Annotated in this window: 46 protein-coding genes (1 of these 46 running past the window's edge); 19 read left to right on the top strand and 27 right to left on the bottom strand. The window is 68.7% G+C overall.

From position 1 onward, the window contains the following. Nucleotides 1–919, top strand: partial view of a serine/threonine-protein kinase gene (locus FJV41_RS11495; protein ID WP_246137150.1) — the end only. Its footprint begins 1,079 nt before the window's first position; the window shows 919 of its 1,998 coding nt (coding positions 1,080–1,998); its start codon lies beyond the left edge, outside the window; the stop codon is at nt 917–919. A gap of 12 nt (nt 920–931) precedes the next feature. Here FJV41_RS11495 and FJV41_RS11490 read toward each other — a convergent pair whose 3' ends face one another. Next, the gene (locus tag FJV41_RS11490; protein WP_141642489.1) at nt 932–1,552 is read right to left on the bottom strand and encodes a hypothetical protein; all 621 of its coding nucleotides are present in this window, start codon (nt 1,550–1,552) and stop codon (nt 932–934) included. A 123-nt stretch (nt 1,553–1,675) separates the two neighbouring features. Continuing rightward, nucleotides 1,676–3,895 (bottom strand): phosphodiester glycosidase family protein, encoded by a 2,220-nt coding sequence (locus FJV41_RS11485; RefSeq protein WP_141642488.1) that lies wholly within the window; start codon nt 3,893–3,895, stop codon nt 1,676–1,678. 267 nt (nt 3,896–4,162) lie between these two features. Here FJV41_RS11485 and FJV41_RS11480 point away from each other — a divergent pair, with 267 nt between their 5' ends. Together FJV41_RS11480 and FJV41_RS11475 are read left to right on the top strand one after the other, a co-directional pair. After that, entirely contained in the window at nt 4,163–5,740 is a 1,578-nt protein-coding gene (locus FJV41_RS11480) for a serine hydrolase domain-containing protein (RefSeq protein WP_141642487.1), read from the top strand. 147 nt (nt 5,741–5,887) lie between these two features. Continuing rightward, nucleotides 5,888–6,718 (top strand): alpha/beta hydrolase, encoded by an 831-nt coding sequence (locus tag FJV41_RS11475; protein WP_141642486.1) that lies wholly within the window; start codon nt 5,888–5,890, stop codon nt 6,716–6,718. Nucleotides 6,719–6,751: 33 nt separating this feature from the next. On the opposite strand, the gene FJV41_RS11470 is transcribed toward FJV41_RS11475, so the two are convergent. From FJV41_RS11470 to FJV41_RS11445, 6 genes are all read right to left on the bottom strand, one after another. After that, entirely contained in the window at nt 6,752–8,323 is a 1,572-nt protein-coding gene (locus tag FJV41_RS11470) for a hypothetical protein (protein ID WP_141642485.1), read from the bottom strand. Between the two features lie 3 nt (nt 8,324–8,326). Beyond that, nucleotides 8,327–8,968, bottom strand: coding sequence for a peptidoglycan-binding domain-containing protein (locus tag FJV41_RS11465; protein ID WP_174456137.1), 642 nt, complete (start codon nt 8,966–8,968; stop codon nt 8,327–8,329). 164 nt (nt 8,969–9,132) lie between these two features. Next, nucleotides 9,133–10,392 (bottom strand): RNA polymerase sigma factor, encoded by a 1,260-nt coding sequence (locus FJV41_RS11460; RefSeq protein ID WP_141642483.1) that lies wholly within the window; start codon nt 10,390–10,392, stop codon nt 9,133–9,135. Then, nucleotides 10,392–10,787 (bottom strand): YciI family protein, encoded by a 396-nt coding sequence (locus FJV41_RS11455; RefSeq protein ID WP_141642482.1) that lies wholly within the window; start codon nt 10,785–10,787, stop codon nt 10,392–10,394. The genes FJV41_RS11460 and FJV41_RS11455 overlap by 1 nt, the downstream gene beginning before the upstream one ends. Nucleotides 10,788–10,983: 196 nt before the next feature. After that, nucleotides 10,984–12,366, bottom strand: a complete 1,383-nt coding sequence (locus FJV41_RS11450) for an FAD-binding oxidoreductase (RefSeq protein WP_141642481.1) — start codon at nt 12,364–12,366, stop codon at nt 10,984–10,986. Nucleotides 12,367–12,540: 174 nt separating this feature from the next. Continuing rightward, nucleotides 12,541–13,260, bottom strand: coding sequence for a FadR/GntR family transcriptional regulator (locus FJV41_RS11445; RefSeq protein WP_174456133.1), 720 nt, complete (start codon nt 13,258–13,260; stop codon nt 12,541–12,543). An 88-nt stretch (nt 13,261–13,348) separates the two neighbouring features. Between FJV41_RS11445 and FJV41_RS11440 the strand changes: the two genes are divergently transcribed. Both FJV41_RS11440 and FJV41_RS11435 read left to right on the top strand, forming a co-directional pair. Continuing rightward, entirely contained in the window at nt 13,349–13,912 is a 564-nt protein-coding gene (locus tag FJV41_RS11440; RefSeq protein WP_141642479.1) for a DJ-1/PfpI family protein, read from the top strand. A 313-nt stretch (nt 13,913–14,225) separates the two neighbouring features. Continuing rightward, nucleotides 14,226–15,755, top strand: a complete 1,530-nt coding sequence (locus FJV41_RS11435; protein ID WP_141642478.1) for a Fic family protein — start codon at nt 14,226–14,228, stop codon at nt 15,753–15,755. A gap of 127 nt (nt 15,756–15,882) precedes the next feature. Here FJV41_RS11435 and FJV41_RS11430 read toward each other — a convergent pair whose 3' ends face one another. Further along, nucleotides 15,883–16,197 carry a hypothetical protein gene (locus tag FJV41_RS11430; protein WP_141642477.1) on the bottom strand — a complete coding sequence of 105 codons (315 nt, stop codon included), beginning with the start codon at nt 16,195–16,197 and terminating at the stop codon, nt 15,883–15,885. A gap of 134 nt (nt 16,198–16,331) precedes the next feature. Between FJV41_RS11430 and FJV41_RS11425 the strand changes: the two genes are divergently transcribed. From FJV41_RS11425 to FJV41_RS11415, 3 genes are all read left to right on the top strand, one after another. Then, on the top strand, nt 16,332–17,102 hold the full coding sequence (locus FJV41_RS11425) for a class I SAM-dependent methyltransferase (protein WP_246137149.1): 771 nt from the start codon (nt 16,332–16,334) through the stop codon (nt 17,100–17,102). Between the two features lie 188 nt (nt 17,103–17,290). Further along, a complete protein-coding gene (locus FJV41_RS11420; protein WP_141642476.1) occupies nt 17,291–17,572 on the top strand; it encodes a hypothetical protein in 282 nt (93 codons plus the stop codon). An 11-nt stretch (nt 17,573–17,583) separates the two neighbouring features. After that, complete coding sequence (locus FJV41_RS11415) at nt 17,584–18,012, top strand: DUF4326 domain-containing protein (protein WP_246137153.1); 429 nt, start codon at nt 17,584–17,586, stop codon at nt 18,010–18,012. A 13-nt stretch (nt 18,013–18,025) separates the two neighbouring features. On the opposite strand, the gene FJV41_RS11410 is transcribed toward FJV41_RS11415, so the two are convergent. Beyond that, a complete protein-coding gene (locus FJV41_RS11410) occupies nt 18,026–22,972 on the bottom strand; it encodes a tetratricopeptide repeat protein (protein ID WP_181790563.1) in 4,947 nt (1,648 codons plus the stop codon). A 257-nt stretch (nt 22,973–23,229) separates the two neighbouring features. Next, nucleotides 23,230–24,180, bottom strand: a complete 951-nt coding sequence (locus tag FJV41_RS11405) for a DUF1152 domain-containing protein (RefSeq protein ID WP_141642474.1) — start codon at nt 24,178–24,180, stop codon at nt 23,230–23,232. Between the two features lie 79 nt (nt 24,181–24,259). Here FJV41_RS11405 and FJV41_RS11400 point away from each other — a divergent pair, with 79 nt between their 5' ends. The 5 genes from FJV41_RS11400 to FJV41_RS11380 all read left to right on the top strand — a co-directional run bounded on the left by FJV41_RS11400 (nt 24,260) and on the right by FJV41_RS11380 (nt 34,223). Then, the gene (locus tag FJV41_RS11400) at nt 24,260–25,219 is read left to right on the top strand and encodes an ornithine cyclodeaminase family protein (RefSeq protein ID WP_141642473.1); all 960 of its coding nucleotides are present in this window, start codon (nt 24,260–24,262) and stop codon (nt 25,217–25,219) included. Nucleotides 25,220–25,708: 489 nt separating this feature from the next. After that, nucleotides 25,709–28,561: an Ig-like domain-containing protein gene (locus FJV41_RS11395; protein ID WP_141642472.1), complete on the top strand. Its 2,853-nt coding sequence runs from the start codon at nt 25,709–25,711 to the stop codon at nt 28,559–28,561. A 369-nt stretch (nt 28,562–28,930) separates the two neighbouring features. Next, nucleotides 28,931–30,661: a chloride channel protein gene (locus tag FJV41_RS11390; protein WP_141642471.1), complete on the top strand. Its 1,731-nt coding sequence runs from the start codon at nt 28,931–28,933 to the stop codon at nt 30,659–30,661. A gap of 72 nt (nt 30,662–30,733) precedes the next feature. Further along, complete coding sequence (locus FJV41_RS11385; protein WP_246137151.1) at nt 30,734–30,997, top strand: hypothetical protein; 264 nt, start codon at nt 30,734–30,736, stop codon at nt 30,995–30,997. Between the two features lie 382 nt (nt 30,998–31,379). Then, nucleotides 31,380–34,223, top strand: a complete 2,844-nt coding sequence (locus FJV41_RS11380) for an Ig-like domain-containing protein (protein WP_181790559.1) — start codon at nt 31,380–31,382, stop codon at nt 34,221–34,223. 31 nt (nt 34,224–34,254) lie between these two features. On the opposite strand, the gene FJV41_RS11375 is transcribed toward FJV41_RS11380, so the two are convergent. Both FJV41_RS11375 and FJV41_RS11370 read right to left on the bottom strand, forming a co-directional pair. Continuing rightward, nucleotides 34,255–34,734, bottom strand: coding sequence for a cupin domain-containing protein (locus FJV41_RS11375; protein ID WP_141642470.1), 480 nt, complete (start codon nt 34,732–34,734; stop codon nt 34,255–34,257). 19 nt (nt 34,735–34,753) lie between these two features. Further along, entirely contained in the window at nt 34,754–35,248 is a 495-nt protein-coding gene (locus FJV41_RS11370; RefSeq protein ID WP_141642469.1) for a hypothetical protein, read from the bottom strand. A gap of 205 nt (nt 35,249–35,453) precedes the next feature. On the opposite strand from FJV41_RS11370, the gene FJV41_RS11365 reads away from it, so the two are divergent. Continuing rightward, nucleotides 35,454–35,825, top strand: a complete 372-nt coding sequence (locus tag FJV41_RS11365; protein WP_141642468.1) for a hypothetical protein — start codon at nt 35,454–35,456, stop codon at nt 35,823–35,825. Further along, nucleotides 35,822–37,099: a serine/threonine-protein kinase gene (locus tag FJV41_RS11360; RefSeq protein ID WP_141642467.1), complete on the top strand. Its 1,278-nt coding sequence runs from the start codon at nt 35,822–35,824 to the stop codon at nt 37,097–37,099. Before FJV41_RS11365 ends, FJV41_RS11360 begins: the two co-directional genes overlap by 4 nt. Nucleotides 37,100–37,235: 136 nt before the next feature. Here the strand turns inward: FJV41_RS11360 and FJV41_RS11355 are convergent, their stop codons facing one another. Together FJV41_RS11355 and FJV41_RS11350 are read right to left on the bottom strand one after the other, a co-directional pair. Beyond that, entirely contained in the window at nt 37,236–37,616 is a 381-nt protein-coding gene (locus tag FJV41_RS11355; protein WP_141642466.1) for a helix-turn-helix domain-containing protein, read from the bottom strand. Nucleotides 37,617–37,798: 182 nt separating this feature from the next. Beyond that, complete coding sequence (locus FJV41_RS11350; RefSeq protein ID WP_141642465.1) at nt 37,799–38,326, bottom strand: hypothetical protein; 528 nt, start codon at nt 38,324–38,326, stop codon at nt 37,799–37,801. Between the two features lie 353 nt (nt 38,327–38,679). Here FJV41_RS11350 and FJV41_RS11345 point away from each other — a divergent pair, with 353 nt between their 5' ends. Then, nucleotides 38,680–38,949: a hypothetical protein gene (locus tag FJV41_RS11345; protein ID WP_246137148.1), complete on the top strand. Its 270-nt coding sequence runs from the start codon at nt 38,680–38,682 to the stop codon at nt 38,947–38,949. Nucleotides 38,950–38,967: 18 nt separating this feature from the next. Here the strand turns inward: FJV41_RS11345 and FJV41_RS11340 are convergent, their stop codons facing one another. Beyond that, a complete protein-coding gene (locus FJV41_RS11340) occupies nt 38,968–39,357 on the bottom strand; it encodes a response regulator (RefSeq protein WP_141642464.1) in 390 nt (129 codons plus the stop codon). Nucleotides 39,358–39,653: 296 nt separating this feature from the next. Here FJV41_RS11340 and egtB point away from each other — a divergent pair, with 296 nt between their 5' ends. Together egtB and egtD are read left to right on the top strand one after the other, a co-directional pair. Continuing rightward, on the top strand, nt 39,654–41,000 hold the full coding sequence (gene egtB, locus FJV41_RS11335) for an ergothioneine biosynthesis protein EgtB (protein ID WP_141642463.1): 1,347 nt from the start codon (nt 39,654–39,656) through the stop codon (nt 40,998–41,000). 4 nt (nt 41,001–41,004) lie between these two features. Beyond that, nucleotides 41,005–42,033 (top strand): L-histidine N(alpha)-methyltransferase, encoded by a 1,029-nt coding sequence (gene egtD, locus FJV41_RS11330; protein WP_141642462.1) that lies wholly within the window; start codon nt 41,005–41,007, stop codon nt 42,031–42,033. Between the two features lie 64 nt (nt 42,034–42,097). Here egtD and FJV41_RS11325 read toward each other — a convergent pair whose 3' ends face one another. From FJV41_RS11325 to FJV41_RS52165, 7 genes are all read right to left on the bottom strand, one after another. Continuing rightward, nucleotides 42,098–42,283, bottom strand: a complete 186-nt coding sequence (locus FJV41_RS11325) for a hypothetical protein (protein WP_141642461.1) — start codon at nt 42,281–42,283, stop codon at nt 42,098–42,100. Between the two features lie 266 nt (nt 42,284–42,549). Then, the gene (locus FJV41_RS11320) at nt 42,550–43,017 is read right to left on the bottom strand and encodes a CoA-binding protein (RefSeq protein ID WP_141642460.1); all 468 of its coding nucleotides are present in this window, start codon (nt 43,015–43,017) and stop codon (nt 42,550–42,552) included. A 218-nt stretch (nt 43,018–43,235) separates the two neighbouring features. Continuing rightward, a complete protein-coding gene (locus tag FJV41_RS11315; RefSeq protein WP_141642459.1) occupies nt 43,236–43,784 on the bottom strand; it encodes a hypothetical protein in 549 nt (182 codons plus the stop codon). Nucleotide 43,785: 1 nt separating this feature from the next. Then, complete coding sequence (gene bacM, locus FJV41_RS11310) at nt 43,786–44,244, bottom strand: bactofilin BacM (RefSeq protein WP_141642458.1); 459 nt, start codon at nt 44,242–44,244, stop codon at nt 43,786–43,788. Nucleotides 44,245–44,247: 3 nt separating this feature from the next. After that, nucleotides 44,248–45,138, bottom strand: coding sequence for a ParB/RepB/Spo0J family partition protein (locus tag FJV41_RS11305; protein WP_141642457.1), 891 nt, complete (start codon nt 45,136–45,138; stop codon nt 44,248–44,250). Between the two features lie 67 nt (nt 45,139–45,205). Then, a complete protein-coding gene (locus FJV41_RS11300) occupies nt 45,206–46,006 on the bottom strand; it encodes a ParA family protein (RefSeq protein ID WP_217439257.1) in 801 nt (266 codons plus the stop codon). Between the two features lie 4,202 nt (nt 46,007–50,208). Then, entirely contained in the window at nt 50,209–50,385 is a 177-nt protein-coding gene (locus FJV41_RS52165) for a hypothetical protein (RefSeq protein ID WP_181790557.1), read from the bottom strand. 3,836 nt (nt 50,386–54,221) lie between these two features. Here FJV41_RS52165 and FJV41_RS11295 point away from each other — a divergent pair. Beyond that, a complete protein-coding gene (locus FJV41_RS11295; RefSeq protein WP_141642455.1) occupies nt 54,222–55,103 on the top strand; it encodes a hypothetical protein in 882 nt (293 codons plus the stop codon). Nucleotides 55,104–55,151: 48 nt separating this feature from the next. Here the strand turns inward: FJV41_RS11295 and FJV41_RS11290 are convergent, their stop codons facing one another. The 4 genes from FJV41_RS11290 to FJV41_RS11275 form a co-directional block, all read right to left on the bottom strand. After that, complete coding sequence (locus tag FJV41_RS11290; protein WP_141642454.1) at nt 55,152–55,544, bottom strand: VOC family protein; 393 nt, start codon at nt 55,542–55,544, stop codon at nt 55,152–55,154. 196 nt (nt 55,545–55,740) lie between these two features. After that, nucleotides 55,741–56,409 carry a hypothetical protein gene (locus tag FJV41_RS11285; RefSeq protein WP_141642453.1) on the bottom strand — a complete coding sequence of 223 codons (669 nt, stop codon included), beginning with the start codon at nt 56,407–56,409 and terminating at the stop codon, nt 55,741–55,743. 156 nt (nt 56,410–56,565) lie between these two features. Next, entirely contained in the window at nt 56,566–57,219 is a 654-nt protein-coding gene (gene rsmG, locus FJV41_RS11280; RefSeq protein WP_141642452.1) for a 16S rRNA (guanine(527)-N(7))-methyltransferase RsmG, read from the bottom strand. 98 nt (nt 57,220–57,317) lie between these two features. After that, the coding region (locus tag FJV41_RS11275; RefSeq protein ID WP_497812658.1) for a tRNA modifying enzyme MnmG family protein at nt 57,318–57,671 on the bottom strand (354 nt) is incomplete at its 5' end.

The following is a 57,671-nucleotide window of genomic DNA, read 5'->3' as shown; positions in this document are numbered from 1 at the left end:
GGGGACAACACCCGTCCCGACCACCGTCACCACGGCGGAGGCGCCCCGTCAGAATCCTCCGGAGCGCGCGCCCGTTCCTGCTCCGCCGCCTCCCACGCAAGAAGCCTCCGCGCAACCTCTCGCGGTCAACGACCCGGCGCTCCCCTCGAAAGGCGCGACTCCAAACCTCCCCGAGCCCGGCTCCGAGGGAAGCACACAGCCCTCCAACTCGGCGGCGCTCCAGGCGCCCTCCACGCCCGCTGTCTCCGACGCGGACGCCTCCACGGCCACCCCGGCCGTCCACAAGACCGCGACCGACCCCAAGCAGCAGCCATCGCGGCCCACGCCGAGGCACCCAGCGGCCTTCCTGCCACGCGGCGAGAAGGCGCCCCCGGACCCCAAGCTGGTCCAGCGCGTCTACAACCTCGAGGAGCGCTACTTGAAGCAGACCTCGGGCCGCGCCCCTTCGGAGGAGTTCGAGAAGGAGCTCAAGCACCTCCACGCACGCGCACTCAAGGCGACGACCCGGGCCGAGAGCACACAGGTCAGTGCGTCAATCTCCACGCTGACGCAGCACCTGCGCACGCTCCAGGCCCCCAAGGTCGCCACCGCGCCGCCCTCGTCAGCGGACACGCATCCCGAGCCCACGCCACCGCCTCCTTCCGTGGTGCCCCTGCGCGCGCCGGGCCCTCACGTGCTGGCGATGCTTTCGACTCCAGCCCTGACGCCCAGCGATGACCGGCTGGCGCGGCGCTTCGTCCAGTTCAAGGCGATGTACCTGGAGCGCGCGTCCAAGCATGAGTACCCCCGGGTCATCGAGGAGTCGCTCGTCCGCATCCATGACCTCGCGATGAAGGAGACGACCGCCACCGAGCGCATGGACATCCACCGCGCGCTCGATGCCTGGAAGGAAGTCCTGGACCACGCCACGCCGAAGTGAGCGGAGCCGCGCTCAGACGCTCATCGACTGCATCATCTCCGAGGGCTTCATCATCGGCATGTTCGAGGAGAACGCCGGCTCCATGCTGTTCGCGGACTGCGTCCGGCCCATCATCTTCTCCATGTCCGGCTGGCGCTGCCCGTCCTCGAAGGTCGACTGCGACTTCTCGTTGGCCTTGGGCTGCTCCTTGCCAAATGGCCGAGGCTGCCCCGCCCGCTCCGCCGCGTCGTTCGCCTTCTTCTTCGCCTCATCCGCGCGACGCGCGGACTCGGACGCCTTCGCGGAAGCGGACTCGAGCTTCTTCTGCGCGTTGGCCAGCTTCACCAGGGCGGTCTGCTCGTCCGCCTGCGCCTCCGCGAGCGCCTTCGCCGAGGACTCCTGCTGCTTCGGCGTCTGCCCCGGCGCATTCGCCTTCATCTCCGCCTCCACCCGCCTCTTCGAAGCCTCGTCGAGCGCCTTCTCCGCGGCCTCGGCCTGCTTGCGCGCGTTCTTCTCCGCCTCCTTCGCCGCCTTCGCCGCCCGAACCTCCGCCTCCGCCTTCTTGCGCGCATCATCCGCGCGCTGCGCGTCATCCGCCTTCGGGCCCTGCTGGCGCATCGTCGAACGGCCATCCACCTTGGTCAGCGAATTCACGGGTCACTTCCTTCCAAGTGCGATGAGGGACAGACACCCCTTCTTCGCCAGAAGCGCCCACACGGTTACATCGGGAATTACTTTTCCGGGGCCCGACACACATCCGGGTCCCCGTCCCCCGCGTCACGGCAGGCTCAGCTTGAGCCCGTAGGGGATGGTCCTGTCCTTCACGCCACCAGGGTCCACCTTCACCTGGTCATCCCGAACCAGCGTGGCCGAGTCCGAGCCGTCGAACGACACCGCGTCATCCACCCCCAGCTTCACCAGCGAGTCGCGAATCTCCGCGAGCGTCTTGCCCGGCTTCGACCCGTCGTCCTGCGCGACGACATACGTGGTGCCCGTGTCCCGGTCGTAACCGACGACGACCTTTCCACTGTTCGCACCCCGCTCGTTCTGGTCCTTGAAGCCCTCGTTGTTCCGCTGCGTCAGGTCGGACGCATAAGCCCCCGGGTCTCCCGTGAGCGGCGCCGCCGAGGACGTCCCGGGCTTGTACTGATTCCCGTCCCCATACGGCGTGTTGTTGATGATGAGCGGCACCGCCCCACCAAACGCCACCTTCGAATCCGCCGGCGGATCTCCCTGCCCGAACTTCAGGCCACTCGACGTCCACGCCGCATAGAACCGGTCCGGTGACGACTCACCCCCCAGCACCTTCCCGTTCTCAATCACCTTCCCCACCGGACTGCTCCCGGAGAAAGGGACGCCATAGAAGCTGGTGTTGATGATGGTGTCGCTGCCTGGCTGACGCCCCTCCTCCTGCGCCAGCTTGGAGAAGGGCTTCGCCGCCTCCGGCCTCGCCCAGCTCCCCAACACGTTGTCGACGATGCTGCCCCCATGCTCGACAACGGATGGCGTGGCGTTCTTCATCGCCACCACGTGGAGGCCATCGGCCTCGAACTCCACCGGCTGTCTCGGGTTCGCGTTGATGCGCTCCGTCACCGCCGCGGACAGCCGCTTCCCGTCCGCCTCCGTCGTCGGAAGCCTCAGCTCCTGCGTCCGCGCCGAGTTCTGGGCCTCGCGCAGCAACACGTCCGACGTGGCCGCCGAGCGGCGCAACGTGATGTCCCCGTTGCCCGGCAACGCGTAGCCGTCCGTCTTCTCTCCCGGCAGCTCCGGATAGGACGCGTCGTCCACCACGTTCACCTGGACACCGCGCGCATCCAGGTCCGCGAGCGCCTTCTGGCCCTCCGGCGTGGCGCTCAACTCCTGCCGCAGTCGGTCGACAGACGACTTGTTCGCCTCGTCCTTCAGCCGCTGCGTCGTCGCGGTGTGTTCGGCGCGAAGCTCCTGGCGCAGGCCCCCTGGGACGTCCCTCAAGTCCAGGCCCTTCTTCACGTGCGCGTCGTAGCGGTCCCACGCCTCCTTCTCCGGCGTGCTCACGTCCGCGACCATCATCGACTGGAGTTCGGGAGACAGCTTCGCCTTGTCCAACTCCGCGGCGCGCTCGGGTGAGCCGGGCGGCGTGTCGAAGATGCGCTTCGCATCCGTCGCCGACACCGTCCCCGCCTCCGTGTATTGCGACTGCGCCTTCTTGTACGCGTCCAGCGACTCGTACGACTGGTTCGTCGTCGGGTCCAACACCTGCTCGCCCTGGCGCACCACCACGTGCCCCGTCTGGCCCTCCGTCCCCGGCCGCTGGTCCTTCAGGAAGACCATCTCCGAGCGCGCGAGCAACTCCGGCGACGCCTTGTCCACCCAGTCCGCCGCCGTATCCAGGCAGTTGACCTTGCCGTCCTTCGCATCCTCCGTGAGCAGCGACGACGCCTCCGAGTTCCCCGGAGGCGCCGGCACATGGCCCAGCAGCTTGTCGCGCAGCACGTTGCGCGAGGCGTCCTCGAAGCTCGACACACTGCTCCGCACCGGATTGGACGTGGCGCCCGAGAGGCGCTGCGCGTCATACGGAGGCGGCAGGCCCTGGACACTGGCCTGCGTGTTCGCCTCACGCATCGCGCCCTGCGCACGCTGGGCGGAGCGCGCGGCATGCTCCTCCGCGGCCCGCTGCGACTCCTCGGCCCGAGCCGTCCGCTGCGCGGCGAGCTTCTCCGCCCGCTGCGCCTCCACGGCCTCCTTCCTGGAGTCCTTCGCCTCTGTCGGAGTCTGCCCCGGCGCCTCGGCCTGGGACTTCGCCTTCGCCGCCTCCGCTCGCGACTTCTCCTGCGCGCGACGCGCGGCCTCCGCGGCACGACGTGACTCCTCGGCGGCACGACGCGCGGCCTCCGCCGCCTTCCTCGCCGCCTCCGCGCGACGCCGAGCCTCTTCCGCACGCCGGGCCGCATCCGCCTCGGCGGTCCCCGTCGACGACGTCGTCGGTGAGCCACCTCGAATCGCCGCCGTGCCCCCCATGCGTCACTTCCTTTCGGAAAGTCGAAGCCCGTCTCCTCATTTTCGATTCGGTGATTTCGGGGTTTCCCAGCGCACGCTGAACCCAGCGCGTCTGTTCCCCGCTCGACACCTCCAGGGGTTGCCGCAGGACATTGGTGGGTGGCCGCTCGGGGGTTTCCAGCGGGTCGTGAAACGCCTCATGAGCAGGCGAGCGCAAGCGACCCGGGGGAACCGCGTAGGGTTCGTGTGACGCGGCATTTCACGCGAGTCCCTCCAGGAACCCCTTCCATGAACCCAAGACCTTCATCCCGTCTCCTCACCGTGGCCCTCTCGGGCCTCACGGCCCTGGGCCTCCTCACCGCCGCGGACACCCGCAAGCCCGCGACGCAGTGGCTGGCCCGCCCCACCGAGGCCGCCCGCATCGCTCGCGTGGAGCAGGGCCTGCCCGCGGTAACCCTCCCCGGCGAGGCGCCACGTCAGCTCTCGCTGCCTCAGTGGATGGAGCTGTATGGCATCCCTGGCGTGAGCATCGCCGTGTTCGACCAGGGCTCGCTCATCTGGGCCAAGGGGTACGGAGTGAAGCAGGTGGGCGGCACCGACGCCGTCACCGTCGACACGCTCTTCCAGGCCGCGTCCATCAGCAAGCCCGTGGCGGCGCTCGCCGCGATGCACCACGCAGAGAAGCGCAAGTGGTCGCTCGACGCGGACATCAACGACACGCTCATCTCCTGGAAGCTGCCCGACAACGAGTTCACCAAGGAGCAGAAGGTGACGCTGCGCCGGCTGCTCTCGCACAGCGCGGGGACGACGGTGAGCGGCTTCCCCGGCTACTCCGTCACCGGGCCCGTGCCCACGACCCAGCAGGTGCTCGATGGCGAGAAGCCCGCGAACACGTCCGCCGTGCGCGTGGACACCGTGCCCGGCACGCTGACGCGCTACAGCGGCGGCGGTACCACCATCGTCCAGCAGATGCTGGTGGATCAGCTCAAGAAGCCCTTCCCCCAAATCATGAAGGAGACCGTGCTCGCGCCGCTCGGCATGAAGCACAGCACCTACGAGCAGCCGCTGCCCAAGCACCTGGCGTCCATGGCGGCCAGCGGCACGTACTCCGGGGGCAAGAGCGTCGAGGGCCGTTGGCATGTCTACCCGGAGATGGCCCCCGCCGGATTGTGGACGACGCCGTCGGACCTCGCCCGCGTCGCGCTGGAGATGTCCAAGGCGACGAAGGGGCAGTCCCGCCGCGTGGTGTCCCAGGCGATGGCGAAGCAGATGCTCACCCGCCAGTCAGAGAGGTTCGGCATCGGCTTCGAGCGTCCTTCGGACCAGGACTGGTTCGGCCATGGCGGCTCGAACGAGGGCTACCGCTGCTTCCTCATGGCCTTCGAGTCGGGCAGCGGCGTGGCCATCATGACCAACTCGGATGCGGGCTCACGCCTCTTCGAGCCCATCATCGCGAGCGTCATGGCCGAGTACGGCTGGAAGGGCTACACGCTCGCTCCCGACAATGCCTTCACCACGGTGGACCTGCTGACGCGATTGAAGGGCGCCGATGCCGCCATCACCTGGTTCAAGGCCCGCAAGAGCGCCGCCACACCCGAGGACAAGCAACTGTCCCCCGCCGTCCTCAACGACATCGCCTACTCGCTCCTGCGCTCGGGCAAGGTCCCCGACGCCGTGAAGATGTTCGAGGCCAACGTCGAGCTCTACCCGCAGGACTCCAACGCCCACGACAGCCTGGGTGAGGGCTACGCCGAGGCCGGGCGGAAGGACGAGGCCATCTTCCGCTACAAGAAGTCGCTGGAGTTGGACCCCAAGAACAACAACGCCGTGATGATGCTGGAGAAGCTCGGCGCGGCCTCGAAGTAGCGGGTCTCCCCTGGGGAGGATTGTTTCCCGCGTGGAAACAGTCCTCTGCCCGGCGCCCCATTTTTCGCGGACGCCCAGGTCTCTACTGTTCCTCTTGTCAGCAACGCACACCGCGGCAGACGCGGTGAAACCAAGAGGGAGTACGCCATGAGCGCCACCGTCCAGAAGACCCAGACCCAGCCCGACACCATCGTCCTCGTCCACGGCATGTGGATGACGCCCAGGAGCTGGCAGGGCTGGATTGACCGCTTCACGAAGGCCGGCTACCGCGTCATCGCCCCGTCGTGGCCCGGCCTGGAGGTCGGCGTGGAGGCGCTCCAGAAGGACCCGACGCCGCTGGAGAACCTGCGCGTGAAGCAGATTGTCGACCACTACGAGCGCATCATCCGCGCGCTGCCCACCCCGCCCATCCTCATGGGCCACTCGTACGGCGGCGCCTTCGTACAGATGCTGCTGGACAGGGGCGTGGGCGCCGCGGGCGTCGCCATCCACTCCGCGCCGGTGAAGGGCGTCTACACGCTGCCGTTCACCACCATCAAGTCGACCGCGTCCACGCTGCTCAACCCGGCCAATGTGAATCGTCCCGCGCCGATGACGCCCGAGCAGTTCCACTACGCCTTCACCAACACGCTGACGCAGGAGGAGTCGGACGAGGTGTACCGCACACAGTACGTGCCGGGCTCGGGCCGCGCGCTGTTCCAGGGCGCCCTCGCCAACCTGACGCCGCACTCCGAAGTCACCGTGAATCTGAAGAACGACGAGCGCGCGCCGCTGCTGTTCCTCTCGGGTGACTCGGACATCATCCTCCCGGCGAAAATCCAGCGGGAGAACGTGAAGCGCTACGCGAAGTCGAAGGCGGTGACGGAGTACGTGGAGCTCAAGGGCCGCTCGCACTACACCGTGGCGCAGCCGGGCTGGGAGGCCGTCGCGGACCTCGCCCTCAACTGGGCCACCGAGCACGCCACCGTCCGGAGCTGAGTCGTTGTTTCGATATCGCGGAACTGGGGAGGCTCAGGACGACGCGAAGAGCGTGTCCCAGTCCGGGCCACCCAGTCGGGACACGAGCGCCTCCATGTTCGCGCGAGTCGTCTCGGCCAGCACGTAGTCGAACCTGAAGCCACAGGCTCCGAAGTCACAGGGCTCCAGGTCCTGGATTCGAGTCGAGCATCCTCGAGACCCGGTGCAGGTCGACTGGCGCGCGGGACAGAGCGCTCGCTTCGACAGCACCGCCATCCGGAGGAAGGTCTTGAAGTCCTCGGGTGAGCGGAACACCTGACGGGACTCGACGCCCGACCCTCCGACTCCGGGTGGATGGAAGCCCGCGCCGCTCGTCGTGCCGAGCGTGACGAGTACGGACTCCGCCGTCAGCCGCAGTGTCCTTGGCGGAGACGACGGGGGTGTCTTGAAGACGCACCACAGGCCCGACTTCATCGGAGCCGTCTCGTCCTCCACGACCTCCAGATGAGCCAGCGCGTTGCCTTGTGCCGTGAAGTCCTGCGTCTCCGTCCCGTTTGCATCTTCCAAACGGAGACACCGTTCCTGTGCTTCGAGCCTCGCCTTGAACGCCTCGAAGACTGACACCGCCTGGCCCTTCCGGTGCTCGGCCACTCGCGCGGCATCGGTCCGTGCCTGGGGCTCCGTCACCGACACGTCCGCATCGTTCAGCACGGGCCCCGCCTGAGACTTCCTCGTCGCGGTGTCCTTCTCGAGGAAGCCCGCCCGAATCACCTCGTCCGTTTCCCGGTCGTGTGCCGCCTGCGCGGACTTCAACAACTCAGCGATGAGGTGACGCCTTCTCACGGGTATCGCGTCCTCGGAGAGCCGCAGCACGGGCGACGCCGCATCTTCCTCATGCAGCGCGACCCGGTTGGACTGGCTCTTCTTCTCGGGAGGCGCGTCGTCAGAGCGTCCCGGTGCGGGAGAGGACTCCGCTCGCTCCTCGTGCTGTGCGACTCGGAAGTGCGCGTTGTAGAGCCCCGGCGCTATCGCGCTCAGGTGAAGGGACTTCGTTCCCCGCGCGGCCTCCTCCGGTGAGTGGCCCGTCTCCGTGGTGAGGGGGAACATCGCCACGCGCCAGTGCTTGCACTTCGGACAGGACACATTCACGCCCGGAAATGGCCAGTCCCTCGGTGGCGCGTGCACGCGGTCCTCCAGCACCGCGTCCACATACGCCTGCGTGTCCTCCAGGTTCGCCTCGCGCAAGCCCTCCGCATCGAGCAGGGGCCGCTCCGCCTCCACGAGCAGCGCCGGGTCATAGAGCACGAGCAGCAGGTCCTCGAACCCCGGGGCCACGCCGCGCTCCCGACGCAGTCCCACGAGCTGAAGCGCGAGGGGCGTCGTCCGCGAGAACTCCAGCGCCTCGTCACCCTTCAAGTGGAACCGTCGGTTCCCCGGGTCCGCCTTCCCCTGCCTGCGCAGGCTCGCACTCACGTACTGCCGCAGCAGTCCCACCGCGCAGTCCGTACACTGCGCTTCTCTCAGCGTCGCGTGGTGCGCCTCTCGCTCCGGCGCCGTCGCCACCGCGACCTTCTTCGGAGATTCCGCTTCCGCCCCGCCCCGCCTCTTCGCCGCCTTCGCCGTCATGCCTCAGCTCCCGTGCAACGCTTCGAGCCTTGTCGACGTCTCCGCGTCCAACCGACCCGTGACGGCCAGGCCATTGCGGTGCTGGAAGGCTCGAAGCGCGCTGCGCAGCTCCAGCGTCATCCGCCCCGTCGGCGCCAGCGCGTACCCCAGGTTGATGAGCCGGGCCTCCGCCCCCGCGACACCGTCATCCGGCACGTCGTGCATGGGACGCAGCGTGCCCAGCTCCAGCTCCCACCACTGGTCCTCACACTCCAGCTCGGCACGACTCGCGCTGAGCGGAACGCGCTGCACCAGGAGGCCGTTTCCGTCCGTCTCCCCCTCCACCACCCGGGGACCGAACAACAACAGATAGGGTCTGCTCGCGAGCGGTGCGCCCACGTCGTCTCGCAACTCGAGCCGCAGATAGCGGGCACTCGCATTGACAGTGAGAGAGCGCGGCAACCCTTCACAGAGCGGCATCAACGAGGGGCGCGGCTCCGGGATGAACACCGTGTCCCCGGGATAGAGCACACTCGGATTGGGCCGCTTGCGACGCAGCTCCGCATTGGCCGGATGCTCGTAGACCTGCCGGTAGTCCAGGATTCCGTAGCGCCGTGCGACCAGCAACATGCACTCGCCACGTCGAATGACATGGGTGGTGGACATGGTCTTCCCCCTCGTCGATGAAAGAGCCCCAACTCCCTCACCGTCCAGGAACGCTAGTCGAGGCTCCGCATTTCGCGGCATGCACCTCAGGGCATAGCGGCTTCCCCTTCCTTCCACTCGGCAGCCACGGGTTCGCCGCGCCGCGCCAGAGTGTCCGTCGCGCGCTACTTCCTCGCGTCGCTCAGCCTCGCCGCCTGTGTCAGCAGATAGTTCCGCTCCGGCAGACTCGTGGTGCGCGCCGCGGCCTTCCGGTAGTGCTCCACCGCCGCCTCGTGCTTCCCCGCTCGCTCCAGCAGGTGCGCGCGGACCGCATCGAGCCGATGGCTCCCCTCCAGCCGCCCTTCCTCATCCAGCCCCTTCACCAGCACCAACCCCGCCTCCGGCCCCAGCACCATCGCCGTCGCGATGGCGTGGTTGAGCGCCACCACCGGGTTGTCGGACAGGCACATCAACACGCCGTAGAGCGCCAGCACTTGCGGCCAGTCCGTGTCCTCCGCGCGCGCCGCCTCGTCATGCACGGCCGCGATGGCCGCCTGCACCTGGTACATCCCCAGCGAGCCCTTCGACAGCGTCGCGGAGATGAGCGCGATTCCCTCCGTAATCATCCTCGCGTCCCACAGCGTCCGGTCCTGCACGTCGAGCGGAATCAGCTCCCCCGCCGCCCCCGTCCTCGCCTTCCGGCGCGCGTCCGTGAGCAGCATCAACGCCAGGAGCCCCGCCACCTCGCCGTCCTCGGGCAGCAGCGTGTGCAACAACCGCGTCAGGCGAATCGCCTCGCCCGACAGGTCCGTGCGGTGCAATTCCGGACCGGACGTCGCCGTGTAGCCCTCGTTGAAGATGAGGTAGAGCACGTGCAGCACCGTGCCCAATCGCTGCGCGGTCTCTTCCGGCGTGGGCTTCTGGAATGGCACCCCTGAGCTCTTGATGGCCTGCTTGGCGCGGCTGATTCGCTGCGCCATCGTCGATTCAGGGACGAGGAACGCCTTGGCGATTTCGGCCGTCGTCAAGCCGCCCACCGCGCGCAACGTCAGCGCAATCGCGGACGTCGTCGACAGCGCCGGGTGACAGCACATGAACAGCAACACGAGCGCATCGTCCCGCCCCAGCGCCTCGTCGCTGTCCAGCGACAACACGAGTTGCAGCTCCGGCGGCACCAGGCTGACGACCAGCTCCTCGCGGTGGCGACGGGCCGCCTCCGCGCGCACATGGTCTGTGATGCGCCGCGAGGCGACCTGAATCAGCCACGCGCGCGGGTCGTCCGGCACGCCCTCGCGCGGCCACTGCAGGGCCGCCGCGAGCAGCGCTTCCTGGACCGCGTCCTCCGAGGCTCCGAAATCTCGAAACCGCCGGATGACCGCGCCCAACACCCGCGGTGCATGCTCGCGCAGCAGGTGCTCGATGTGGACGAGTTCCGCGACCACCATCACTCCATGTCGGGAGGGGGACCGCTCATCACCTGCCGCACTTCAATCGACAGGTTGAGCGGCTTGCCACCAGGTCCGGGCGCGGCGGAGGCCTCGGCGGCGATGGCATAGGCGCGCTCGGGGTTCTCCACCTCGACAATCCAGTAGCCCGCGAGGAACTCCTTCGACTCCGGGAACACGCCATCGGTGATGGGCTTGCCGTCCGCCCCGGCCCGCACGCTCTTCGCCTGGTCGGGTCCAGCGAGGCCCTCGGCGCCTAGAAGCTCGCCCGAGGCGCCGAGCTTCTTCGCGAAGCCCTTCATGAACGCGATGTGCGCCTGGAGGTCCTTCTGCGGCCAGCTGGCGACCTGGTACGCCCCACCGGTCGGGGTGTTCATCATGAGCATGTACTTCATGGGTGGCTCCCTCTTTCTCTTGGCACCGCGCCCCTCCATTGGGGCGCGTTCATCGAGATGTCGGAGCCAGGAGCGAGGTCTCGACATCGTCGATGACGATATTCGACCGACCTCCCAGGTCGGCGAACAACCGCGCGCGATTCCACGGGAAATGCGCGGCGCGTCGAAGGCCCACGCGCCGCGCGAGGCGTGGGATTCAGAGCACCTTGCCGGGGTTGAGGATGCCCAGTGGATCCATCGCCCCCTTGATGCGGCGGTGCAGCCTCAGCCCCTCTTCCCCCAACTGCCGGCCCAGGAAGGGCTGCTTCAGCGCGCCCACTCCGTGCTCGCCGGTGATGGTGCCGCCCAAATCGAGCGCCGCGCCGAGGATGTCGTCGAACGCCCCGCGCGCCCGCTCCAGCGCCGCCGCGTCCTGGCGGTCGAAGACGACGGTGGGGTGCATGTTCCCATCCCCCGCGTGACCGAAGGTGCCGACGAGGACACCCCGGTCGGCGGCGATGCGCTCGACGGCGGCGAACAGCTCTGGGATTCGCGACAGCGGCACGCCCACGTCATCCAGCAGCGTGGCGCCCTGCCGCTCCAGCGCCGGGTACGCGAGGCGGCGCGCGGTGAGGAGCAGCTCCCCCTCGGCTTCATCCGAGGTGTGCATGACGAAGGTCGCCCCGGTGGCCTCGCAGCAGCTCGCCATGGCCTCGATTTCCGCCACGCCCTGCTCGCCGCCCGCGTCCGAGCGCGCGAGGAGGAACGCCGCCGCGTCCACGTCCAGGCCCAGGGGTTTGTAGGCCTCCACGGCGCGGCACGTGGCCTGGTCCATCAGCTCCAGCATCGACGGACGCGTGCGCGCCATGATGTCCGTGACGGCCGCACCCGCGCCCGCGAGCGTGGGGAAGGTGGCCACCAGCGTCGTCGCCTTGGGCGGCTTGGGGCGCAGCTTGAGCGTCGCCTCGGTGATGACGCCCAGCGTGCCTTCCGAGCCGACGAACAGGCGCGTCAGGTCATAGCCCGCGACGTTCTTCACCGTGCGCCCGCCCGTGCGCACCACGGAGCCATCCGCGAGGACGACCTCGAGTCCGAGCACCGCGTCCCCCGTCACGCCGTACTTCACGCAGCACAGTCCGCCCGCGTTGGTGGCGAGGTTGCCGCCCAGACTGGAGAACTCCCAGCTCGCCGGGTCCGGTGAGTACCAGAGCCCGTGCGCGGCGGCGGCGGCCTTCACCTCCGCGTTCAGCACGCCGGGCTGCACGACGGCGAGCATCCCCTTCGCGTCGACCTCCAGCACGCGGTTCATCCGCATCAACGACAGGACGATGCACCCGTCGAGCGCGTTCGCTCCGCCAGACAGCCCCGAGCCCGCGCCCCGAGGCACCACGGGGACTCGACGTGCCGAGGCGATGCGCAGCACCGCGCGCACGTCCTCCGTGCACGTCGCGCGCACGAGGACCTGGGGCAGGCCCGCGGGGGCCCACTCGGCCTGGTCCCTCCGGTGCGCGTCGAGTACGTCCGCGTCCGTGACGAGCGCCTCCGCGGGAAGCACCGCCGCCAGCTCTCGCAGCAACGCTCCGTTCCCATCGGTCGTCATGGAGCAACCTCCTGCCGCGGCGACGTGAGCGCGCGTCCTCGCGAGGCAATCCCGGCACTCATGAGGCTGCCCTCACGGCGATGAGTTGACTGACGCAGCGAGGTTGCCTTCCCTCTGGTCCTCATGGGGCAACCTCCTTGCGCGTGGGCGTGAAGTCACACGCGCCCTGGCCGCTCATCGCGCGGCCTCCGCCGGCACCGAGACGGACGCTCGGTAGAACCCCACGATGTGCTCGCGCAGCAGCGCCGCCGCGCCCGCCGCGTCACCTCGCTCCACCGCGTCGAGCATCGTCGCGTGCTCATCCGCGAGCCGCTGGAGCACTCCCGGTCCCTCCGTCCCCAACGCGTCGAGCAGGTGCCTCGCCATCGCGTCGCGCAGCGCGAGCATCACCAGGTGCATGGCCCGATTGCCCGACGCCGCCACCAGCTCCACGTGGAAGCGCACGTCGGCCTCATGAAAGGACTCCGCGGTGACACCCGGCCGCCGCATCTCCTCCAGCGCCGCTCTCGCGGCCTCCAGGTGCGTCCGGTCCGCCCGCCGCGCCGCCCGCTCCAGCGCCGCCGCCTCCAGCACACACCGCAGGTCGACCAGGTCCTCCAGTGACGCCAGCCGCAGCCGCACCACATGCGTCAGCGCCTCGCTCAGCAGGCCGCTCGCCGCCCGCGCCACCAGCGCCTTCCCCCGCCCCACCACCAACCCCTGCGCCTGGAGCGCCCGGAGCGCCTCGCGCACCGAGGCCCGGCTCACCCCGAACTGCTCCGCCAGCTCCCGCTCCGGGGGCAGCGCGTCCCCAGGCGGCATCCCTCCACTGAGGATGGCCTCCCGAATCCGCTCCGCCACCTGGAGATACAAGGGGTTACGAACCACCGCCTGGAACGTCCGTCCGGAAACCATGACGGACAGACTACCTGATTGACTGATGGTCAGACCAGCGGAGACGATGGAGCGGTCGTTCGTTGAGACCCCAATGGAGGTGACACCCATGGCCAAGGTCCTGATGCTCGCAGGCGACGCGGCGGAGTCCCTGGAGGTGATGTACCCGTACCAGCGACTGCTGGAGGAGGGTTACGAGGTCCACCTCGCGGCCCCGTCGAAGAAGAAGCTCCAGTTCGTGGTGCACGACTTCGTGGACGGCTTCGACACGTACACGGAGAAGCCCGGCTACACGTGGCAGGCGGACCTGGCCTTCTCCGAGGTGAAGCCGGCCGACTATGTCGCGCTCGTCATCCCCGGCGGCCGAGCCCCCGAGTACATCCGCAACGACGCCGATTGTCAGCGCATCGTCCGGCACTTCTTCGACAAGAACCAACCCGTTGCCCACATCTGCCACGGCCCGCTGCTGCTCACCGCGGCCGGCGTCCTCAAGGGCCGCAAGAGCGCCGCGTACCCCGCACTGAAGCTCGACGTGCGGGACGCCGGCGCGGAGTTCATCGACTCCGCCGCCGTCGTCGACGGGAACATGGTCTCCGCCCGCGCCTGGCCGGACCATCCGGCCTGGATGCGCGAGTTCATGAAGATTCTGCGCGCCAAGGCGCCCGCGGCCTGAGCCGCCGTCGCTGAAGGGAAGCAGCCAGTCCGCTGGCACTTGGAGGCCTCCCACGTGGGGGCCTTCTTCGTTTGCGGGGCAGGGAGCCAAGCAGGGGCCTTTCAGCCCGGCGGCTCTCCCATCGGCCTCACTTTTGTAATGATTTTTGGGGCGAGGGGGCGTTTTCTAACGATTTCCGCAATCTTCTAACAAGTTCATAGGGGACAGTGCCCGGTCTATCGATTCTTCAGAGCACGGTGCGCCCGCAGTTCACTGCAAAGGCAGGTCCTAGTCCTACACGTGCTTGTCCTACCCGTACTTGAAGGGGGACCCCATGTACCTGAGCAGAGGCATCCCCATCGGATACGCGAAAGCCATCGAGGATCATGGCCTCGGCGTCGTGCCTCCCCATCAGCTCTCGGCCTGCGTGGGCTCGGTCAAGCATGTGCGGAGCAGCGACGGGCGCGAGTTCGTCACCTACCCGAGTTCGTACGACCCGGGTCCGGCGCTTTGTGATCATCTGGAGTTCGCGCTCAAGCACGAAGGCATCTCCCTGGAGGTGCTCGCCGCGTTGTTCCGCGCGGTGAAACAGGGACCCTTCGAGGACGAGCTGTCCCGCCACATCCAGGCACGCCCCACCGGTCAGAACACCCGTCGGCTCTGGTTTCTCTATGAGTTCCTCACGGGACGTCGGCTTCCACTCGAGGACGTGACCACAGGCAACTATGTCGAGTTGCTCGACCCGAAGCGCTACTACACAGCGACGCCCATCAACAGCCAGCGCCATCGCGTGCGCGACAACCTTCTGGGCAATGTGGATTTTTGTCCCATGGTGCGCCGTACGCCCTCCCTCCAGGAGTTCGAGGCGAAGCAGCTCGCGAACGAGGCGGCTCGAATCGTGGAGTCCTACGACGAAGATGCCCTCCGCCGCGCCGTCGACTACCTCTACGCCAAGGAAACCCGCTCCTCTTTCAACATCGAACGGGAGACTCCCAGCCAGCAGCGTGCCGCGCGGTTCGTCTCCCTCTTGCGTGAACTTCCCGCCCTGGACTCCCTGAACGAGGCCGCTCTGGTCCACATGCAGAATGTCATCGTGGAAGACCGCTTCAAGGAGAAGGGTTACCGCGAAGCACAAAACTATGTGGGCGAGTCCGTTGGCGTGGGACTCCGTCAACGTGTCCATTTCATTTCGCCACAGCGCAAGATGCTCCCTCGCTTGATGGCGGGATTGCTGTCCTCATTGGACCGCATGATGGCTTCCAGCGTGGACCCCATCGTTCATGCGGCCGCCATCTCCTTTGGCTTCGTCTTCATCCATCCCTTCGAGGATGGCAACGGACGGCTCCACAGGCTGCTCATCCACTACATCCTCTCCAGGGCCGGGTTCACCCCCCAGGGGCTCATCTTCCCCATCTCCGCGGTCATGTTGCAGCGGAAGGACCAGTACGACGCTTGCCTCGAGTCCTTCTCCAAGCCGCTGATGAAGCTCATCGACTATGAGGTGGACGAGAAGGGACTCCTGACGGTGAAGGGCAAGACGAGCGGCTTCTATCGCTACGTCGACTTCACGCGCATGGCGGAGGACCTCTACCGCTGGACGGAAGAAACCATCCGCACGGAGTTCCGCGACGAGCTGGACTTCGTCGTCCGCTACCGAGAGGCCCGCCCGAAACTCGACGGCGTCGTCGAGCTGCCAGACACGCTGCGCAACCGCTTCGTCCAGTTCTGCCTCCAGAATGGAGGTCGCTTGTCCAAACAGAAACGCACCAAGTACTTCATCAACCTGACCGACAAAGAAATCCACGCGCTGGAAAAGGTCGTCCAGAAGTACCTGGTGCCTCGCCCCAAGGCCCCCGCGACCTGATCCGCCGTCCACACGGCACGACGCCGTGGCCCCTCTTCCGAGAGACCACGGCGTTCACCCCACCATCTCTGTTTCTCCGTCGGAACTCAGAGCGCCTGCGCCACTTCACTCCGCCCGCTCGGCACGCCTAACGCGACTGTCCGTCATGCTTCTGGCGGTGGATGCGGCGGTTGAGCTGGTTCTGCTCGCGCCGGATGCCCGCGCGCTCACGCGCATCGAGGCGTCCGTCATCCGCTCGCGCCTGATGGATGTCCCGCCGGAGCTCGCGGTGCTGAGACTGGAGCCGCACCGCCTCGCGGCCCGTGAGCTCTCCACTCTTCACGCCCTGGACGATGCGCGCCTGCTGACGCACCTGCCGACGGTCCGCCTTCGCCGCGCTCGCGGGCAGCGCCAACAACAACCCCAGCACCAGCGTCCCCACGGTCCACACGTTCCGCTTCATGGCTCATCTCCAGCGTCAGGCCGGGCAGGCCGGCTCATCGGGTCTGGAGGTACGAACCCGGGTCCCCGCGAAAAGTCGCGGGGCACCTCGGCACAGCCTTGCTCTCACGAGTGCTACCCTCGCCCGCCCCAGCCATGGCCGAGGACTCACCCAGCCCGCCCGCGCGGCGAGATTCGTCATCCGACGACGACCTCCACATCTCCCTCCCCCGACTCCTCGTCATCCGCGTCTGGAGCCTGGGCCTGGAAGGGGTGAACCGGCTGGGGGATTTTCTCGTGCTCGCGTGGCGCCCCCGGCTCCTGCTCGCCTGGCTGCGACTGTGGCTGCGCGAGGTGCTCGTCTCGCCCTACCGCCCGCGTCGTTCCTTCGAGTTGATCCGCGTCCTGCGCGCGAGCCACCAGGACTTCCACGAGCTGATGTACGGCGAGACGCCCGTGCACACCGCGCTGTCGCTCTTCCGGAAGGCCGGGCTGACGAAGGGCTCCCGGCTGGTGGACCTGGGCGCGGGACGCGGGCGGGCCCTGCTCGCCGCGCGCTGGCTGGGCGCGGAGGCCCTGGGGCTCGAACTGCTCGAACAACACGTCGCGCTCGCCTCGGGGCCCCTGGCCAGAACCGGCGCGGTGCTGCGGCAGGCGGACGCCACCCAGACAGACCTTTCGCTCGGCGACGCCACCCACGTCTTCATCAACTGGACGGCCTTCGCTCCAGACACCCGGGCCCGGCTCGTCACCCGCCTGCTCGCCTGCCGCCCCGGCACCCGCATCCTCACCGTCACCCGCCCCGTGGAGGCCAAGGGCTTCACCGTCCTCTCCCACCACCGCGCCCTCTTCACCTGGGGCCTCGAGTCCGTGTGGATTCACGAAGTCCAAGGAGCTGGCACTGCGGGGCCCGGCGCCGCGCTTTGAGATGCAAACACTCCCTCCCCTGGCGCGAGCGCATCCGACGCAACGGTGGCTTCCGCTCGTGACGGCTCCATGCCTAGGCTCGCCGGCTCGATGCCGGTGGGACGGGTGGGCTCCTCCGGCCCCTTCCCCTCACCGAATGAATCAAGTCCCCAGGCCCTCGGGCCCGGGGCACAGAGGAGCAGACTCACATGAAGGCATGGATGGCCGTGGCGATGCTGGCGGTGGTTCCCCTCGTCGGATGCGGTGGTTCGCGCGAGCTGAACCGCGCGAAAGTCGAAGTGAACGTGCTGCGCAAGGACAAGGAGACGCTGAGCGCGGAGAACGAGGCGCTCAAGACAAAGGTCGGCGAGCTGGAGGGTGAGCTGGCCAACGTGTCGAAGGAGCGCGACGAGCTGAAGGTCGCCGCCGAGCAGGCCGCGGCCGCCGCCCCCGCCGCCGTCCCCGCGTCCGGCAAGAAGCGCAAGAAGTAGCCCTGAAGGTGATGCCGATGACCGGGGCGCGCACCACGGCGGTCCATGTGCACGAAGGCTGTGACGTGTACGTGGGCCGGGCCTTCCGCGCGTGGGCGAAGCCGAGCCCCACCAACCCCGTGCCCGGTCGTTTCGGCAACCCGTTCAAACCCGGAGGCGTCGGCACTCCGGGCGCCATGCTGAAGAAGTACTTCGTCCCCTGGCTCGGCGCGCTGCCGGAGACCGAGCAGCAGCAGGTCCGCGAAGAGGCCCTGCGTCGCATGGGCCCGGACGTGGACGCCTTCGAGTCCTTCCGCTGGTACCTGGACTTGCGCACCCGTCACGACGCCGCCTGGCGCGAGGACGTGCTCGCGCTGCGGGGCCAACGGCTGGGTTGCTGGTGCAAGCCCGGCCCCTGTCACGCCGACGTGCTGGTGTCCTGGCTGGACTCGCGGCGCTGACCGCCAGCGGCACTCAGAACAAAGAGCGCAGCCACGCGCGCCAGCCCACCACCGCGCGCAACCGGGCCACCGCGTCGCGATGCGCCCTGCGCGCCAACGGATGCGAGTGGAAGCCCTCCATGCCCTGCTCCGCCGCGGCCAACGCAGCGCGCGCGGCGCGGGCCCCCGACTTCCGCGCGGCTTGCACCGTCCTGGCCAGCCCGAGGGCGAGCTTGAGCAGGCCATCCGTGGGCACATGCGTCACATCCAGCAGCGCCGTGTCCAACAAGGCTTCGGGGTCATCCCGCAGCGACGTGAAGAAGGCATGCCACACCTTCATGTGCCCGCTCGTGGGCTCCTCCGGCAGCGCCAATCCCAAAGCCAGTGCCGCCTCGGCGTCCTCGCGGCGTCCATGCTCGTAGCAGGCCACCAGCACGTTCATCATCATCCAGGGACGCAGCTCGTCGGCGGGCTGCTCGCGCCAGTCGCGCAACCAACGCCACGCCCGCCCCCTGCGCTGCTGCTTCATCAGCGCATAACCCACGGCGCCCCAGGTGCGCGAATGCGAGCGCAGCGGGGTCGCGTACAGGAAGACGAACAGCGCCAGCAGGACGGTGCGCCCCAGCTCACCCAGTCGCTCCACGTACACCGCCAGGGCCTCGACGCCCACGGCGCTCTCCGAGGCCAGTGCGTGCAGTCTTCCCCACGCCCTCCAGGTCCACGTCCGCTCGGCGTGCTGGAGACTCCAGGCTCGCGCGAGCACCTCCGAGGTCTCGCCTCCACTCGCCGCCATCGCCGCGTCCACCGCGCGCTCCATCACCGAGTCCCAGCCTCGTGAGCGCATGGCCTCCGTGCAGCGCTCCATCGCCCAGGTGCTGTCCCCCACCACCGCCAACGTCTGCTCCACATGGCGCGCGGCCGCCTTCGCGTCGCCCCGGGCACAGGCCAGCCGCACCTCACGCGCGGCCACCAACACTTCCGGGGCATGTCCCCGCGCCGCCTCCAGCGCCCGCGCCGCCTCGTCCAGCTGGCCCTGCTCCAGTCGCGCGTCGAAGAGGTGCGTCGCGGCATAGGCGTAGTCCGGCGCCAGCTCCAGCGCGCGCTCCCACCCGGCGATGGCGCTCTTCAAATCGCCCGCCTTCGCGCGCACGTCGGCCAGCCGCGCGTGCGCCACCGGGTCCTCGGGGCCCAGCTCCACCAGGGCCTCCCGCGCCTTCGTGAGGAGGGCGTCGTCCTCGAGCGACTGAGCCCACTCGCCCAGCGTCTGCCAGCCCCAGCCGTAGCGAGGCGCCTCCGCGAGCACGGCCTCCATCGCCGTCACCGCGTCACGCTGCGCGCCCTTCTCGAAGAGCACCCACGCGGCCCGGCCACGCAGCGCCAAGGGAGGCTCTCCGCCGTAGGCCGCCGGAGCGCAGGCCGCCAGCGCATCGTCCAGTCGCCCCGCCTCGACGAGCATCCGTGCTCGCGCGTCGTGCGCGTCATCCATGCGAGGGAAGGACTCCAGCGCTCCGTCCAGCAGCGCCAATCGCTCCTCGCGCGTGGCCTCCCCTGCTTCCTCCAGCAGCTCCGCGAGCGCCAGCCGCGCCATGGGGTCCGGCAGGGGGCCCTCGCAGAGCTCCCGCGCGAAGGCCACCGCGTCCGCCTGCCGCTCCAGTTCCTCCGACCACTCCTGCAGCCGCGCCCAGCCCCACCCGTACGTCGGGTCCAACCGCAGCGATTCGAAGAGGCGCTCCAGCGCCAGGTCATGCTCCTCCGAGCGCCACAGCAGGTCCGCCAGGAACCCCCGCGTCATGCCATCACGCGGATTCTCGCGGCCCACGCGTTCCAGCACCTCGCGCGCCTGGGCCACCTCGCCCACGCGCTCCAGCAGCTCCGACAGCTCACACGCCGGACGTGTCCAGCCCGGCGAGTGCCGACATGCCGCCTCCAGCGCCTCACGCTCGCCCGCGTCGTCCTCGCGTGCCCGGTGGACCAACGCGCGCTCCAGCCACACCGGCGCCAGCATCGCGAAGCGCGTGGTGGCCTGATCCGCCACGCGCGCCGCCTCGTCCAGCTCCCGCGCGCGCAGCAACTGACGCAGTCGCGCCACCCACGCCTCCCAGCAGTCGGGGTGGCGCTGGAGCAGGCCCTCCAGACAGGCCCCCAGCTCCTCCATCGACAGCACGTCGCCCGCCACCTTCTCGAAGGCCAGCACCGAGTCATCGAGCTGCGCCATGCCCTCCAGCGACTCGCGCACGAAGGTCAGCGAGGCTCGCCGCGCCTCGGGCGTCGTCGCCAGTGCCATCAGCGCGTGCATCCCGGGCCGGGAGGGTTGAATCCTCAGGGACTCGCGGTAGGCGACCTCCGCCTCGGCGTTGCGTCCACACGCCTCCAGAATCTGTCCTCGGCAGTAGTGCAGCGACGGGTGGCGCGGCTCCAGCGCCTCCGCGCGCACCAGCTCCTCCAGCGCCTCCTCGCGGCGTCCCTGGTCCGACAACATCGACGCGCGCTCGCGCCGGGCCCACGCGTCCTCCGGGTGCGCGGACAGGAAGGCCTCCAGTGCATCGAAGGCCGCCGACGGCGCGTGCTCCCGAGTCCACGCGACGCGCAGTTGCAGCAGGCCCGCGTGAAGAGGGAAGCGCGCGCACACCGCATCCAGGTGCGCCTTCGCCTCCGGAGCACGGCCCAGGTCGGTGAGCAACCGCACCCGCTCCCGGTGCGCATCCGAGGGCAGCGGCTCGCGTGCGAGCACCTGCTCCCAATGCCCCAGCGACACCGCGAGCTCTCCGCGCGCGGACGACAGGATGGCGGCGGCACGGTGCCACGCCACGTCCCGCACCCGGCCCTCCGCCGAGCGCAGGTGACGCGACGCCGCCTCCTCGTTGCCCAGGCGCGAGTGCATCTCCGCGGCGAAGAGGGCCAGCTCTCCATCCTCGGGCCGCAGCGAGCACGCCTGCTCCAGCAACTCGAGCGCCTCCAGCGGCCGGCTCAGCTCCTCCAGCGCGCGGCACAACGTGCGCGCGGGCGCGGCGTTGCGCGCACCGAAGCGCTGGAAGCGGTCCGTCACGAAGTCCAGCGCGCGCGCCGTCTCTCCTCGCGCCTGGGCCGCCACGAAATAGCTCCAGGCATACCCTTCACTCAGCTTCTCCAGGCACGCCGCCGCGCGGTACAGCCGCAGCGCCTGGTCCCGACGGAGCTGGGAGTCACGCAACTGCGCCAGCGAGCGATACGTGGGCGCGAAGGTGGGGTGCATGCGCAGGGTGCGAGCCAGCAGTCGCTCCGCCTCGGCCTCCTCGCGCGCGTCCGTCATCAGCTCGGCCGCCAGCGCGTGCCACAGGATGGGGTGCGCCTTCTTCTCCCGAGCGCGCTCGCGCAGCACGCCAAGCAGCTCCTCGCGGCGGCCCAGTTCGTTCAGACAGCCCAGCCACGACATCAGGTAGTTGAGGTTGTCGGGGTACGCCTCGCGCAGCCCGCTCAGCGCCGCCAGCGCGTCCAGCGTGCTGTCGTCGTAGCCGGCCAGCGCGCGCTTCGCCTGCCACGTCAGCCGGTGCCCGGGCGCGTCGCGCTCCATCGACTCCAGCACGCCCGTCGCCGCCGTCCGGTCATTCGCCACCAGCGCCGCGTCCATCTGGTGGAGCGCGTCGTACAGCGAGGCCTCCGGCAGCTCCACCGCGTCCAGCCGCGCGGTCTGCGCCACGGGCACCAGCGCCATGCCGCGCGGACCGCAGGAGGCGTAGTGCGCCAGCGCCTTCTCCGTGTCGAACTCGACGAGGTGGCGCGTGGACGGGTCTCTCACCAGCAGCGTGCCCCGGCGCTCGTCGTAGCCCACCACGGCCTGCAGGTGGCTGTTGCCCGGCTCCTGCGTGGTGAGCGTGAAGGCGATGCCCTGGTCCAGGAGCGCGCGGGCGCTGTCCCAGGTGACGCGGAACTCGCGCACGTGCCAGCCCGTGGTCGCCGCCCAGTGGCGCTCCTGGTACGCGGGCGTCCCGTCGTAGCAGATGGACTCCGCCACCTGCAGGTGCTCCACCGGCACGTCCCACAGCGCCGCCACCGAGGCCAGCGTCGCGGGCGCACACGTCTTGTGGTGCTGCCGCACGAAGCGCACGGGCAACAGCCGCCGACGGCCCTCCGTGCTCGCCGCCATCCGCTCCGCCACCTGGGCGTGGAAGGGAGAGCCACTCAGTTGGGCCAGGTCGATGGCCCGCTGCACATCCCCGCGCAGGTAGGCCGTGTCCGAGCACATGGACATCAGCATCGAGAAGTTCTTCGACTCCAGCCTCGGTGCCAGCAGCAGCGCCCGCTCCCAGCTCGCCCAGGCGTCGTCGTACAGGCCCAGCTCCTCCTGGAGCCGCGCGAGCTGTCCCGACACCGCCGAGCACTCCAGCCGCTGTGACGCCGTCGACAGCAGCTCCAGCGCCTCCGCGTCCTGCCCCAGGTGGGTGAGGAGGCTCCCCGCCGAGTGCACGGCCGGGCGATAGAAGGGGTGCAGCGAGAGCGAATACCGCACCGCCTCGAGCGCCTCTTCACGCCGGTCCTGTTCCTCCAGGAGCGACGCGCGCACCACGTGGACCCAGGGATGTTCAGGGACGAGGGTGAGCGCTTCCTTCACCCAGCGCTCGGCGTCCTCGAAGTCGCGCAGGACGACGAGCGCCTCCGCGCGGGCGAGCAGCAGATCCGCGCGCTGCTCCAGCGAAGCGGACTCCAGGTCCACCGCGCCCTCCAGGAAGTCCAGCACGGCCAGTGGGCCCTTGCGGCGCGCGAGCAGCGCCGAGAAGTAGTAGCGGGCCTCCGCGTGATTCGGCGACTCGCGGAAGGCGCGCGTCCACTGGAGACAGGCCGCGCGCGAGGCGCCGAGTTGGTGCAGCAGTCGCCCCGCCAGCACCCGCGCCCGAGGCCCCGTCCACTGCTCCAGGGGCACGCCCGCTTCGGTCAGCCGGTACGCCTGGACATAGAGGCCCTGCTCGTAGAGGTCCCGCACCCGCGCATACAGGTCGGGCGTCACGGACTCGATGGGCGGATTCGAGAGGAAGAGAGGGGCCGGCGAGAGGACGGAGGACAGAGATGGATCAGGGCGCATCGGCGGGTCAGGACGCCGCGAGGATGACCGCCTGACAGCGACCTCCCAACCCTCCCAGCGCCCTCGACATCCTAGCCCTGTCCGTCATGGCGGCGGGCATGGCCTGACCTGTCGGAAGCCATGTCGGAGGCCCCATCGCCCGAGGATTCCCTGGGAATCCAGGCGCCATCCCACACCCGACGTCACACCGGGATGTCCTTCCATGGCCGGATGGACAGCGAGGCGCGGAACGTCTCGATGATGAGGTTCATCTCCCACGGCGTGCGCGTGTCCTTCAGCGCGTCCAGGTACAGACAGCGCCGCGCCACGGGCGTCAAATCGAACGCCCAGTACATGCTCATCAGCGGGTTGATCCACAGCGTGCTGCCCTGGGTGCGCTGAGTGCGATGCACGTCGCCATAGTCCCCCTCCAGCGCCGACACCACGGAGAGCGAGACGATGCTCGGCGAGCGGGACATCTGCTCACAGACGTAGCCCACGGCTTCCTTGTACAGCGCCACCTCCGGCATCGCCTCCAGGAGCGCGGTGACACCCAGGTAGCCACCCTCCTTGCTCAGCGCCGCCACCGCCTCCAGGAAGTGCGCGTGGCAGACGCCATGGTGGGTATCCACCCCGAAGCCCAGGCACACCACCAGCTTGTCGCGCACCGGCAGCGCATGCACCGCCCCCAGGCTCGCGATGTCCTCCTGCGGCGTGCCCAGGCCCACCTCGTCCCCGCGCATCAGGATGTCCGTGCCCCCATCCACCAACACCACCGCATCGAACCCCAGGTGCGCGTGCAGCGCGGCATACGCCTCCCGCAGCGGCGCCATCCCGGTCTGCTCGAAGCAGTAAAGGGGCACCTGCTCGCCCCGACGCTCGAACCAGCGCGCCAGCCACCCCTCGGGGAAGTAGTACCCCCGCCCCTCGGTGGAGGCGTCCACCCGGAACACGCCGGGCACCGGCCGCTCACACTCCAGCGCCTCCAGCCGCGTGAAGCTGAGGTTCGCCAGCGTCACCGTCTTCCCCAGCGCGCGCAGCCGGAAGTACAGCGGCAGCCCGCTGAACACGTCGAAGCCACCCCCACCGCCCGCGATGAGCACGTGACGGGCCGACGCGAGCCGCTCCAACAGGGGCGAAGTGAACAAGTCCACGGGGCGAAGTCCTTTCCCGAAGCACCGCCAATACCGCGCTTACGGCGCCATCCCGGCCGCTCCGGTATATAGCGCCGCCATGTCCACCCTCATCCTCAGCGCGAAAGAGCTGCGCGGCCTCTACACCGTCGAGCTCGGCCTGGACGCCGTCGAGCGGGCCTTCCGGGCCCACGGTCGTGGCGAGTCGCTCATGCCTCCCAAGGTGTACCTCTCCCTGCCGCAGTACGACGGCGACTTCCGCGCCATGCCGGCGTTCCTCGACGGCGCCGCGGGCGTGAAGTGGGTCAACGCCCATCCCCAGAACCCCAAGAAGCACGGCCTGCCCACCGTGCGCGCCCTCTACATCCTCAGCGACCCGGACACCGCGTCCCCGCTCGCCATCCTCGACGGCACGCTGCTCACCGCCTGGCGCACCGGCGCCGCTGGCGGCGTCGCGTCCAAGTTCCTCGCGAAGCCCAAACCCCGCACCCTCGGCCTCGTCGGCTGTGGCGTGCAGGCCCGCGTCCTCATCGACGCGCACCGCGCCATCTTCGGCGAACTGGAGCTGCTCCTGGCCGACGTCTCGGAGGCCTCCGCCAAGGCCCTCCAGGCCGAGAAGGGTGGCCGCGTGGTCAGCCTCCAGGAAGCCTCCGGCGCGGACATCGTCTGCACCTCCACGCCCTCGCGCACCCCCGTGGTGAAGCGCGAGTGGCTCAAGCCCGGTGCGCACATCAACGCCATGGGCGCGGATGCCCCCGGCAAGCAGGAGTTGGACCCGCGCATCCTCACCGAGGGCCGCGTCTTCATCGACGACACCGACCAGGCCCTCCACTCCGGCGAGGTCAACGTCCCCCTGCATGACGGCCTGCTGCGCGCCGAGCAGATCGCCGGCACCCTCGGAGAGGTCGTCGCCGGCAAGAAGCCCGGCCGCGCCGGAGACGAAGTCACCATCTTCGACTCCACCGGCCTCGCACTCCAGGACGTCGCCCTCGCCCGCGCCCTCTACGACGTCGCGCGGACCCGAGGCGTCGGCCAGACGCTCGACATCGTCGGCGGCTGAGCCTCGACCGACTCACGGCCCCCTGCGCGCGAGCCTCTGCATCCAGGTTCGCTTCCGCGGGCTCGCGGCGCGGGGCGGCTGGGATGACGCCCGGCTCGGGCTGAACACCCGCCCCACCGTCGGCGCCACCCTCGCCTTCGGCCTGGGACAACCCCACCAGACGCCCGAGTCACCCGCCTCCCACGCTCCCGGGTCTTTCACGACCACAGGCGATGCACGGCCCTCTCACAGAGGGTGGGTGTCACTCAAAACCCCGTTATCACTGGGACTGTCCGATTTTCGGCTACTGGACAGTTTCAGCAATCTTGCAGTATTTCACGAATACGCGCTGCCTGTGGGGGGGGCCACTCACTCTTTGGACACACCCGTTCGGACAGGAACCCTGGAGGGATTCCGGCTCCGGAACGGCACGGCCACGTCCCAGAGCCCCGAAAGGTGTCGCGCACGGCGCCAATGGCTGGCGCCAGCCATCCACCTCTTCGGAGCACCATGTCTTCCCTTGCTACCTCGTCGCGGCGTCCCGCGCGGCGGCCGGCCCTGTTGGGCCTGCTGACGCTCGTCGTCGCCTTCTTGTCCGCGCCCGCGTCGGCGCAGACGCAGACCAACACCCAGTCCACCCAGCGCGCCATCAACTTCCTGAGCGCGGACGTGTCCAACTGGGTCACCGCCAACGGCTGCGCGGCCTGTCACCGCGTGGGCGCCACGACGTTCGGCATCGCCGCGGCGCGCGCCAACGGCTACGACATGAACGTCGTCGCCTCCAACGGCCGGACGAACCAGTTCAACCTGGAGTTCCTCGGCCAGCGCATCAAGAACGAGCAGCTCGCCAACGGCTCGTGGATTCACGAGGGCGTCAACTTCCGCAACGAGAAGACGTCCTACGCCACGTTCGGCCTGGCCGGGTATGACCAGAACGTCTCCACGCAGTACAGCGCGTCGCTGGTGGCCGCGGCCAACTGGGCGCTCGCCACGCAGGAGGCCAGTGGCCGGTGGGCGTCCGACCACGCCAGCTTCCCGGTGGACCACGGCAGCCTGCCCACCACCGCGCGCATCATGACGGGCATTGCCCAGGCGAAGCAGCGCGTGGACCCCGCGCGGGCCGCCGCATACCAGGCCGCGCTGGACCGCTCCGCCGCGTACATCCGGGCCAACCTGGACAACGGCGACACGTCCGCCACGGGCAACGGCATGCCGTACACCTTCCAGGTCGCCTGGGCCGTGGTGGGCCTGAAGGCCGCGGGCCCCGGCCCGGCCAACGCGAACGTCACCGCCATCAACACCCTGGCCAACCGGCTGCTCACCCGCGTCTCTCCCGGCAACCCGGGCTGGGGAGACTTGCCCAACGCCGCCGCCAACGACGTGGCCACCGGCAGCGCCATCTACGCGCTGTGCCTCGCCGGCCGCGAGCCCGCCACGGACCCGCGCGTGCGCAGCAGCATCGAGTGGCTGAAGACGCGCCAGTCCGCCGACGGAAGCTGGCGCACCGGCTCCGCGACGTTCGACATCCCCACCACCTTCGCGTCGCTGGGTCTGTCCTGCTACGGCGACTTCAGCGTGCACGTCACCGTGGTGGGCGCGGCCCGCAAGGAGCTGGTCATCGGCTCGCAGCAGGCACAGCAGGTCACCTTCACGTTCAACGTGAAGAACCACGGCTACCAGGCTGACACCTATACGCTGAGCACCACGGGCGGCCTGCCCGGCTGGACGTCGTTCCCCACGCCCGTCAGCCTGTTCCTGGCCGCGGGTGACGAGAGCACCGTCACCGTCACCGTCACCGCGCCCGCGGGCCTGATTCCCGCGCTCACGTCGGAGTTCACGCTGGTCGCCGCCTCGGGTGGCGCGCCGGGCGTGTCCGGCTCGGCCCGCGTCAACGCGTACACCCCGCCGCTGCCTCCCGTCACCGGCCTGCCCACCGTCACCACCATCCAGGCGCCCGCCGTCAACGCGCACATCACCATTGGCACGGGCAACGTGCTGTCCGCGCGTGTGCGTGACTCGAACAACCTGCCCGTCGTCGGTCCCAACCGCGGCGTCGTCACCTTCTACGTCGCGGGCGTGCCCGTGGGCGGAGACGCGGACGTGGATGGCGATGGACTCTTCACCTTCAACTGGGTGCCGCCCACCGACACGTGGACGGTGACGGGCTCGCAGGACTTCCGCGCGGTGTACTCGGGCGTGGAGCTGGCGCCGCCCCTGGCCAACCTGCTGGGCAGCACCGACGCGCGCACCGTCATCATCGACGCGTTCCCGCATGACACGCCGTCGGTCACCATCGGCAACCCGCCGGCCTTCACGCAGGAGACGACGCTGGACATCTGGGGCTATGCCACGCCGCGCGCGCCCGGCGCCGTCATCACCTACGCCGCCTTCATCATCAACGGCGCGACGACCATCCCCCTCACGCCCGGCAACGGTGGCCTCATCTACACCACCATCACCCTGACCGAAGGCCCCAACATCATCCAGCTCACCGCGCGCGACAGCTTCGGTGGCGTCACCACCAAGCAGGTCAACCTCACGGTGGACCGCGTGCCGCCCGTCCTCACCATCCTGGCGCCCACCAACGGCGCGGCGCTCAGCGGACTGAACGTCACGGTAACGTCGTCGGTTCAGGACCAGACGCCGGTGCGCGTGGAGACGCAGTGGGTGGCCACGTCGCTCCTGGAGTTCGGCAACGGCACGGTGGAGCACACGGTGCCGATGAACTACGGCGACCAGGTCATCCTGGTGCGCGCCACGGACAGCGCCTTCAACGTGACGGAGAAGCTGGTGTTCATCTGGGTGGACCCGGGCTCGCCCGTGGTGAGCACCAACCCGGCGGACAACCAGCTCTACGGCCCGCTGGCGAACAACGCCCTGACGTACACCATCAACGTCCAGTCGCTCTCCGCGACGACGGTGCGCATCAACGGCGGCGCGCCCATCGCGGTGGGACGCGGCGGCGGCGCGGTGCAGACGACGCTCACCCTCAGCCCGGGCGTCAACAACCTCTCCATCGTCACCCTGAGCGAGACGGGCGTCTCCTCCACCCTCACGCGTCGGGTGAACTACGACGTGCAGGCCCCCACCGCCACGCTGCTCGCGCCCACCACGGGCAGCACCGTCAGCGGCACCATCACCCTGCGCGCTCGCGTCACCGACAACTTCGGCCCGGTGTCCAACATCGGCTTCAGCCGCGACATGTCCGGCATCCGCCAGGGCACGCTCCAGCCCGACGGCAACTGGACGGCGCTGCTCGACACCACGGAGCTGCTCGACGGCGCGCACACCATCGACGTGTGGATGAGCGACGGCGTGGGTAACTCCACCGTCCAGCGCTTCAACTTCTTCGTCGACAACTGATGCACCTCCCCGCGCTCGGGGTGGCCTCGAAGCACGGAGGCCCTCCCGGGCGACGGGGTCGCTTCACCCCTCAGGCCCACAGGTCGGCCAGCGCCGTGTGGCCCTTCTGACGGGCCCGCGTCCCGTTGGAAGCGCGCATGCACTCCTCGCGCTCCCGGAAACCCGAGGACATTCGCCCGAGTGCGCGTGCTCCGCATCCAGGTTCGCGAGAGCCAGAGAACCTCTGGGGACAAGAGGACAGGCGGCCCGCCTCGAGTGCTGGGCAGACGAGTCCGCGGGCGCGGAGCCTGGACGCCAGGGTGCCTAGGTTGGACACGCGTGGGCCCTCCGCGCGACACCCCGCCAGACCCCGAGGTTGGACCTCCCGGCGTGAACGTCACGCGCGGGTTCCACCACTCGGTCGGGGACTACCTGCGCGACCTCACGCGGGTGGAGAAGCGCTTCTGGGTGCTGGTGGTGGCGGTGGGGCTCATCGCGGGACTGGGCGCGGTGGGGTTGCTCAAGGTGCTGCGCTTCACCCAGGAGCTCTTCTGGCGGAGTGCCTCGGAGGACTTCCTGTCCGGAGTCGCGGCGGCGCCCACGTGGCGGCGACTGCTCATTCCCGTGCTGGGCGGGGCGCTGGTGACGTTGTTGTCGCTCCTCGTCGGTCAGCCGCTGCGGGGCCATGGCACCGCGGGCATCATCGAGTCCATCTGGGTGCGCTCGGGACGACTGCCCCTGCCGCGCGCGCTGTTGCGCGGGTTCGTCTCCATCCTCGCCGTGGCCATGGGTGCGCCCCTGGGCCGCGAGGGCGCGCTGCTGTCCACGGGCGCGGCGAGCGGCTCGTCGCTCGCCCGGTGGCTCCGGTTGGGTCCGGGACAGGCTCGCCTGCTGGTGGCGTGCGGGGCTTCGGCCGGCATGGCGTCCGCGTACAACGTGCCCATCGGCGCGGCCCTCTTCGGGCTGGAGGTGCTGCTGGGCAGCTTCGCGCTGGAGCTGTTCGGCCCCATCGTCGTCTCCTGCGTGGTGGCCACGCTCGTCTCGCGCCTGCTCATCGCGGACCACCCCAGCTACGTCATCCCCGACTATGCGCTCCTGCACCCGCGCGAGCTGCTCCTGGCGGTGGTGCTGGGCGCGGTGCTCGGCGTCGCCTCCGCGTTCTACGTGCGGGGCGTCAACGTGATGTCGGACCTACTGGACCGCGCCGCGTCGTGGCTCGCGCCGTTCCTGCCGCTGCTGGCGATGACGTTCGTGGGAATCACAGCGGTGTGGCTGCCCCAGTTGCTGGGGAACGGCTACGACGCGGTGAACTCGGCGCTGTTGGGGCGACTGCCCTTCGCCCTGCTGCTCGTGTTGCCGCTGGCGAAGCTCGCGCTGACGTCGCTGTGCGCGGGCGCGGGGGTGCCGGGCGGACTCTTCACGCCGTCGCTGTTCTACGGCGCGCTGCTGGGCGGCTCCTTCGGGATGATGGCCGAGCGACTGCTTCCCGGCGGTGCTCCCAGTGGGGCGTATGCGCTGCTGGGCATGGGGGCGGTGCTCGCGGGGACGACGCATGCGTCGGTGTCCGCGGTGCTGCTCATCTTCGAGATGACCGGTGACTACCCGCTGGTGTTGCCGCTGATGCTCAGCGCGGTGGTGGCCGCCGCCGTCAGTCGGCGACTGGAGCCCGAGTCGCTCTACACATCCGTGCTCAACCGTCGCAACGTGCGCATGCCGGCCACCATCCCCCATTGGCTGCGACAGGAGGGCGCGCGGGCGTTGCTGAAGCCCGTGAGCCAGCGCGTATCGCCCTCGGCGCCGTTCCAGGAAGTGGTCGCGTTGCTGCTGGAGGCACCCGCGGGGGAGGACCTCTACGTCACGGATGAAGAGGGCCGGTACCGGGGCATGCTGGTGCTGGATGCGCTCAAGGGGCATGTGCCGGACCACGCGCTGCTCCAGGCGACCATCGCCGAGGACGTCATGGACACGCAGGTGCAGCCCATCACCCCCGAGCTGTCGCTGGGAGAGGTGGCCTCCCGGTTCGCGCGGACGGCGCTCGAGCGGCTGCCCGTGGTGGATGGTGGCCGTCGGTTGCTCGGAACCATCTCCAAGAGAGACGTGTTGAGCCAGGGTACTTTCTGAGGTCGAGGGCCCCCACTCGTGGAAGAGCCAAAGGGACTGCGCGGACCCGCACGCGCGTGGAGCATCGTCGTGATGTCCCTGCTGTGCATCGTGCTGGGCACCGTGTTGCTGCGCGAGCCCACGCCCGCCGCGCCCCGGAGCACACCCCGCGTCGAGGAGCCCACCGAGGCACCGCCCCCGCTCACGCCCGAGGAGCGCCGCTCCATGTACCGCGCATGGCCCATGTTCGAGGGCTGGCCGCTGCCCCAGCTTCCGGCCGGCGACCTGGAGCCGGAGCAGCCGTCGCGGCCCGCGCCACGTGAGGACGAGTCACCCGCTCGGAAGTCCGGGGAATGAGCGAGCCTCGCGAGCCGAAACGAAAGCCGCTCCAACTCCACGCGAGGGAGAAGCAGCTCGCCCGCTCTCCGACCCTGGCGCCGAGCCCAGGGCCCGGGGCTCGTTTCACAATGACTGTCATTCGGGATTCCACGGACTCGATGACACGACTCGTGGATTCCTCTCTCCAGCCCCGGCGCTGACACTCCTTCCTGTTTTCAGACATGCGTCATCCACGCTCTGAGCACGGCGCGACTTCACGTTCCGCCCTCTCGCGCGGAGGGGCGCGGACACTCGTGTGGCTTTGTTTGTGATGAGGCCCGCACGCGCGATGATTCATCTCAGGCGCCAAGGCACCTGGGCGTGAAACACGCGCGGTCCGGCCCATGGGTACACACGTTCGATGCTCTTCCGCGCGCTCTCGCTTCGTCCTGTCTCGTCCACCTCGCTGGGGCTCGTGCTCACGCTGCTGTTGTCCGTCACGTCGGCGCGCGCGGCCACCAACGCGGAGGCGGCGCAGAAGGCGCTCGACTTCGTCAGCGCGGACGCGGTGGGGTGGTCGGGCATCTTCGGCTGCACCGCCTGTCACCGGCATGGCGCGGCCCTCTACGGCCTGGCCCACGCGGGCGCCTCCGGCTTCGACCTGGACGCCGCTACGCGCAACGGCCGCACCAACCGCGAGAACATGGAGACGATGGCGCGGGACCTCCAGGCGCAGCAGGAGCCCGACGGCTCGTGGATTCACGAGCGCATCCACTACCGCAACGCGCGCTCCAGCTACTCGGCCTTCGGGCTCGCCGGTTACGACGCGAAGGTGGGCACGCGCTACACGGAGGCGCTGGTGCGCGCGGCCGACTGGGCGGTGAGCACCCAGGAGCTGAGTGGCCGGTGGGTGGAGGACTTCCCCTTCGAGCCCGTGGGCGCCTCCAACATGGGTATCACCGCGCGGCTGATGACCGCCGTGGCCCAGGCCCGCGAGCGCGTGGACCCGGCCAGGGCCGCGCGCTACCAGGAGTCGCTGCGACGCGCCGCCGCGTACATCCGCGCGCACCTGGACGACATGACCGACGGGCCGCTGGAGGACAGCCAGCGCTACACGTACCAGGTGGCATGGGCCGCCGTGGGCATGAAGGTCGCCGGCCCCGGTGAGCAGGGCGAGAACACCGCCGCGCTCGACTCGCTGGCCTCGCGACTGCTCGCGACGCGGGCCCTCGGTGATGCACCGGGCTGGGGCAACCTGGACGGAGCACCCGCGGACGAGACGTCCACCAGTCTGGCGCTGTACGCGTTGTGCCTCGCGGGTCGCAAGCCGGGCGCGGATGGACGGATGACCCAGGCGCTCGACTGGCTCAAGTCGCGACAGGCCGAGGACGGGAGCTGGGGCGTGGGCACGCGCTATCCGGACATCCCCACCACCTTCGGCGCGCTCGCGCTCGCGTGCTTCGGGGACTACAGCGTCAGCGTCGCCGTGGACGGCGCTCCGAGCAGGCCGCTGGAGCAGGACCTGCCGCGAATCCAGAGCGCCACGTACACGCTCACCGTGCGCAACCATGGCTACAAGGCGGACACGTACACGCTCGACACGCAGGGTGGGCTGACGGGATGGACGGCGACGATTGCCCCCACCACGTTGGAGCTGGGCCCCGACGCCGAGGCCACCGTCACGCTCACCGTGTCCGCGCCTCCGGGGCTCGCTCCGTCCCTCTCGTCGGGCGTCATGGTGGTGGCCACGTCGGACAGCACGCACGGCGTGAAGGGCTCCGTGCTCGTCACCACGTACACCAATCCGCCGCCGCCCACCCAGGGCCTGCCGACCACCACCACCGTGGAGTCACCCGTGGACGGACAGCTCACGGTGGCGATGGACAACGTGCTCTCCGCGCGAGTGACGGGTGAGGACGGATGGGAGGCGCGGGGTCCGGGTCTGGGTGTGGTGACGTTCATGGTGGCGGGTGTCACCGTGGGCGCGGACAACGACGCGGATGGGGACGGCGTGTACTCGCTCGTGTGGCGACCGCGTGCGACGTGGGACGTGCTGGGGGCCTCGGATGTGCGCGCGGTGTACTCGGGCGTGACGCTCCAGCCGATGCGGGACAACCGACTGGGCAGCTCCTCCTCGCGCACGGTGGAGATTCTGCCGTCACCCTACCCGAGGCCATCGGTGACGCTGTGCGGGCTGCCCGGCTTCACGAGTGATACCTCCGTGGGCGTGTGTGGCTTCGTGACGGCCCTGGCCCCGGGTGCCTCCATCGAGTCCGTGGCCTTCCTCCTCCACGGCGAGCGCTACCCGGTGGTGCCGGACTTCAGCGGCGGCTTCGTGTGGACCGAGCTTCCGCTGCGCGACGGAGCGAACGTCATCCGGCTGGTCGCCATGGACACGCTGGGCGGACAGGCGAGCCAGGAGGCGACGGTGATGGTGGATGCCACCGCGCCCGAAATCACGGTGCTCTCGCCCGAGGAGGACTCGACGCTGGCAGACGGACAGGTGGCGGTCCGCGTGGTGGTGCGTGACTGGTCGCCGGTGCGCGTGGAGACGAACTGGATTCACGTCACCGACCTTCCCGCGGGCGGTGGCGCGGTGACGCACACGGTGGGGCTCGCTCAGGGGGCGAATGACGTCCTGATTCGCGCGACGGACGCGGTGGGCCACGTGACGGAGCGCGTGGTGCGCGTCTGGGTGGATGCGCAGGCCCCTTGGGTGGCGACGGGACTTCCGGACGGGTGGCTCGTGGGGCCGCAGCCCGATGACGTCCTGGCCTACGACCTCGGCGTGTACGCGGAGTCGGCGACCCGGGTGGAGGTGAGCCCCGGCGGAGGCAGGTACTCGCTGCCGCGCGGAGGGGGCGGAGTGCGGGCGCTGCTGCCCCTGATGCAGGGTGACAACGTGTTCACGCTGACCGTGACGAACGAGGCGGGCCTGCGCACGACGCTCACTCGCACGGTGCGCTACGACAACGCGCCTCCCGTGGCGGAGTTGCTGATTCCCCAGGCGGAGGGGACGTACAGCGGCGTGGTGACGTTGACGGCGCGCGTGACGGATGCGGTCAGCGGCGTGCGGAGCGTGGCCTTCACACGAGACGGCTCGGGCATTCGCGGCGCGACGCTGAACGCGGAGGGCCTGTGGACCGCGGAGCTGGACACGCGCGAGTTGGTGGACGGCGCGCACACCGTGGAGGTCTGGCTGGAGGACCATGCGGGGAACTTCGCCCTCCAGACGTTCCCCTTCTTCACGAACAACGCGCCGTAGCGCACGAGCACACGAGCACACGAGCACACGGCTAGGGACGGGTCCGAGACAGCCGGCGCATCAGCTCCGAGTGCGCGGGGTGCTCGGACACCAGCGACTCCGGGGTCGGCATCTCCCAGTCGGAGAAGTCGAAGCCCGGGGCCACCGTGCAGCCCACCAGCGAGTACGCGCCCCGAGACTCCCCCGCCTGCAACACGCCCGCGGGGACGACGACTTGAGGCTGCTCGCCCTTCGTCACGTCGCGCCCCAGCACCACCGTCTCCAGCCGTCCGTCCTCGCCCACGCGGTACAGCGCGAGCGGCGCTCCTTCGTAGAAGTGCCACACCTCGTCGGAGGTGACGCTGTGCCATGCGGCGAAGGTGTCCTGCGTCAGCAGGTAGTAGATGGCCGTGCCCGCGGAGCGAGTCCCCCGAGGGGTCTCCACCTTCAGCGCCGCGCGGTACGTCTCCTTGTAGAAACCACCCTCGGGATGCGGCACGAGGCCCAGCCCGCGAATCAGCTCGTCGACCATGGGCGCAGTCTACGCGCCGTCAGCGAGGCAGCGGGGTGGCGACGTAGTCCGTCCCGTTGGCCGCGTGGCATCCATGACAGGTGTCGTGTCCCCTGCCGTAGTAGTTGTCGTCGTAGTCCGGACCGAAGCCCTCGTAGAAGACCCAGGTGTTCTTGCCCGAGCCCTCGGACACCTTCACGTCGAGCGCGTGCCCTCGCACCGTCTTCCCGTCCGACTCGAAGAGCTCCTTCACCGTGATGCTGCCCACCGGGTGCGTGGCGTTCCCCGCCTCCATCGACTGCGCCAGCATCGGGTTGAAGAACACGCGGACCTTGTCCCCGTGGGAGTTCACGGACTTGCGCGGCGCGGGCTCGGCGAGCCACTCCCGGTAGAGCCCCTGCCGCACGAAGGCGGTGATGCCCGCCTCCGACGTGTCCAGTTCCCCCACCACGCCCAGCCCTTCATCCACGGAGGAGGACGGACCACAGGCGGTCAGCAGCAGGAGCACGGCGCACGGCGCGAAGCACAGTCGCACAGGGGGACCTCGTCACGTGATGGCGGGCCATGGGCCCACCCGATGGGTGTCGTTCCCCGCTACGTCGGCGCGCGTCCCGTGGTTACAGCCCGGAGGTGCATGGATTCCAGGAAGGTCCTCCGTCCCCCAAGCGCGAGACCCTACCTGTTCCATCTTCCAACGTGGGGCCACCCTGTTAGGTTGTGACCCAGGAGGTCGTCACCCATTGTTCCAACCCAACCCCCGGGTCCTGTCGATGATTGCCCCCTTCTCCCGCCTCGCGTCGCTCCACCTGGAACAGTTGACGCGTCCGCTGTGCGACGCGTCCGTCACGAGGACTCCCCCGAGGCACGGACGCGCCCACGAGCACACCGCGTCGATGGATGACGTGGACGCGTCCCTCAAGAGGCCCGGGCACGCCCACGAGCACACCGCGTCGAGGGATGACGTGGGCGCGTCCCTCACGAGACCCGGACACGCCGATGAGCACACCGCGTCGTTGGATGACGTGGACGCGTCCCTCCCGAGGCCCGACCGGAGCGCGGGGTCCAGGCGTCTCGGACGCGCCACCGTCACGGTGCTCCGGGGGACGCCATGATGACGGGCCATCCGCTCGCGCTGCGTCCGGGGATGAAGGTGGGCCCCTGGCGTGTCCTCGCTCGGCTGGGCCAGGGTTCCTTCGGCGCGGTGTTCCAGGTGGAGCACGGCGGGCGACTGCATGCGCTCAAGTTCGCACTGCGCGGGCCGGGCAGTGACGACCTGGACCGCACGGACGCGCGGGCCATCCGGGAGCTGGCGTGTCTGCTCCATGCAGTGCATCCCCATGTCGTGCGCGTCTGGGCTCACGGGCGCTGGCCGGATGCGCGGACGGGCTACCACTACGTCGTCCTCGACTACGTGGAGGGCGCCACGCTGGCCGCCTGGGTGAAGCGCGAGGCCCCCTCCGCGCGCCGCGTGGCGCGCCTGTTCTCCCGACTCGCACTGACGCTCCAGGAACTCCACGCGCGCAGCGTCTTCCACCGCGACCTCAAGCCGTCCAACATCCTGGTGCGCGCCATCGATGACTCCCCGGTCCTGGTGGACTTCGGCAGCGCGAACCACGCCGAGTCCCTGCCACTCACCGAAGGTCCCCTCCCTCCAGGCACGCCCCAGTACCGCAGCCCGGAAGCCCTGCGCTTCCACCGCGAGCACCACTCCCAGAAGAGCGCTCGCTATGCCTTCCGCGCCACGGATGACCTCTACGCCCTGGGCGTGACGCTCCACGAGGTCCTCACGGGAACACCCGCCTTCTCGCTCACGCTCCCACGCGAGGTGCTGGCCGAGCACATCGAGACGCGCATGCCTCCACCAGCCTCCACGCTGAACGAGCACGTCCCCCTCGCGCTGGAGGCCATCACTCAGCGGCTGCTCCGCAAGCGTCCCGAAGAACGGTTCCCGGATGGCGGCGCGCTGCACGATGCGCTCGAAACGGCGCTGCGCGCGGCGACGCTCGACTGGGACAGGCCCCTGTTCTCGCGGCCACCTCCCGAGAAGAACGCGACGGACTCGCGACGCGCCTCTCGTGACTCCTCCACCCTGGGCCCCTGGCCCACACCCCTGATCCACAGGCCCCCGAGGAGACCAACGCCTCCAGGGGGCTCCCGTTCCCAGGCGAGGCCCACGTCCTCATCCGGGGGAGGCGCACGGGCACATCCCCGCAAGGCACGCCGAGAACTTCGCATCACGCTGAGCCCCTGGATGGTGGGCGCGTGGGTCGTGTTGATCCTCCTGCTGGGGTGGGCGCTCTCGGCCCTGCGCTGCGCACCGGAGGCCGCCCTCTCTGGGACGATGAGCCCCGACAAGGTGCTCGTGGCATCACCCGCCCCGAGGTGAGTCACCCCAGCGGGCACGTCGGTGGATCCTCCGCACGAACCGGTCGGATCCACACGGACTCCAGCGGACCTCCGAACCTCGGGGCCCGCGAGCCCACGACACAGCCCCCGCGCTCACGGCGCCGGGGCCCGGTGCCTCACTTCTTCTTCTGCTGCATCGCCGAGGCGACCAGGTTCATCAGCTTGAGCTGCACCGGGGACAGCTTGCGCAGGTTGCGCATCAGCCGCCGCATCTCCGGCGTGTCATCCTCGCGAGACTTGCTGCCCGCCTTGTCCTTCGCGGGCGGCGGCGCGGCCAGGTCATCACCCAACCCCAGCAGTTGGTGGGGCGGCACATTCAGCACCACGCACAGTCGCCGCAGGTTCTGCACGCTGGGGAGCATGTGACCTCGCTCCAGGCGGCCGTACACCTCCGACGCCATCCCAATCCGCTCCGCCACATCGGCCTGCGTCAGGCCCATCCGCACCCGGGCAGCCCTCGCCGCCGCGCCCAGCATGCTCGCCAGTTCTGTGTCCATGCGTGTGTCAGTCGTCCACGAAAGGAGGGCCCCGCTCCAGGCGCCTCGGAAGCCCCTAGATAACCCTGAAGGTCGGGTACTTTCACCATACCTTCAGCGTTTTTTCAAACGCGCGCCACGCGTCGCGCGTGCCTCTCGCGGCCTCCCGCTTCACTCGCGTCCACGCCTCATCCACCGTCACGTCACGGTGATGAAGACGCGCTCTCCGCCACGTCCATCAGCGCGCGGCGTCGCTCCGCCGCGGTGAAGAGCAACGCCAACGGCAACCCGAGGAACACGGCGTGCAACACGATTTGGGGGAACTGCGGCACGTCGAGGAACCACGGGTAGTAGCCCCGCGCGATGAACTGGAAGTCCACCAGCCACACCGCGATGCCGAACAACATTCCCACCGCGGCCTGGAACTCCCAGCGTCCCCGTCCATCCACCGGAAGCATGGCGTCGAGGAACGAATAGAACACGCCCACCAGCGCGGACACCGCCAGGTGGAGGCCCACGCCCACCAGCACCATCGTCCCCATGGGGAAGCCTTCGCCAAAGACTCGAGGCCCCAGCACCATGCCCGCGGACATGCGCACCGGCCGCATGGGACTGTCACCCGCGGCCAGGGCCATCACCACCTCCGCCAACCCCAACACCACGCCCGCGATGACGCCGAACAGCAGCCCGTTCGTGGCAGACCAGGGGGTGTATCTGCGCCGTGCCGCCATGGCTTCTCCTTGTCCGGGGTCACGTGCCTCCCCGTGTGTCGAAACGTGAGCACGCGGGCCGCGAGCGGGCAGCCAGGGCACGACGACGGCTCGGGGTGCCGCCTCCCCCCCGGCCACGCGGGCGGGCTCGTCCCCCTCTCGGGCGAGGGCACGGCGAGGCTGATCCCCCGCCCTCCTCCCGAGCAGAGGACCCCTCGTCACCTGTCGTTTCTTCCGGCCTCTTTCGCTTCCTCCTGTAACTCCTTCAGCTTCGAACCATCTCCCCCGCACCCAGAGGGGACGAACGGGGTGGATCCGCGCGGGCACGGGATTGGCAAGGGAGTCCCCCTGGAAAGGAACGTCGACGCCAGGACATGCCGCAGCTCCGCCAACGCCCACCCGGACCGCACCGCATCCACTACTCGCCCCAGGCGTGGCGAGAGGTGGGGCGTATGAGCGCGGAGGCCTTCGGGGCGCTGCAGGGCGCGCTGGAGCGGCTGGGGGACACCACGGTGCGGGGTCCGCTGCCCGAAGGCGGCGGCCTGGGTCGACACGTGCTGGCGCACCATGGGCTCGCCCTGGGCTACTCGTGGGACGAGCGCTCGCGCACGTTGACGTTGCTCTCCGTGGAGCGCGAGCCGTGAGCACCGGCCCCCCGCCACTCAGGCGGCGATGGGCAACATGCTGCGCACCGCCTCCAGCAGCTCCTCCACGGAGAAGGGCTTGCGCAGGAGCGCATTGGCGCCGGGTGGAATGTCGGTGGTGACGGCGGTGAGCACCATCACCGGAACGTTTCGCAACCGGGGGATGGTCTGCCGCCGCGCGAGGAACTCATGCCCGTTCATCTCCGGCATCATCAAGTCCAGCAGGATGAGCCGGGGCACGTAGCGCACGTCGGAGAGCTCCTCCATCGCCTCGCGCCCATTGGTCGCGATGGTGACGTCGTAGCCCTCGCTCTCCAGAATCTCCGCGATGGCGGCACGGATGTCGTCCTCGTCCTCCACGACGAGCACGGAGCTGTGCTTCGCGACGCTGGCCATGGTGGACAGCATAGAGGTCCCCTCCCCCTCACGGCGACCCTGGGGGCGAGTCTACGCGGCGAAAGTGGACAAAATCGTGCGCATGCGCGTCGGGCGCCACGCACCCTGACGGGGAGGACGGGCTCGCTCACGGCGCACGGGAAACACGCGAGGCGCGAGGTGATGTCACGGGTGGAGTGCCAGCGAGGTGTCGCAGCATCGGCCAGGTCGGCCGCCCCCCACGGAAACGTACATTCCCGCACGGGGACCTGCGGCCGAGGGGCCCGGGACTTACCCTCACGCCGTTCCACGCCCTAGCTTGAGGCGCCATGTCCCGCACGACGGACAGCTCGACGACACGACAGCCAGGCAGTGCACCGGGAAGGGCTTGGAAGGCGCGGGCCTGGGCCGAGCTGGAGGCCGCGCGCGCCCGCGTGCTGCGCATGCTCGCCGGACTTCCGGAGCACGTGCTGATGAACCAGCACTCGCCGTTGATGTCACCGCTCATCTGGGACGTCGCGCACGTCGCCAACTACGAGGAGCAGTGGCTGCTGCGAGCGCTCGGCGCACCGGCGCTGACGGACCCGGCCTTCGACGCCATCTACGACGCCTTCCAGCACCCCCGGAACACGCGCGCCCTGTTGCCGCTGCTGTCCCCCGAGTCCGCGTTCGCCTACGCCGCGCGCGTGCGTCAAGCCGTGCGCGCGCACCTGTCGGACCACGTGCCCGAGGACAGCGAGGCGCCACTGCTGGTGGGCGGCTACGTCTTCGGCATGGTGGCGCAGCACGAGCAGCAGCACGCGGAGACGCTCGCCGCCACGCTCCAGTTGATGACGGACGTGGAGTACCGCATCAGCTCGCCGCGTCCGCATCCGAGCCCCGTTCCCATCACCCGCCAGCCCGTCTTCATCCCCGGCGGCACGGTGCGCCTGGGCAGCGAGTCACCGTGGGCGTACGACAACGAGCGGCCCGCGCACGCGCGCGAGGTCGCGCCCTTCCTCATGGATGCGCACCCCGTCACCAACGGGGACTACGTCGCCTTCGTCGAGTCGGGGGGCTACGACGACGCGCGCTGGTGGCATCCCAAGGGCTGGGACTTCGTGCGCGCGGAGCAACTGCGCCACCCGCAGTTCTGGCTGCCCCAGCAGGGCGGACACTGGCTGCGCAGGCGCTTCGGACAGGTGGAGCCGCTGCCCTCGAACGAGCCGGTGCAGCACGTGTGCTGGTACGAAGCGGACGCGTACGCGCGCTGGGCGGGGAAGCGGCTGCCCACGGAAGCCGAATGGGAGACAGCGGCTCGCGGCTCGGACGGCGTCGCGCGAGAGCACCCGTGGGGCGACGACGCGCCCACGCCCGCGCACGCCAACCTGGGCGGTGACGCGTGGGGTCCCGCGCGAGTGGGCAGTCATCCCCAGGGCGTCAGCAGCGAGGGCGTCTGGGGCCTGTTGGGAGATGTCTGGGAATGGACGGCGAGCGACTTCCATCCCTATGCGGGCTTTCGCGCATATCCCTATCGCGAGTACTCGGAGGTGTTCTTCGGCGACGACTACAAGGTGCTTCGAGGCGGTGCCTGGGCGAGCGCGCCCGTGGCGGTACGCAATGGCTTTCGCAACTGGGACTACCCCATCCGGCGGCAGATTTTCGCCGGCTTCCGTTGTGCGTCAGAGGTGAGGTGAATCAATGAGGTCGACAGTGCAGCCGGTGGAGACGACTTCGGGTGAGGGGACGCAGGCTGTCCCCGGGGTGAGGGTGGAGGTGTACGTGAAGCCGGGCGACGCGAAGCGCGCCCTGCGACAGGAAGTGCTCCAGGGGCTGTGCGGCTCGCCCAAGGAGCTGTCACCCCGGTGGCTCTATGACGAGCGGGGCAGCCAACTCTTCGACGACATCACCCGCCTGCCGGAGTACTACCCCACGCGGCGTGAGCGGGAAATCCTGCTGGCCCATGCCGGAGACGTGGCGAGGCTGAGCGGCGCGACGACGCTCATCGAGCTGGGCAGTGGCACCAGCGAGAAGACGCGCCTGCTCCTGGATGCGATGGAGGAGGCGGGACAGTTGTCGCGCTTCGTTCCCTTCGACGTGAGCGAGGCGTTCCTCCGGCGCGCGGCGGCGTCCCTGGCGCGCGAGTACCCGGGCATCACCGTGCACGCGGTGGTGGGCGACTTCGAGCACCACCTGTCGCGCCTGCCCGGAGGCGGACGGCGACTGGTGGCGTTCCTGGGCGGCACCATCGGCAACCTGAAGCCGACCGAGCGAGCGCGCTTCCTGCGCGAGCTGTCCTCGGGCCTGCAGCCCGGTGACGGCCTGCTCCTGGGCACCGACCTCATCAAGGACCGCGCGCGGCTGTTCGCCGCCTACAACGACAGCGCCGGGGTGACGGCCGAGTTCAACCGCAACGTGCTGCGCGTGCTCAACCGCGAGCTGGGCGCGGACTTCGACCCGGAGGCGTTCGAGCACGTCGCGCCCTTCGACGAGCACAACGCCTGGGTGGAGATGCGCCTGGTGTCGCAGCGCACGCAGTCCGTCTGGCTGTCCTCCCTGAAGCGCCGGGTGGACTTCGCCGAGGGCGAGGTGCTGCGCACGGAGGTGAGCTGCAAGTTCGAGCAGGCACGCGTCGAGGCGGAGCTGGACGCGGCGGGGCTGGGACTGGCGGCGTGGTGGACGGACGGAGCGGGTGACTTCGCCCTGTCCCTCGCGCTCAAGCGCGGCTGAGTTCCAGGGGCTCGGACCTGGGGTCGGGCATCACCCGGCCACCAGGTCCGGCGTCCTCCGACGACTAACGTCGGGGGTTGCGACGGGACTGCACGCGCACGGGCACGGGCTGCGGCATGGGCCGAGTCCAGGCAAACCACAGCGCGGCGAGGATGGTGACGGCGAGCCCTCCAGCGGCGAACAGCCGCTCCCCCACGGGGCTGAGGTCCACGGTGGCAAGGTGAAGGGGGAGCATTCCGGTGAACGACATGCGGGGAACTCCTTGCGGGGCGCTGCGTGGAGGTCCGGAGGATGGGCTGGGGTGTTGACCCACCACGGGCCGGGGGAACGACAAGGTTAGGGACTCGCGAAAGAATCTGGAAGTCCCCGTGCGACGATGGCGACGCGGCGTGCACGGAAGTGCACCCCTCGTCCCAAGCTCGGAGCCATCCGGTTCATCTTCTCATCCATAATCGGATGGACGCCCGGCGCTCGCTGAATGTTCAGCACCGCGCCACGCCTGCCTGCTCTCGGGCGTCAGACGGGGAGTGCGCCACCGAGCTGGCGCTCCTGGAGCAGCCGCATCAGCTCCACCTTCATGCACCGGTCCTGGACCACGCGGATGCCGGCACGGGCCAGCTTCTCCGCCGCCGCGTCATTGCGGATGCCCAGCTGGAACCACACCGCGCGCGGCTTCTTGGCGAGCAGGTCCGGCACGTGCGCGTCGATGTCCTCCGGGCGACGGAACACCTGCACCAGGTCCACGTCCCCCGGGATGTCCGCCACGGCGGAGTACACGGGCCGGCCGAGGATGGGCTCCTTCTCGCCGTGCACCGACACCGGGACGATGTCGTAGCCGTGTTTCTGGAGGAACGCCGGCACCGAGTACGCCGGCTTGTGCGCCTGCACCTCCGAGCGGATGCCCAGCACCGCCACCCTCCGCGACTGCTCCAGCACCTCCCTCACGCCCGCGTCGTCCTCGACGAGATTCGCTCTCCAGTCCATGACCACCTCCTGGAGCCAACCTTGCCACGCTCGCTCCCGGTGACGACCCGTCCGACGCCGAAACGGCGGGTTCGTTCCGCGGAAGGCGACTGGACCCTGGAGGTCCAGTGCTCGGGAGCGCGCGCCTCTTCGTGAGCGGGGACATGGGCCGGACCAGGGGCTCGGTGGCTCGCTCGCGGGGCGAGGAGGCACCGGCCCGCCATCGTGAGGCCGCGCGACTACTTGGACTGGGAGGACTGGACTTCGATTTCGCGGCACGCCTCGGTGGCCAGCCGGACATCTTCCGGTGAGGCGCCGGGCAGCGTCGCGCAGAGGAACAGGTCGTTGCCCACGCGGCGGGCACCGAAGAGCGCGGGGGCCTGGAGGCCGATGCCACCGTCCGCGAGCTTCGGCGCCATCGTCACGCGCAAGAGCGAGTAGGTGTCCTTGGACTCTTCCTGGTCCAGCGACACCTCGAAGTTCTTCGACTCCTCGCGCACGCGCTCCGCCAGCGCGTCCACGGTGGGCAGTTGCTCACCCTGGCCTCGGCGCAGGTCCACTCGAAGCACCGGGCGGCCGGGCGGGCCCGCCTGGAAGCTGTCGTCGGGAGCGACCTGCGCGGACCAACCGTCCGGCAGTGGAACCTTCACACCGGAACGAGGGGTCTGCGCGGCGCCGTCCGGAGAGAGGGCGCCGGAGTCGGCACCCTCGTCCTTGCAGCCCTTGCAACCGGACAGCAGCGACAGCGCCAGCACCAGGGCTGGCGCGATGTGCGCGCGCTGACGCACCTTACTTCTTCGACTCGCCGCCAGGAGGAGGAGGACGCGCCGAGGCGGCGTTGCCACCCAGGTTCTCCATCTTCAGCGTGCCCTCGAAGACGACGCCACGGTCCATGGACAGCGACGGCGTCTCTAGATTTCCCTTCACGCGGCCCGGAGTCTTGAGCTCGATGATCTGGGTGGCCTTCACGTTGCCTTCGACCTGACCGTTGATGATGACGGTGCCGGCCTGGATTTCGGCATTGACCTTGGCGCCATCCCCAATGACGAGCACGTCCTTGGTGATGATCTGCCCCTGGAACTTGCCGTCGATGCGGACCTGCCCCTCGAAGGTAAGCTTCCCCTCGAACTCGCTTCCCTTGCCCAGAAGCGTATGAACCTCACCAGAGCGCTGCGACACGGATTCCTCCTCCCGCTTGAACAGGGGCTTGCTGGGTGCTTCGTCTTTCTTCCCGCCAAGGAGCGCCACGCGCTACTCCTTCCTGAGCAGCTTCAACAGCCGGTCCAGGTCATCGTAGGAGAAGAAGTCCACCTCGATGGTGCCCTTTCCGGGGCTTCGTTCGGTCAACCGGACCTTCGTCCCCAAACGACGTTGGAGCTCTTCCACCAAGGACTTCACCTGCGGGCTCTGTTTCGGCGGCGTCTTGCCCGCATCCTTCTTGCCGTGGGTGCGACTCTGCTGGACCAGCCGCTCCGTGTCACGCACGGACAGCTTCTTGTCGGCCACTTGCTTGGCCAGGTTTTGCAGCTCGGGAAGGCGGGGGACGCCCAGGAGGGCGCGCGCGTGTCCCATGCTCAACGAGCCGTCCGCCACCATCAGCTTCACGTCCGCGGGCAGCGCGAGCAGGCGCAGCGCGTTGGCCACCGTGGAGCGCTCCTTGCCCACGCGCTGGCTGACCTGCTCCTGCGTGAGGCGGAACTCGTCCGTCAGGCGCTTGTAGCCCTCCGCCTCTTCAATGGGGTTGAGGTCCGCGCGCTGGAGGTTCTCCACGAGGGCCAGCTCGAAGGCCTGGACCTCGGTGACGTCCTTGATGATGGCGGGCACTTCCTTGAGGCCCGCGGCCTGGGAGGCGCGCCACCGGCGCTCACCGGCGATGAGCTTGTAGCCGCCGTCCCCGTCCTTGCGCACGAGGATGGGCTGGAGGATGCCCTGCGTCTTGATGGACTCGGTGAGCTCCTTGAGCTTCTCCTCGTCGAAGTAGCGCCGCGGCTGGTCCTTGTCCCGGTGGATGGCCTCAATCGGGAGCTTGAGGACGCCGGCCTTGAGGGCGGCCTGTTCGGCGGCCTTGCCGGGAGCGGCCTGGGGGATGAGTGCGGAGAGCCCACGACCGAGGGCGCGCTTCTGCGTGTCTGCTTTCACCAAGTCAGGACTCCAGCGCCGCGAGGAGACTCACGACGGGCATGGGCGACGCAAAGGCTCGCGGAGGGCTTCAGGCGACCCGCCGGCGGGGCGTCTTGGGAGTGTCGCGCTTCATCAGTTCGCGGCCGAGGGCGAGGTAGCTCTCGCAGCCCTTGGACTTGATGTCATAGAGGATGATGGGCTTGCCGAAGGACGGGCACTCGGACAGGCGCACGTTGCGCGGGACGACGACCTGGAAGACCTGTTCCTTGAAGTAGCCGCGCACCTCGTCCACGACCTGGTGGGCGATGTTGGCGCGAGCGTCGAACATGGTGAGGAGGATGCCCTCCATCTTCAGGTCGGGGTTGAGGCCCTGCTTCACCAGGTCGATGGTGTGCGTGAGCTGGGAGAGACCCTCGAGCGCGTAGTACTCGCACTGCAGCGGGATGAGGACGGAGTCCGCGGCGGACAGGGCGTTGAGGGTGAGCAGGCCGAGCGAGGGCGGGCAGTCGATGATGATGTAGTCGAACTCGGAGGCCAGGGGGCGCAGGGCGTCGCGGAGGCGGAACTCGCGGTTCTCCAGGTTGACGAGTTCGACTTCGGCGCCGGTGAGGTCGGGCGTGGCGGGGACGACCTGGAGGTAGCGCAGCTCGGTCGGGTGGAAGAGCTCCTTCATGGGGCGACCATTGAGGAGCGCGTCGTAGATGGTGCCGTGGAGCTTGTCCTGCTTGAGGCCCAGGCCGCTGCCGGCGTTGCCCTGCGGGTCCATGTCAACCAGGAGCGTGCGGCGCTCGGCGGAGGCGAGGCTCGCGGCGAGGTTGATGGCGGTGGTGGTCTTACCCACGCCACCCTTCTGATTGGAGATGCAGATGATTCGACCCACGAGCCCCATCCTCTCTCTTGCCCGGCGAGAGCCGGGCGCCGTGCGTGATGCGGTGCACGACTGCACGCTGATCCGCTGCTAGCACGCGATTCGGTGTTGGATCAAATTCACGGCGCTCCCAGCGTGACGACTCTTTTCGAGGGCTTCCAAGCAAGCCGGAAGGCCTGATTCCGGAGACTTGGAGCACGGTTTCCTACGTCCAGAACCCGGCCGACCGGGCGTTCGCATCCTGGATTCGGGCGGCGTGGGGAGACTGCTCGGATGCCCTCCTTATAAGGGGGCACGCGGGTGACGGGGGTCGGTGTCACCGCTCAAGTCCGTCCGCGCACGCGTTCCATATGGAACGGGCCTGCTCGACTCGCGACCTCCGTGCACCGTTCAAATGGGTTGGGTGACGTGGAAGCGCTGGGCAACCTCGCCGGACGATGAGGCCCACCCAGGCGGCATCGGAAGTGCCGGTTCGTACCGGCTCGCAACCTTCATCGCCTGTCCGCCATGAAGCGCACTGCGGTTGCCCTCCGATGGCGCGCACCATCCATGCGCTGTCACGAGCCCTTGCGTGAGCCACCTCTTCGCCCGTGACTCGTACGACATGAAGTGCGCTTCGACTGTCTTCCGCGGCGGCAGTTGTTCATCGCTGCGCTGTTGGTCGCCTTCGCATGAGCCGGCCCACCATGGCTCTCGTCCGTTCAACATGAAGTCGCCTCGGGGTCATCGGAGGTGACGCCCACTCATCGGTGCGTTGTTGGTCGCATTCGCATGAGTCGGCTCGCCACGGCTCTTGTCCGTTCAACACGAACCGAGGGGGAACCTCCGCACCGTGCGCCAACTCGATGCATTTGTCGGAAGCACCAACATGAACCGGGCCGTCACTGCTCATGCCTGTTCGTCATGAGGTGCGGTTCGGCCACCGTCCGATGCGTCGCCCATCGATGCGTCATCATCGAGCGCCCTCGCACGGGCAGGTCAGCCATCTCCATCCATCGCTCGTTGGACTTGAGGCATGGGTCGACCACCGTCCGATGCAGCGCTCCTCAATGCTCATCGGCGAGAGCCTGCGCATGAGAGAACTCGGCACCTCCATCGCTCGTTCGACATGAGGCGTGGGTCGACCACCGTTCAGTTCATTGAGGCGTCATCATCGAGACCTCCGCATGCGCCACTTCGCCACCTCCATCACCCATCCGGTGTGAAGCGCTGCACGACCCCTTCCGATGCGTCACCACCAAGAGCCTCCGCATGAACCGGTTCGCCACCTCCCCCGCTCATCCGGCGTGAGGCACCGCACGCCCTCCAATGCGTCGCCCGCCGATGTCTCCTCATCGAGAGCCTCCGCACGAACCAGTTCGCCACCTCCATCACCCATCCAACGCGAGGTGCGGTTTGGCCACTGCCCCATGTGGCAACCCTCGCGCCTCATCAACGAGCCTCCGCAGGAACGAGTTCGCTACCGCCAGCCGCCGGTCGACGTGAGGTGTGGTTCGACCACCATCCAGTCCGGCGCCCATCGCGGGCTCATCATCGGAAGCCTCCACGTGAGCGCGCTCATTACTCCCAGCACCCGTTCGACGCGAGGTGCAGTTCGGCCACTGGCCGGTGCGGCGCCCATCGCTGACTCATCATCGGAAGCCTCCACATGAGCGCGCTCACGACTCCCGACAGCCGTTCGACGTGAGGAGTGGCGCGACCAACATCCGGTCCGGCGCCCATCGCTGACTCATCATCGGACGCCTCCATCTGGACGAGTTCGCTACCGCCAGCACCCGTTCGACATGAGGAGTGGCGCGACCACCATCCGGTCCGGAGCCCATCGCTGACGCATCATCGAAAGCCTCCACATGAACGAGTTCGCTACCGCCAGCACCCGTTCGACATGAGGCATCGCGCGAACACTCTTCGCTGGTTCCAACTGACGCGGCGCGAACCGGCTCGCGACCTCCATCGACCATTCGACATGAAGCGAGGTGCAGCCTCGTTCAGCGATGAGCCCCGCCATCCGAGAGCTTTCAGCGGCGCCGCCTGAACTGCCCTACCGGCTCAACGGCCAGTTCGACACGCCATCCGTGCCGCGAGCACCACGCTGGCATGAACCAGCTCCCCCATCGCCACTCCACATGCGGCGATGCGCGCGGCCGGCGGTGCTTGCCGAAACCCAACTGCCCGTTCGGCACCATCTGGACACGGGGCCGCGGACCGCACCTCCGTTTCACGCGGGCCACGGCGCGCGCGGCATCGGACTCGCCAACTCGCGCCAGACATCTTCCGCATCAATCGATTCAGCGTGAGGTTCTGCTTCGTTCCATCTGGTGCGCGCCGCGACCCTCACTCGATGCCGTGAAGTCATCGAAGCGTTGTCCGGCCTCCAGCGCGCGACCATCGTCCATCACACAGTTCGCTTCACGCTGAAGCCAGCAAGCACGAGCACACGGCATCGCCACAACCGGGGACGGACCCGACACGCGAACCACGTGGAGCCTGGGTCGGCACCCGGCCTCGCGAGTCCTCATCTCCACCCCCAGGACTCAGCGCGGTCACTTCACCTGCTCCGCGTGGAAGGCGACACGCGTTCGTCGCCGCCTCAGCACGCATCACCACCACGGCGTTCCACATGGAACACGGCGGCGGCAACGCGGGCCCAAGTGGCTCACCGTGTTCACACGATGCCCGTTGTCCGCACCCATCGAACACGACACCCGTTCCCGCGTGGGACACGCCACGCTGAAGCGCGCTTCGGATGAACACCCGCGCACCGCATCGGCGCGCGCGTTCCACGTGGAACAGCCTCAAAGGCCACGGCGACATCGGAACTCGCGCGCGACGCGCCGGCACCAGGCATCTGCCTGTCCGCGACATCGGCTCGAAGCGAGGGCACGTTGTCTTCGCGGATGAAGTCCGCCCTTCCGACTCGTGTCCGCGTTCCATGTGGAACACGGCACGAGGGCCTTCAGACCATCGCGAAAGCGCAGCGTGTGAACACCTTCTCATCGGTCTTCAACACCACGTCGATGAGGCCGAGCACCCGTCACCACCCTGGCTGCTTCCGCGCTCCACATGGAACACGGCACCGGCGTTCCGCCACTGCTCCGCCCCCATCACCGTTCCACGTGGACCACGGCTCGCATCGCATCAACCACTCGCGACAGCGTCACGCAGGTCAGCGCCGTTGCGCATCACCGGCCAAGGCCCACCACCACGTCGATGAAGTGACGGCACGTAGTGCGCGCCACCACATGAACGGCTTCTGCGTTCCACGTGGAACACGAACCGCTCGCGACAGCGTCATGCAGAACGGCACCGCAGAGCCTCGCTGGGCCAAGGTCCAACACTACGTTGATGAGGTGAACGGCGCGCGGCGCGAACCACCTCGCGAACGGCTTCCGCGTTCCACGTGGAACACGACCGCGTCGCCTCAACTGCTCGCGACAGCGCCACGCAGGTCAGCGTCGTTGCGCCATCACCAGCCAAGGCCCACCACCACGTTGCTGAGGTGACGGCACGTTGTGCGCGCCACCACGTGAACGGCTTCTGCGTTCCACGTGGAACACGAACCGCTCGCGACAGCGTCATGCAGGACGGCACCGCTGAGCCTCGCTGGGCCAAGGTCCAACACCACGTTGATGAGGTGAACGGCACGCGGCGCGCGCCACCACGAGAACGGCTTCCGCGTTCCACGTGGAACACGGCTCGCATCGCATCGACCGTTCGCGACAGCGTCACGCAGGTCAGCGTCGTTGCGCCATCACCAGCCAAGGCCCAACACCACGTTGATGAGGTGAACGGCACGTCGCACGCACCACCTCGTGAACGGCTTCTGCGTTCCACGTGGAACACGGGAGCATGAGACTCCGCCACCAGCACGACTCCTTGAGACCAGTTCAGGCGTCGCCTCGTTCCACGTGAAACACGGCATCGCGTGAGCGCGGGTTTCGACCGCTCGCGCGGACCGCTTTCGCGTTCCACGTGGAACACGATTCGCGCCGCATCGACCTTTCATAGCGACGTGCGGACATCATCGAGAACTCGCTCACGACCCTTTCTCGGCGAAGGCATCGACGCATCGCGAGCGCTGTCTCTTCGCCCTTCCACGTGGAACACGAACGCGCGTGCATGGGCCGCACGGCACCAGCAACTGGACGGTCCACACCAGTGCACGCACCACCGCGTTCCACGTGGAACACGGCACACGTCGCGCATCAGGAAGTGGGTTCGCATCAGCTCGTTTCGCGGCAACACGTGGTGATGGAGGCCTCACGTGAGGCCGTCACCACAAGCCCCGGCATCTCGTTGAAGAGGTGGTGAAGCGCGTGATGCGTTCCACGTGGAACACGGATGCGCACCAGCACACCTGCGTGCGCAGGCGTCACACGCATCGACAGGCCGAGCATCACGGCTCGCCTCCTTCACGCATCGATGCCGGTGCCCCGGCACGTGGAGCGGTGCTCATGCCCGCATCGGTTCCACGTGGCACACCGCACACGAGCCATCAGGCGTCGTCACCACGAAGCGGCTTCTCAGCCACTTCATCAGCAAGGCGAGGAAGACAACGCGGCGCTCATCCGGACCCCTTCTTCGTTCCACGTGGAACACGGCGCACGGCATCGCGGGATGGCAGCGGCTTCATGCGAGTTCGCCAGCACCAACACCGTGAAGAAGCTTCGCGGCGGTCTCTTCAACCAGGTGAGGCCAGCACGCGATGGCCATCTGGACCTCTTCTTCGTTCCACGTGGAACACGGCATCGTCGGTTGGTGGAGGCATCACGCAAGTCGCCGCGCATGGCATCGCGAAGCACCTGCTTCAACCGGGCGCGACCTCAACGAGGACCGCACCCCGGACCTCATTCAGGGTTCCACGTGGAACACGGCATCGCTGGTTGGCGGGGGCTTCGCACGAGTCGCCGTGCACGACATCGCGAAGCACCTGCTTCAACCAGGCGCGGCCTCAACGAGGAACTCACCCCAGGCCCCGTCACCGTTCCACGTGGAACACGGCATCGATGGTTGGCGGAGGCTTCGCACGAGTCGCCATGCACGGCATCGCGAAGCGACTCCTTGAACCAGTGAGGACGACGACATCACCCCGGCCCCTCCATAGTTCCACGTGGAACACGGCATCGCCGGTTGGCGAAGGCGTCCGGCGAGTTCGCCACCACGGCATCGCGAAGCGACTCCTTGAGCCGGTGAGGACGACGACCTCACCCCGGCCCCTCCACCGTTCCACTTGGAACACGGCATGCCGGTTGGTGGAGGCATCACGCGAGTCGCCGTGCACAGCATCGCGAAGCGACTCCTTCAACCGGGCGCGACCTCAACGAGGAACTCACCCTGGACCTCGTCAGGGTTCCACGTGGAACACGGCATCGATGATTGGGGGGCTTCGCACGAGTCGCCGTGCACGGCATCGCGAAGCGACTGCCTGAACCAGTTCAGGACCCGTGCCCCACCCTGGTCCCTTCACCGTTCCGCGCGGAGCACGGCATCGCTGGTTGGCAGAGACTTCAGGCGAGTCCGCCGGCACGGCATCGCGAAGCGACTCCTTGAGCTGCTGAGGACGAACTCACCCAAGGCCCCTCCACCGTTCCACGTGGAACGAGGCATCGCCGGTTGGTGGAGGCACCACGCGCGTCGCCGTGCCCAGCATCGCGAAGCACCTGCTCCAACCGGGCGCGGACTCACCGAGACCCTCACCCAAGGCCCCGTCACCGTTCCACGTGGAACGCGGCGCGTGGCAACGCTGGCTGACCGAGGCCTCACACAAGCCGGTGCGCACGCCTTCGCGAAGCGGCTGCTTCAACCGGGTGAAGAAACCCAGAGGACTCACCCTCGACTCCGTCACCGCTCCACATGGGACGCGGCGCTTGGAAACCGCTGGCTGGCTGAGACCTGCCTCACGTGATTCGGCGCGCGGCATCGAGAAGCACCGCCTTCAACTGGGTGAAGGCACCAAGAGAACTCGCCCTGCCCCCGCCACCTTCCCGGGTGGAGCACGGCGCATGGCAACCGCTGGCTGACTGAGGCCCGCCTCACGTGATTCGGCGCGCCATCGAGAAGCACCGCCATCAACCAGGTGAAGCCCCACCAAGAGAACTCGCCCTGGCTCCCGCCACCTTCCACGATGGAACACGGTGCGCGGCAACGCTGGCTGGCAGCGGCTTCACCGCGTCGGCATGCACGACCTCGAGAAGCAGCCTCTTCAACCAGGTGCAGCCAGCACGCGGCGCCCATCCCTCTTCGCCGTTCCACGTGGGACCTGACGCGCGGCAAGGCGTGATGGTTCGGACTTCACACGAGTCGATAGGCACCGGCCCCCAGAAGGGACTTCTCGGCGTCGTCACCAGAAAGAGGACGACCGCGGCACCCAAGCCGTGAACCACGGGGACCCGCACCACGACGCCTCGATGGCTGAGCGACCTCGCCAGCGAGAAGCAACCCGAGCGGGACTGCATGACGTCGCGCACCGATGAACGGGGCACCACGGGTGCGCGACCTCTCAAGAAAGCCAGGGTCTCCCTCACCGCATGGACTCGTCTCCGTTCCCGGGGTGCGCGGCTGAACGAGACCTCTCACGCGTCCTCATGGTCGGGCACCACCGAGACACGGCTTCTCGGGGTGACGGTGCAGGCGGCTCCGCACTCCGCCAACAACTGGCGCCCCCTCCCCCACCCACCAGGCAGCCTCTTCCCTTCACTCGAATCACGCCGTCCGCTGCACGCCGTTGCAGCGAAAGCGGCGCGAGTCGACTCCTCGCTTCGGGTTCCACATGGAACCTCACCGCGCTCCCCTTCTCGTTGAAGCAGGCTCAGCACGGGCCAGCCGCGTGGGTCTTCACTACTTCACGCCACCTGCGGGACCCTGTGCTCGGCATCCCCCACGGGGCAGCAACTCCGGAGAACGGTCCGACAGCCGAGAGCACTCACTGACTCCAGCGCTCGCGACATGGGGTGCAGGGCAGAAGTGCCGGACAGCATCCCCTCCCCTCCCCCATCCGCGCTCCGTCTCGAAAGTCCACGAACGAGCACCTCGAAGAACCCTCACCCGGACGAACACCCGATGCGCCCCCATCTGGCGCACTCGCATCCTCACTGCCGTGCGAGTTCCCTTGTCGCGCCAGTCCTTTCAGAGCCAGCAGTCGCCGCGAAGGTTCGGTCCCACTGCCGCGACGCAAGCCCCCCGCGTCCCTCACTCGCGACACCTCGCCGTGCGGAGGTTCGCGCTTCTCGACCAGACCACCACCAACCTGCCCTCGCCGATTCGGCTCAAGTGGGTCTGGGGCTCGCGAAGAATCCGCAGGCCCCACCGAAAAGAGTCTGCGTACGGCCCATCACCTGCGCCGGTGCGCATGGCGTCCGAACCGTGGGCACGAGCCTCCAGTGATACACACGTCGAACGGACCGCATGTCCACGCGTCACGAACGATGGAGCTCACCGACGTGTGGTTCGAAGGGCTGGCCTGCATCACCACGGGCTGCATGAACTTCATCCACGAGCGGCAAACTCACGCGAGGTCCGTTCGAAACCATCGCTTCACGATGACGCCTCCCTCTTCACGGTCGGAGCCCGCGCTGACTTGGAGCCGACTCACCCCGTTCCACGTGGAACGAGCAGTAGCCGCGGGCTCAGAACCCGCGCAACAGGGCCTTCGGGCACCTGCTTGGACGCTCGCATCAAGTCATGACAACCGTGCAGGGCTGAGCACGCAGGAATGCTCCTCCTCCAACCTCGTGACGCGACTCCATCCGCGGCACCTCGCCTGAGTACGCCATGGGCTCGAACGGAGTCACTCGCGAACAGTCCTGGCGTCACGCGTCCGCTTCGAGAGCAGTCGCCCCGATGCCACACGCGCCGAAAGACTCCCGCGCGATGAGTGGCAGCACAGCCGCGTGCAACAGAGTTCGCGCCGTGGTCCAAAGCTCGCTCACCTCTCGCCTCGCGAGCAGACAAGTCCACCCCTGGACCTCTCGCTGGTCGAGTGACCGTCCCATCGAGCGTGTGCTCTCGCACTCAGCTTCACGCCAGACCAGGCAGGCGTGCTCCCTACTGAAGGAACCGTCCGCTCGCACTCCCCTCCCCTCCCCTGCCCCGAGCCAGCATCCGCGAGAGTGCTTGGTCACATCCTGAGCTGGCAACCGCAGCGCTCGAACCCTTGCGATACTCCGCGAGACACACGACCCATCGCGGGCATCGTCCGCGGCGACACGCCAACACCTCCACTTCCAAGGCTCACTCCGTGCTCCCGCTTCAACGCTGGTTGTCTCCCGAAGAAGCCGCCGAGGTGCTCCGTCCCTACGCGGCCTTCAAGCAACGAAGCGCCGGCAACGGCATGGACGTGGACGCCCTCGTCCTCTCCGACGGCTTCTTCAGCGGCGCCGGGCTGTTCACAGGCGGGCGCGTCTCATCACTCATGCTGGAGAACACCCGAGGCTCGACGTTCATCGACGGCGACCTGGTCGTCGATGGCTGGTTCGAAAATCCAGGCGGACTCGTCTTCGTGCGCGGCAACCTCATCGCGCACACCGTCTACACTTCCGAGTACCTCGTCATCCTCGGGGACCTTCGCGTCCGCCGCCTGTTCGGCGAAGACGAACCCCTGGGCACCTGCGTCTTCGGCGATGCCTACGTCGAGAGCGCCATCTTCTCCCACAACCATCAATTCAACGTCTGGGGCACCGCCCACCTGGGCGAAGAAGTCCATGACGAGGTCCACGGACGCGAGGCCTTGCAGCAACGACTCGTCGACTGGGGCCTTCTCTCCGACCCGCGACAAGAAGTACCAAGCGACGTGGTCCGACACGGGCTGCGCGGACTCGCCGAATCATGGGGTCCGCTCTCCGACGAACTGGCCTCGCTTCGATACACGCCGAAACCCTCGGACTTCGTCGCGGAGCCTCCGGTTCGACCACCCCGTCCCGACATCATCCTCGAGCTGGAACAATGGTTCGCGACGACGACGCTGCCCCAGCGACAACAACTCGAAGCACTGCGCACGCAGTGGCTCGCTCGACTCAGTGACTCAACGGTCCGCGCGGAGGCGCAGCGCGTGATTCGCAAGCACATCAACTCGAAGAAGCTCATCACGGACCGCGACGTGCTCCTGCAAGACCTGGGGTAGCGCCCAACACAAATCCAGGGTTCGCGAGACCGCGCGCCTCGACACAACTCAGCGCGTCCACTCTCCCTGGTAGAGCACGACGCGATATCCATCGGGGTCCTCGAAGGTCTTCCCGTACACGTCCCAGTAAGGGTTGTGTGAGCGCACCGGATGGAAGCCCGCTTGCACCATGCGCCGCACCCGCGCGTCCCACTCCTCGCGCCGCGACACATAGAGAACCAGCAGATGGTCCGGCGAAGGAGCGCGAGGCGCCTCGTGTCCACGTTCCACCGTGAACTCCAGGTGGTACGGCGTCCCGACCTGGCCGAGCATCACCCCGTCGAAGCCCGCATGGTCCTCGAAGCCTCCCACGAGCTCGAAGCCAAGCCCCTCTCGATAGAACCGCACCACTGTCGCCAGGCTCCGCGTCGGTCGAGCGACTCGCAGCTTACACATCTCCATCCCAGGTCCGTCCTCACCACGAACGAACCCGGTGAAGGTTCGCGCGTCTCACGGTCGTGACGCGTGCGCACTCAATGACGAGCAGCGCGCGGTGCACGATGAAGTCGCGGAAGCATCGCGCCATCTCCGGCGCGCGTGTCCGCACACGGCAAGGCAATGGCAGAAGGCCAACGCGTCAGAGCCGTGGGACGCCACCTCACGGATTCGGAGGAGACACGGGCTCCACGAAGTACGCCTGTTTGTGCCGAGGCTCGGAGTCGTACGCGGCAGCCAGCTCCCGCGCGCGCCGCTCGGTCCGAAACACGGCCACCTCCGCTCGGTTGCCGTGCTCATCCTGCCGAATCACGGCCCAACCCTGACGCGGACGGGACTGCCGCATGGGCGGTGTTCCACGCTGCTCCACGGCGTACCACTGCTTGTGCGCCCGAGCCTCCATGCGACGCGCCAGGCACTCCGCATGTCCTCGGCTCGTCATCACGCAGACATCATGTCGATGCCCCGTGTCGTCCTGCCGGTACACCGCCCAGCCATCCGTCAGCGGCGGCGCTCCAGGGTTGGCCCGCCACACCACTTCATCGCGCCACCAGTCGAGATGCGCGAGCGCATGGCTCAGCTCTTCTTCCGAGGTCATGACATGGAAATCGTCCGTGACCTGCAGATAGAAGACGAAGAACTGGAAGCCGCAGTCCGCGCGCCAACCCCAGTAGTCAGTGGGTCCGAGCCCATCACCTTCCACGTCTCGGAAGTGCGGAGGTCCCCAGCGTTGCTCGAAGTCGGCGCGGGACGCTCGGGCCACCGCGACTTCAGACTCATGGGGCTCGTCGTCACCCCAGACCACCGGTCGGTCCGTCGGAATCGGCTGCATGCGAGGCACCTCCGCTTTGAAGCTAACGCGGCCCCTCCTCGCATGCCTGCCCCCTCACTCCCACGCCACGTCCACAACTGACACTGGATAGCAGTTGTCCGCATGGCGCCACGCGCGCACCTCCACCGTGCACGCGCGGGCCCACGCTCCCCTGCCCTACTCCTTCGCGAACACCGCGACCTGACGCTCCGCGCCAGAGAACGGCAGCCGGTACGCCCTCGCGGAGATCACTCGCAGTTGTCGCTCCGCGGCGCGCGACGCCAGCTCCGCGTCCGTCTGCGACTTGCCGAGCATCGCCACCACGCGGCCGCCCTGCTCCACATACGCCGGCGCCAACGCCAGCCAGTCCGGCAGGTCCATGAACGCGCGCGCAATCAACAACTGCGCGCGCGGAATCCCCTCCGTCTCCGGCTGTCCCTCCGCGCGCGCGTGCAACCCGCGCACGCCCTGCAACCCGAGGCTCGCCGACGCGGCCTTGATGAACGCGACCTTCTTGCCCACCGTGTCCACCAGCGTCACGCCCAGCGCCGGCAACGCAATCTTCAACGGCAGTCCCGGGAAGCCCGCACCCGCGCCCAAATCCAACAACGACGCCGCGCCCGTCACCTCCGGCAGCACCGCGAGCGAGTCCAGGAAGTGCTTCTCCAGCACCTCCTCGGGGGCCGTAATCGCCGTGAGATTCACCTTCGCGTTCCACTTCAGCAGCTCCGCCATCAGCCGCTGCAACCGGGGGCCCACGTCCTCCCCCACCGACACGCCCAGCGCCTGGCAGCCGGATGCCAGCAGATCTACGAACCTCGTGTTATCCACAGCACCTCCACAGCGCGGAGGGGCATAACCCTCCGGAATTATTCAGGGGATTTCTATCCCCAAAGTTGTCCACACGTTGTCCACACCCCCTGTTCTGATCACTCCAGGGGTGTTTCGCCGCCGCCCGAGGGGCCCGAGACGCGCTTGAGCGCGACCAGGAGCAGCGACACCGCCGTGGGCGTCAGGCCTGGAATCCTCCGCGCCTGTCCCACCGTCGAAGGCCGGTGCGCGCCGAGCTTTTCCGCCGCCTCCTTGCTCAGCCCCCGCACCTCCGTGAAGCGAAAGCCTTCCGGAATCCGCCACCGGTCCGTCGCCTCCGACTCGCGCGCCGCCGCTCGCGCCGCCTGGGCGATGTAGCCCTCGTACTTCACCTCCACCTCCACCTCCTCGGCCACGTCCTCCGCCACCACGGGCCAGTCCCCCCTCCTGTCTCTTATACGCATCTCCGAGCC

The sequence above is a fragment of the Myxococcus llanfairpwllgwyngyllgogerychwyrndrobwllllantysiliogogogochensis genome, assembly GCF_006636215.1.
GTDB lineage: Bacteria > Myxococcota > Myxococcia > Myxococcales > Myxococcaceae > Myxococcus > Myxococcus llanfairpwllgwyngyllgogerychwyrndrobwllllantysiliogogogochensis.
This window is presented reverse-complemented; position numbering and strand designations above follow the sequence as displayed.

Bases quoted from the DNA above. Each gene is read 5' to 3' on its own strand.
- FJV41_RS11485 (WP_141642488.1), bottom strand. From the start codon at position 3,895: ATGGGGGGCACGGCGGCGATTCGAGGTGGCTCACCGACGACGTCGTCG.
- FJV41_RS11480 (WP_141642487.1), top strand. From the start codon at position 4,163: ATGAACCCAAGACCTTCATCCCGTCTCCTCACCGTGGCCCTCTCGGGC.
- FJV41_RS11475 (WP_141642486.1), top strand. From the start codon at position 5,888: ATGAGCGCCACCGTCCAGAAGACCCAGACCCAGCCCGACACCATCGTC.
- FJV41_RS11470 (WP_141642485.1), bottom strand. From the start codon at position 8,323: ATGACGGCGAAGGCGGCGAAGAGGCGGGGCGGGGCGGAAGCGGAATCT.
- FJV41_RS11465 (WP_174456137.1), bottom strand. From the start codon at position 8,968: ATGTCCACCACCCATGTCATTCGACGTGGCGAGTGCATGTTGCTGGTC.
- FJV41_RS11460 (WP_141642483.1), bottom strand. From the start codon at position 10,392: ATGGTGGTCGCGGAACTCGTCCACATCGAGCACCTGCTGCGCGAGCAT.
- FJV41_RS11455 (WP_141642482.1), bottom strand. From the start codon at position 10,787: ATGAAGTACATGCTCATGATGAACACCCCGACCGGTGGGGCGTACCAG.
- FJV41_RS11450 (WP_141642481.1), bottom strand. From the start codon at position 12,366: ATGACGACCGATGGGAACGGAGCGTTGCTGCGAGAGCTGGCGGCGGTG.
- FJV41_RS11445 (WP_174456133.1), bottom strand. From the start codon at position 13,260: ATGGTTTCCGGACGGACGTTCCAGGCGGTGGTTCGTAACCCCTTGTAT.
- FJV41_RS11440 (WP_141642479.1), top strand. From the start codon at position 13,349: ATGGCCAAGGTCCTGATGCTCGCAGGCGACGCGGCGGAGTCCCTGGAG.
- FJV41_RS11435 (WP_141642478.1), top strand. From the start codon at position 14,226: ATGTACCTGAGCAGAGGCATCCCCATCGGATACGCGAAAGCCATCGAG.
- FJV41_RS11430 (WP_141642477.1), bottom strand. From the start codon at position 16,197: ATGAAGCGGAACGTGTGGACCGTGGGGACGCTGGTGCTGGGGTTGTTG.
- FJV41_RS11425 (WP_246137149.1), top strand. From the start codon at position 16,332: ATGGCCGAGGACTCACCCAGCCCGCCCGCGCGGCGAGATTCGTCATCC.
- FJV41_RS11420 (WP_141642476.1), top strand. From the start codon at position 17,291: ATGAAGGCATGGATGGCCGTGGCGATGCTGGCGGTGGTTCCCCTCGTC.
- FJV41_RS11415 (WP_246137153.1), top strand. From the start codon at position 17,584: ATGCCGATGACCGGGGCGCGCACCACGGCGGTCCATGTGCACGAAGGC.
- FJV41_RS11400 (WP_141642473.1), top strand. From the start codon at position 24,260: ATGTCCACCCTCATCCTCAGCGCGAAAGAGCTGCGCGGCCTCTACACC.
- FJV41_RS11395 (WP_141642472.1), top strand. From the start codon at position 25,709: ATGTCTTCCCTTGCTACCTCGTCGCGGCGTCCCGCGCGGCGGCCGGCC.
- FJV41_RS11385 (WP_246137151.1), top strand. From the start codon at position 30,734: ATGTCCCTGCTGTGCATCGTGCTGGGCACCGTGTTGCTGCGCGAGCCC.
- FJV41_RS11380 (WP_181790559.1), top strand. From the start codon at position 31,380: ATGCTCTTCCGCGCGCTCTCGCTTCGTCCTGTCTCGTCCACCTCGCTG.
- FJV41_RS11375 (WP_141642470.1), bottom strand. From the start codon at position 34,734: ATGGTCGACGAGCTGATTCGCGGGCTGGGCCTCGTGCCGCATCCCGAG.
- FJV41_RS11360 (WP_141642467.1), top strand. From the start codon at position 35,822: ATGATGACGGGCCATCCGCTCGCGCTGCGTCCGGGGATGAAGGTGGGC.
- FJV41_RS11355 (WP_141642466.1), bottom strand. From the start codon at position 37,616: ATGGACACAGAACTGGCGAGCATGCTGGGCGCGGCGGCGAGGGCTGCC.
- FJV41_RS11350 (WP_141642465.1), bottom strand. From the start codon at position 38,326: ATGGCGGCACGGCGCAGATACACCCCCTGGTCTGCCACGAACGGGCTG.
- FJV41_RS11345 (WP_246137148.1), top strand. From the start codon at position 38,680: ATGCCGCAGCTCCGCCAACGCCCACCCGGACCGCACCGCATCCACTAC.
- FJV41_RS11340 (WP_141642464.1), bottom strand. From the start codon at position 39,357: ATGCTGTCCACCATGGCCAGCGTCGCGAAGCACAGCTCCGTGCTCGTC.
- egtB (WP_141642463.1), top strand. From the start codon at position 39,654: ATGTCCCGCACGACGGACAGCTCGACGACACGACAGCCAGGCAGTGCA.
- egtD (WP_141642462.1), top strand. From the start codon at position 41,005: ATGAGGTCGACAGTGCAGCCGGTGGAGACGACTTCGGGTGAGGGGACG.
- FJV41_RS11325 (WP_141642461.1), bottom strand. From the start codon at position 42,283: ATGTCGTTCACCGGAATGCTCCCCCTTCACCTTGCCACCGTGGACCTC.
- FJV41_RS11320 (WP_141642460.1), bottom strand. From the start codon at position 43,017: ATGGACTGGAGAGCGAATCTCGTCGAGGACGACGCGGGCGTGAGGGAG.
- FJV41_RS11300 (WP_217439257.1), bottom strand. From the start codon at position 46,006: ATGGGGCTCGTGGGTCGAATCATCTGCATCTCCAATCAGAAGGGTGGC.
- FJV41_RS11290 (WP_141642454.1), bottom strand. From the start codon at position 55,544: ATGGAGATGTGTAAGCTGCGAGTCGCTCGACCGACGCGGAGCCTGGCG.
- FJV41_RS11285 (WP_141642453.1), bottom strand. From the start codon at position 56,409: ATGCAGCCGATTCCGACGGACCGACCGGTGGTCTGGGGTGACGACGAG.